This window comes from Virgibacillus oceani (assembly GCF_041521345.1).
GTDB lineage: Bacteria > Bacillota > Bacilli > Bacillales > Amphibacillaceae > Virgibacillus_N > Virgibacillus_N oceani_A.
In genome coordinates this window covers 1-57,671 of record NZ_JBGOHB010000010.1, presented here as the reverse complement: position 1 = coordinate 57,671, position 57,671 = coordinate 1, and the positions used below count along the sequence as shown (strand labels likewise).

General features: G+C 39.4%; 48 protein-coding genes and 2 riboswitches (1 of these 50 running past the window's edge). Of the genes, 22 read left to right on the top strand and 26 right to left on the bottom strand.

What is annotated here, in order from left to right; translation table 11 throughout:
• The 3 genes from ACDX78_RS09250 to ACDX78_RS09240 all read right to left on the bottom strand — a co-directional run.
• Window positions 1–244, bottom strand: partial view of a PaaI family thioesterase gene (locus ACDX78_RS09250; RefSeq protein ID WP_486027231.1) — the 5' portion only. Its footprint begins 185 nt before the window's first position; 244 of the gene's 429 nt are visible here — the first part of the coding sequence; it begins with the start codon at window positions 242–244; its stop codon lies off the left edge, out of view.
• 88 nt (window positions 245–332) lie between these two features.
• Window positions 333–1,316: a hypothetical protein gene (locus tag ACDX78_RS09245; RefSeq protein ID WP_486027229.1), complete on the bottom strand. Its 984-nt coding sequence runs from the start codon at window positions 1,314–1,316 to the stop codon at window positions 333–335.
• A gap of 183 nt (window positions 1,317–1,499) precedes the next feature.
• Window positions 1,500–2,735, bottom strand: a complete 1,236-nt coding sequence (locus ACDX78_RS09240; RefSeq protein ID WP_486027227.1) for an MFS transporter — start codon at window positions 2,733–2,735, stop codon at window positions 1,500–1,502.
• A 117-nt stretch (window positions 2,736–2,852) separates the two neighbouring features.
• On the opposite strand from ACDX78_RS09240, the gene ACDX78_RS09235 reads away from it, so the two are divergent.
• Window positions 2,853–4,574 carry an ABC transporter substrate-binding protein gene (locus ACDX78_RS09235; RefSeq protein WP_486027225.1) on the top strand — a complete coding sequence of 574 codons (1,722 nt, stop codon included), beginning with the start codon at window positions 2,853–2,855 and terminating at the stop codon, window positions 4,572–4,574.
• 573 nt (window positions 4,575–5,147) lie between these two features.
• Here the strand turns inward: ACDX78_RS09235 and ACDX78_RS09230 are convergent.
• Window positions 5,148–5,780, bottom strand: coding sequence for a queuosine precursor transporter (locus tag ACDX78_RS09230; protein ID WP_486027224.1), 633 nt, complete (start codon window positions 5,778–5,780; stop codon window positions 5,148–5,150).
• 87 nt (window positions 5,781–5,867) lie between these two features.
• Window positions 5,868–6,365, bottom strand: coding sequence for a preQ(1) synthase (gene queF, locus ACDX78_RS09225; protein ID WP_486027222.1), 498 nt, complete (start codon window positions 6,363–6,365; stop codon window positions 5,868–5,870).
• A gap of 69 nt (window positions 6,366–6,434) precedes the next feature.
• A riboswitch (PreQ1 riboswitch) is annotated at window positions 6,435–6,481 on the bottom strand.
• A gap of 327 nt (window positions 6,482–6,808) precedes the next feature.
• On the opposite strand from queF, the gene ACDX78_RS09220 reads away from it, so the two are divergent.
• Entirely contained in the window at window positions 6,809–7,501 is a 693-nt protein-coding gene (locus tag ACDX78_RS09220) for a hypothetical protein (RefSeq protein ID WP_486027220.1), read from the top strand.
• Complete coding sequence (locus ACDX78_RS09215) at window positions 7,498–8,370, top strand: DUF3307 domain-containing protein (RefSeq protein ID WP_486027219.1); 873 nt, start codon at window positions 7,498–7,500, stop codon at window positions 8,368–8,370. The genes ACDX78_RS09220 and ACDX78_RS09215 overlap by 4 nt, the downstream gene beginning before the upstream one ends.
• A gap of 42 nt (window positions 8,371–8,412) precedes the next feature.
• On the opposite strand, the gene ACDX78_RS09210 is transcribed toward ACDX78_RS09215, so the two are convergent.
• Entirely contained in the window at window positions 8,413–8,946 is a 534-nt protein-coding gene (locus tag ACDX78_RS09210; RefSeq protein WP_486027217.1) for a DUF1648 domain-containing protein, read from the bottom strand.
• Between the two features lie 125 nt (window positions 8,947–9,071).
• On the opposite strand from ACDX78_RS09210, the gene ACDX78_RS09205 reads away from it, so the two are divergent.
• Entirely contained in the window at window positions 9,072–10,475 is a 1,404-nt protein-coding gene (locus tag ACDX78_RS09205) for a dipeptidase (RefSeq protein WP_486027215.1), read from the top strand.
• Window positions 10,476–11,062: 587 nt separating this feature from the next.
• On the opposite strand, the gene menC is transcribed toward ACDX78_RS09205, so the two are convergent.
• The 4 genes from menC to ACDX78_RS09185 all read right to left on the bottom strand — a co-directional run bounded on the left by menC (window position 11,063) and on the right by ACDX78_RS09185 (window position 17,440).
• Window positions 11,063–12,172, bottom strand: a complete 1,110-nt coding sequence (menC, locus tag ACDX78_RS09200) for an o-succinylbenzoate synthase (protein WP_486027335.1) — start codon at window positions 12,170–12,172, stop codon at window positions 11,063–11,065.
• Window positions 12,173–12,555: 383 nt separating this feature from the next.
• Entirely contained in the window at window positions 12,556–14,001 is a 1,446-nt protein-coding gene (gene nhaC, locus ACDX78_RS09195; protein WP_486027213.1) for a Na+/H+ antiporter NhaC, read from the bottom strand.
• Window positions 14,002–14,095: 94 nt separating this feature from the next.
• A complete protein-coding gene (gene iadA / locus ACDX78_RS09190; protein ID WP_486027211.1) occupies window positions 14,096–15,247 on the bottom strand; it encodes a beta-aspartyl-peptidase in 1,152 nt (383 codons plus the stop codon).
• A gap of 156 nt (window positions 15,248–15,403) precedes the next feature.
• Window positions 15,404–17,440, bottom strand: coding sequence for a sigma-54 interaction domain-containing protein (locus ACDX78_RS09185; protein ID WP_486027209.1), 2,037 nt, complete (start codon window positions 17,438–17,440; stop codon window positions 15,404–15,406).
• Between the two features lie 880 nt (window positions 17,441–18,320).
• Between ACDX78_RS09185 and ACDX78_RS09180 the strand changes: the two genes are divergently transcribed.
• A complete protein-coding gene (locus ACDX78_RS09180; protein WP_486027207.1) occupies window positions 18,321–18,881 on the top strand; it encodes a sigma-70 family RNA polymerase sigma factor in 561 nt (186 codons plus the stop codon).
• A 62-nt stretch (window positions 18,882–18,943) separates the two neighbouring features.
• Here ACDX78_RS09180 and ACDX78_RS09175 read toward each other — a convergent pair whose 3' ends face one another.
• Window positions 18,944–19,132, bottom strand: coding sequence for a hypothetical protein (locus ACDX78_RS09175; RefSeq protein ID WP_486027206.1), 189 nt, complete (start codon window positions 19,130–19,132; stop codon window positions 18,944–18,946).
• A gap of 175 nt (window positions 19,133–19,307) precedes the next feature.
• On the opposite strand from ACDX78_RS09175, the gene ACDX78_RS09170 reads away from it, so the two are divergent.
• Window positions 19,308–20,492, top strand: a complete 1,185-nt coding sequence (locus ACDX78_RS09170) for an exonuclease SbcCD subunit D (protein WP_486027205.1) — start codon at window positions 19,308–19,310, stop codon at window positions 20,490–20,492.
• Window positions 20,493–20,510: 18 nt separating this feature from the next.
• Window positions 20,511–23,603, top strand: coding sequence for an AAA family ATPase (locus tag ACDX78_RS09165; protein ID WP_486027203.1), 3,093 nt, complete (start codon window positions 20,511–20,513; stop codon window positions 23,601–23,603).
• Between the two features lie 645 nt (window positions 23,604–24,248).
• On the opposite strand, the gene alr is transcribed toward ACDX78_RS09165, so the two are convergent.
• The 3 genes from alr to ACDX78_RS09150 all read right to left on the bottom strand — a co-directional run bounded on the left by alr (window position 24,249) and on the right by ACDX78_RS09150 (window position 28,041).
• Window positions 24,249–25,415, bottom strand: coding sequence for an alanine racemase (alr, locus tag ACDX78_RS09160; protein WP_486027201.1), 1,167 nt, complete (start codon window positions 25,413–25,415; stop codon window positions 24,249–24,251).
• Between the two features lie 151 nt (window positions 25,416–25,566).
• The gene (ald, locus tag ACDX78_RS09155) at window positions 25,567–26,682 is read right to left on the bottom strand and encodes an alanine dehydrogenase (protein WP_486027199.1); all 1,116 of its coding nucleotides are present in this window, start codon (window positions 26,680–26,682) and stop codon (window positions 25,567–25,569) included.
• Window positions 26,683–26,799: 117 nt separating this feature from the next.
• Complete coding sequence (locus tag ACDX78_RS09150; RefSeq protein WP_486027198.1) at window positions 26,800–28,041, bottom strand: PucR family transcriptional regulator; 1,242 nt, start codon at window positions 28,039–28,041, stop codon at window positions 26,800–26,802.
• Window positions 28,042–28,288: 247 nt separating this feature from the next.
• On the opposite strand from ACDX78_RS09150, the gene ACDX78_RS09145 reads away from it, so the two are divergent.
• On the top strand, window positions 28,289–29,362 hold the full coding sequence (locus ACDX78_RS09145; RefSeq protein WP_486027196.1) for a YkvI family membrane protein: 1,074 nt from the start codon (window positions 28,289–28,291) through the stop codon (window positions 29,360–29,362).
• A 36-nt stretch (window positions 29,363–29,398) separates the two neighbouring features.
• On the opposite strand, the gene ACDX78_RS09140 is transcribed toward ACDX78_RS09145, so the two are convergent.
• The 4 genes from ACDX78_RS09140 to ACDX78_RS09125 all read right to left on the bottom strand — a co-directional run bounded on the left by ACDX78_RS09140 (window position 29,399) and on the right by ACDX78_RS09125 (window position 32,347).
• Window positions 29,399–29,875 carry a hypothetical protein gene (locus ACDX78_RS09140; RefSeq protein WP_486027194.1) on the bottom strand — a complete coding sequence of 159 codons (477 nt, stop codon included), beginning with the start codon at window positions 29,873–29,875 and terminating at the stop codon, window positions 29,399–29,401.
• Window positions 29,876–30,060: 185 nt separating this feature from the next.
• The gene (locus tag ACDX78_RS09135; protein ID WP_486027193.1) at window positions 30,061–30,513 is read right to left on the bottom strand and encodes an OsmC family protein; all 453 of its coding nucleotides are present in this window, start codon (window positions 30,511–30,513) and stop codon (window positions 30,061–30,063) included.
• A 165-nt stretch (window positions 30,514–30,678) separates the two neighbouring features.
• Window positions 30,679–31,467 carry a carbon-nitrogen family hydrolase gene (locus ACDX78_RS09130; RefSeq protein ID WP_486027191.1) on the bottom strand — a complete coding sequence of 263 codons (789 nt, stop codon included), beginning with the start codon at window positions 31,465–31,467 and terminating at the stop codon, window positions 30,679–30,681.
• 550 nt (window positions 31,468–32,017) lie between these two features.
• Window positions 32,018–32,347, bottom strand: a complete 330-nt coding sequence (locus ACDX78_RS09125) for a hypothetical protein (RefSeq protein ID WP_486027189.1) — start codon at window positions 32,345–32,347, stop codon at window positions 32,018–32,020.
• Between the two features lie 697 nt (window positions 32,348–33,044).
• Between ACDX78_RS09125 and ACDX78_RS09120 the strand changes: the two genes are divergently transcribed.
• Window positions 33,045–33,188 (top strand): hypothetical protein, encoded by a 144-nt coding sequence (locus ACDX78_RS09120; RefSeq protein ID WP_486027188.1) that lies wholly within the window; start codon window positions 33,045–33,047, stop codon window positions 33,186–33,188.
• Window positions 33,189–33,215: 27 nt separating this feature from the next.
• Here the strand turns inward: ACDX78_RS09120 and ACDX78_RS09115 are convergent, their stop codons facing one another.
• The 6 genes from ACDX78_RS09115 to ACDX78_RS09090 all read right to left on the bottom strand — a co-directional run bounded on the left by ACDX78_RS09115 (window position 33,216) and on the right by ACDX78_RS09090 (window position 40,589).
• On the bottom strand, window positions 33,216–34,190 hold the full coding sequence (locus ACDX78_RS09115; protein WP_486027187.1) for an N-acetylmuramoyl-L-alanine amidase: 975 nt from the start codon (window positions 34,188–34,190) through the stop codon (window positions 33,216–33,218).
• A gap of 670 nt (window positions 34,191–34,860) precedes the next feature.
• Window positions 34,861–36,258 carry a M20 family metallopeptidase gene (locus ACDX78_RS09110; protein WP_486027185.1) on the bottom strand — a complete coding sequence of 466 codons (1,398 nt, stop codon included), beginning with the start codon at window positions 36,256–36,258 and terminating at the stop codon, window positions 34,861–34,863.
• Between the two features lie 640 nt (window positions 36,259–36,898).
• A complete protein-coding gene (locus ACDX78_RS09105; RefSeq protein ID WP_486027183.1) occupies window positions 36,899–38,194 on the bottom strand; it encodes an MFS transporter in 1,296 nt (431 codons plus the stop codon).
• A 60-nt stretch (window positions 38,195–38,254) separates the two neighbouring features.
• The gene (locus ACDX78_RS09100; RefSeq protein WP_486027181.1) at window positions 38,255–38,854 is read right to left on the bottom strand and encodes a TetR/AcrR family transcriptional regulator; all 600 of its coding nucleotides are present in this window, start codon (window positions 38,852–38,854) and stop codon (window positions 38,255–38,257) included.
• Between the two features lie 260 nt (window positions 38,855–39,114).
• Entirely contained in the window at window positions 39,115–39,918 is an 804-nt protein-coding gene (locus ACDX78_RS09095; protein ID WP_486027179.1) for an MBL fold metallo-hydrolase, read from the bottom strand.
• Window positions 39,919–40,073: 155 nt separating this feature from the next.
• A complete protein-coding gene (locus ACDX78_RS09090) occupies window positions 40,074–40,589 on the bottom strand; it encodes a YbaK/EbsC family protein (RefSeq protein WP_486027178.1) in 516 nt (171 codons plus the stop codon).
• Between the two features lie 244 nt (window positions 40,590–40,833).
• Between ACDX78_RS09090 and ACDX78_RS09085 the strand changes: the two genes are divergently transcribed.
• Entirely contained in the window at window positions 40,834–41,151 is a 318-nt protein-coding gene (locus ACDX78_RS09085) for a hypothetical protein (RefSeq protein ID WP_486027176.1), read from the top strand.
• A gap of 110 nt (window positions 41,152–41,261) precedes the next feature.
• Here ACDX78_RS09085 and ACDX78_RS09080 read toward each other — a convergent pair whose 3' ends face one another.
• Complete coding sequence (locus ACDX78_RS09080) at window positions 41,262–42,179, bottom strand: DMT family transporter (protein WP_486027174.1); 918 nt, start codon at window positions 42,177–42,179, stop codon at window positions 41,262–41,264.
• Between the two features lie 196 nt (window positions 42,180–42,375).
• Between ACDX78_RS09080 and ACDX78_RS09075 the strand changes: the two genes are divergently transcribed.
• The 12 genes from ACDX78_RS09075 to ACDX78_RS09020 all read left to right on the top strand — a co-directional run bounded on the left by ACDX78_RS09075 (window position 42,376) and on the right by ACDX78_RS09020 (window position 55,886).
• Window positions 42,376–42,513, top strand: a complete 138-nt coding sequence (locus tag ACDX78_RS09075; RefSeq protein ID WP_486027172.1) for a hypothetical protein — start codon at window positions 42,376–42,378, stop codon at window positions 42,511–42,513.
• Between the two features lie 119 nt (window positions 42,514–42,632).
• The gene (locus tag ACDX78_RS09070) at window positions 42,633–43,055 is read left to right on the top strand and encodes a type II toxin-antitoxin system VapC family toxin (RefSeq protein ID WP_486027171.1); all 423 of its coding nucleotides are present in this window, start codon (window positions 42,633–42,635) and stop codon (window positions 43,053–43,055) included.
• 176 nt (window positions 43,056–43,231) lie between these two features.
• A riboswitch (cobalamin riboswitch) is annotated at window positions 43,232–43,425 on the top strand.
• A gap of 152 nt (window positions 43,426–43,577) precedes the next feature.
• Window positions 43,578–46,145 (top strand): DUF4430 domain-containing protein, encoded by a 2,568-nt coding sequence (locus ACDX78_RS09065; RefSeq protein WP_486027169.1) that lies wholly within the window; start codon window positions 43,578–43,580, stop codon window positions 46,143–46,145.
• A 64-nt stretch (window positions 46,146–46,209) separates the two neighbouring features.
• Window positions 46,210–47,100: a DUF4430 domain-containing protein gene (locus tag ACDX78_RS09060; protein WP_486027168.1), complete on the top strand. Its 891-nt coding sequence runs from the start codon at window positions 46,210–46,212 to the stop codon at window positions 47,098–47,100.
• Entirely contained in the window at window positions 47,097–47,984 is an 888-nt protein-coding gene (locus ACDX78_RS09055; RefSeq protein ID WP_486027167.1) for an energy-coupling factor transporter transmembrane component T, read from the top strand. The genes ACDX78_RS09060 and ACDX78_RS09055 overlap by 4 nt, the downstream gene beginning before the upstream one ends.
• The gene (locus ACDX78_RS09050) at window positions 47,957–49,606 is read left to right on the top strand and encodes an ABC transporter ATP-binding protein (protein ID WP_486027166.1); all 1,650 of its coding nucleotides are present in this window, start codon (window positions 47,957–47,959) and stop codon (window positions 49,604–49,606) included. The genes ACDX78_RS09055 and ACDX78_RS09050 overlap by 28 nt, the downstream gene beginning before the upstream one ends.
• A complete protein-coding gene (locus ACDX78_RS09045) occupies window positions 49,582–50,271 on the top strand; it encodes an ECF transporter S component (protein ID WP_486027164.1) in 690 nt (229 codons plus the stop codon). The genes ACDX78_RS09050 and ACDX78_RS09045 overlap by 25 nt, the downstream gene beginning before the upstream one ends.
• 857 nt (window positions 50,272–51,128) lie before the next feature.
• A complete protein-coding gene (locus tag ACDX78_RS09040; RefSeq protein ID WP_486027162.1) occupies window positions 51,129–52,169 on the top strand; it encodes an asparaginase in 1,041 nt (346 codons plus the stop codon).
• Between the two features lie 12 nt (window positions 52,170–52,181).
• Window positions 52,182–52,886 carry an aspartate/glutamate racemase family protein gene (locus tag ACDX78_RS09035; RefSeq protein ID WP_486027160.1) on the top strand — a complete coding sequence of 235 codons (705 nt, stop codon included), beginning with the start codon at window positions 52,182–52,184 and terminating at the stop codon, window positions 52,884–52,886.
• Between the two features lie 12 nt (window positions 52,887–52,898).
• The gene (locus ACDX78_RS09030; protein WP_486027158.1) at window positions 52,899–53,132 is read left to right on the top strand and encodes a DUF3953 domain-containing protein; all 234 of its coding nucleotides are present in this window, start codon (window positions 52,899–52,901) and stop codon (window positions 53,130–53,132) included.
• A gap of 47 nt (window positions 53,133–53,179) precedes the next feature.
• Window positions 53,180–54,169, top strand: a complete 990-nt coding sequence (locus ACDX78_RS09025) for an ornithine cyclodeaminase family protein (RefSeq protein WP_486027156.1) — start codon at window positions 53,180–53,182, stop codon at window positions 54,167–54,169.
• Between the two features lie 313 nt (window positions 54,170–54,482).
• Window positions 54,483–55,886: a hypothetical protein gene (locus tag ACDX78_RS09020; protein ID WP_486027154.1), complete on the top strand. Its 1,404-nt coding sequence runs from the start codon at window positions 54,483–54,485 to the stop codon at window positions 55,884–55,886.
• Window positions 55,887–55,913: 27 nt separating this feature from the next.
• Here ACDX78_RS09020 and ACDX78_RS09015 read toward each other — a convergent pair whose 3' ends face one another.
• Window positions 55,914–57,386: a potassium/proton antiporter gene (locus ACDX78_RS09015; RefSeq protein WP_486027152.1), complete on the bottom strand. Its 1,473-nt coding sequence runs from the start codon at window positions 57,384–57,386 to the stop codon at window positions 55,914–55,916.
• Window positions 57,387–57,671 lie beyond the last annotated feature (285 nt).

The window sequence follows — 57,671 nt, the reverse complement described above, 5'->3', positions numbered from 1 at the left end:
TTTCCAGTCCAGCTGTGAAATGGGTTTCCTGATTGATGTTTGAGGCAGCACCAATAGACGCAGCAGTTTCCGCAAGCGCCACAGATGCCCCGCCATGTAACAATCCCAATGGCTGAATGGTTTTCGGTCCAACAGGCATATTTAAAACAACACGGTCAGGGGTGATTTCTTTCAGTGTAATCCCAAGTGCACCTATTAATGTTTGATCAAGATCGATTCCATGTAGTAAGTCTGTATGTTTCATTTTTTTACCTCCTGTACTTACCAATTTTAAAACAAGACCAAATCCCCGCGTGATTTGGTCTGTGATTTTCTTCCTGTATTTGTTATGGCTATTTTGCTATATCAAAAAGAAATATCTTGATTTCGCCTTCTTCCTGATTATTTAAATGGAGTGCTTCAATTTCAAAATCAAGTGCTGCCAGCTGCAGTACATTTTCAAAATCAGCCATATTTGCCTGGCTGTCAGCTACATTATAGTGAACTTCTGCGACTGCATCATTTACGGTTACATCAACGATATCTATCGTTTCACCAATGCCGGATTGGTATGGGGCATCGTCTCGGACAGTCTGCATCTTTTCAATGGTTTCTGCAAAAGTCATTTGTTCTCCGCTTTCATTTGTCATTTCTTCTTGCGCTGCAACCCCACTGATATACGTTGTTTCTCCATCAATTTCACCATATACGTAAAATCCGCGATTTTCCGGAGCTTCCACTTCCATGGTTTCCATGGTGCCTGTCTGTCCAAATTCTATGCCCTTTGCCTCACCCGTATAAAATGCCAGTGTCTCGATACCGTAGAGAGAACTGATGTCATAGAGTGTTTCTGTTAAATACAATTCCTCAGCAGAAGCCATAGATTGCAATTCATGATTTTCAGTAAAATGCAGTGAGGCAACAGTTCCGTCGATGGTAATGCTCTCGAGTGCCTCAAGCTTATCCGTTTCTTCACTCACTTTTAACGCTTCCATGAATACTTCTTCCAAAGGCAGCTGTTCATCCAAGCGGTGAATAGAGAAAGTGAGCAATGCTTCATCGACTTCAAAATCTCTGTGTCCCTGAATCATTACACTGCGATCAATTGTTTCTTCTGTAATGCTTTGTTCCTCTTCATTGGGTTCTTCAGAAGCGGTCTCCTGTTCATCAGCTGGTTCACTTTCAGAGGTTTCTTCTTCATCATTTTCAACCTCCGTTTCTTCGGTTTCTGTTTCGTTTTCATTCGCTTCTGGCTCTTCTTCGGTCTCATTCTGCCCGCATGCTATTAATAAAAATAACAGGCCAATCGTGATCAGCAGCATATATGTTCTTCTCATGTAAAAAACCCCTTTTGTAAAATATCCATGCTTGTATCCTCTTACCTTATTATACCATAAGGTGCAACACCGGGATGGCTCTTCTGTTGCTGCCAATGTTTTTTAGGCTGTGCTGAGTGAAGTAGGGCTACCGAGATAAATCGCCTCCCTCTGCGGCCGCCTTAAATTGCACTGTATTACTCCCTATACCAATTTTCGAAACGGATGAAAAGACAGCCTCAAAAACAGTACGAGAAAAATCACCGCAGAAAAGGTAAATAAAACAGGTATTGGCAGCCACTCCGCCCATAGCCCGGCAATGAATAGGCCGAATGGCAATGTCAGTTTCATGAACATGGAGGAAGTGCCTGCTACACGCCCCTGGAGATGATTCGGTGTAAATTCCTGCCTGATCGTAAAATAAACGATATTCGACAATATGGTTGAAAAAGTCCTTACAGCAAGTGAAAGGCCAATGAGCCACCACGTCGGTGCAAAAATTAGCGTAGTCATTGCTGCCACATCGATAAAAAGGCAGGATGTAAAAATAACCCCTCTCCCAAATCGCTTTCTTATCCGGCTGATGACCAAAGCGCCAACAAGCCCTCCAATTGCAGAAATGGAAAACATAAGACCTATCTGAGATTCGGTGGCTTGGAGCTGATCGGTCACATAGAAAACAAGGACCCCAATCACCAGACTTGATGTAAAATTGATAAACAAAATAGTGATGGTTGGCGTCAGTAATGTTTTATTCTGAAAAAGCTCCTCAAGTCCTTCTTTCATTTCCCGCTTAAAATTATGTTCTTCTTTTGTCCCGGTTTTAGCCTCAGCAGGCAGTTGAACAAACTGGATACAAAGAAATAGTATAAGTAAACATATAGCGTAAATGGTCAATATCGATGAATAGGTGAACACCATAAGCAATGAACCTGCGAGCCCTGGACCCACCGTCTGTATCAACGTACTGACAAAGCTCAGCCTGGCATTGGCTGAAGTTAATTGTTCCTTCGTCACAATCTGCGGTAAAACGGAGTGATGTGCATTGCCAAGGGTATAGCCGGCGGAAGATAAAATAAAACCAAGCATATATAAATGCCAAAGTTGAAGTTCATTTGAAATAAGAAGCAATACGATTCCAGCAGCAGATATTACCTGTATGAGACTCGTCCATTGCATCATTTTTTTCCGGTTAAAGCGATCAACAAATACACCGGCAATCATCCCAATCAAGATATTCGGAAAAAAATCAATCGCCCGCATCGCACTCATTGCGAGTGCTGATTGACTCATACTGTAGATGAGCAGAGGAATCGCAATAATATACATTTGTATGCCAAAACTGGAAATGGTAGACCCGCTCCAGATTAGCATAAAATTTCTGTTTTTCCATAATGTTGGTTCTCCGGTTTTTGTTTCTTTCACTGCATTTTCCGCCATTTTCACACACTCCATTTGTTATACTCACTAGCTAAAGTGTAAAATGAAAAAAGAGGAAGAAAAAGTGATGATAATTTTAAAATGAAATTCACCTTTTAACGATGGCGGGCAACGATAATGAAATATATGGAATATGCACGCTTGTTAATCAGCAGCTTTCCTAAAAATGAAAAAACAGAAACGACTATTTCAGAACTTGCAAATTTGTTTCATTGCTCGGACAGACATGCCAAAACCATCATCCATTATTTAAAGGACAATAATTGGCTAAAGTGGGAGGTGCAGCAGGGAAGAGGGAAAAAGCCCAAGCTTATGCTGCTTTATGATATAGAGGATCTTTTGTTGGAACAAGCAATACATAAAGCAAAATCGGAACAATACCATGATGCATTTCAAGTGATTCAGCAGCTGCACCCCGCGCATCAGGAAAAATTTAAATTATGGCTTCAAGCTTCATTGGGGATATCAAAAATTACGAACGAAGCTGCGAATGTAGATGTCTTGAGATACCCTTTTTATGATACTGACTTGACGATGGATCCCCTTTATTCAAAATCAAGACATGACGCCCATATGATGCAGCAGATTTTTGACCGGTTGGTTGAATTTAATGCGGATACAGAGCAATTAGAACCGCGGCTTGCCCATCATTGGGAAAGTCGGGATGGGAAGCATTGGATTTTTTATTTGCGAAAAGGTGTTATGTTTCATCATGGCAGTGTAATGACGAGTGAAGATGTGAAAGCTACCTTTCTCCGTTTCTCGGAAAATAGTCCAATAAGAAGAGATCTATTGGAAATGGTCGTGCTGGATGATACGACCATTGCATTCCATCTTGATAAGCAGGATTATTTATTTCCCCATTTGCTGGCTGGACTGGGTGGCTCCATCGTTCCCGTGGAAATGATAGAAAAGGAGAGGTCATTTCAGAGAGCCCCAATAGGAACTGGCCCCTATATGCTGTCAAAATATAATGAAGATGTCATTCGTTTGGATGTTTTTCCTGACTATTATGGTTACCGTCCTTGGCTGGATCGCATTGAAATCATTATTACACCGGAGAAATTACCGGCAAAACAAACTCATCCATTGCTGCTTGATCAACCGGATAGCTCTTGGACAGAAATAAAGATTCAGGAGGAGGGAGCAGATTATATTACGTTTAATTGCAGGAAACCCGGGCCCCTGCAAGATGTGAATAACCGAAAATGGTTAAGTTCAGTGCTTGACGCACAGGAGTTTTGCCTCAAAGAAAGGGATGAAACAGTTGCCCACAGTTTCATAAAGGAAAAATCAAGCAATTTTCCCGGACAAAAAAAGACAACAACTTCAGCGAACACAACATGGAAGCTTCATATTGCCGCGCAGCAAATACGGGAAGGAGTTAACCATGAGAGGGAAGCCCTTATCCTGCAGAAGCAGCTGAAACGTGCAGGGATTGAGGCGACCTTGGATATCGTAGACTTGGAAAAACTTCAGCAGCCCTCGGTGTTGCGTCAATATGATCTTGTCGTGGCAGGACTTGCTCTATCGGAAAACAGACTGCTATCCGCCGTGATTAGTATACTCACAAGTCAACTGTCCATTTATTCTTCTTTGACGAACGAAATGAAAGTGTCAGTAGATAAGCAGATTGCCGCTATTAAAAGCAGTCCGCATACTGGCAGGCAATGGGAATTGTATTTTCAGCTGGAAGAATATTTAAAGGAAAACGCCTGTATTTTCTTTTTGAACCATCGCACACATACGATCTACGAACCAAAGGACAGTGAATTTGAGAACATAGCGCTTGATAGTAATGGGAGAGTAGATTACCGCAGCGTGTGGAAGCGAGCTTAAGGGGGCATATAATGAAAGGTTCAGTTTAGCTATAAAATTAGCCCCCTTTGTTGAGTATCAATAGATTCTTACTACAAGAATATGATTTCTGACACCTAAGGCTGCCTTATATTATTTAAAATAATATTATAATAACTGGCTGGGATAGAACTCTGAGCCAGCATTGAAAATACGAAAAATCTACCACAGTAGCTCCGGAAATATACGTAGACTCCTGGGACTGCGCTAAATGCTCGCCCCACCGTAAAGATTTGGGACTACGGTACAGTGGTTCCTCGTCCCACCGTAAAAATTTGTGGGAGAAAAGGCATCGGTGAGACCCCCGGGCTTTAATAAGGAAGGCCGACTAAAACCGCCCTTTGCGGGCAACGTCGGCATATCCCTTGTCGGGGCAAGGAGGCTCACAGCCGCCCACGGAAAGCGAATTATATTTCCGGAGCGGGTCATAAGTTTAATATTGTTCGGATTTTGTTTGCTAAGATAGTTTTATCCCAACCTCTTACTTCTGTATAGCAAATGATAAAATGGGGAGTGGTGGACCATCTGGCTATGTTATTTAACTATATCCTCATGCTAAAATGATTCATTGCCAGCGTACACACCGGCCCCTCTTTTCCTCCCCAAATAAACAAGCAGGTAGGCAATAGGTGTATCAATTAATGCTATCAATAATTTAAAAACATACTGCGTTGCTATCATACCGAGTAACACATTGCCAGGAATAGTTCCCCAAAAAGCGATCGTTATAAAAATAGTAGTGTCAACGAGCTGACTTGTCATGGTTGATAGATTGTTCCGCAGCCATAATTTCCTTTTCCCGTGCTTTGCCTTCAGCCGGTGAAATATAGTCACATCCAGATTTTGACTTGCAATATAGGAAATCAAGCTGGCCAGAATGACCCGGAAGCTTCCTCCTAAAATTTCTTCAAATTGTGCTTGTGATTCGAATACAGGGGCAGCCGGGAGCTGAATAGTAATAAATATAAAAATAAGTGCTGCTATTTGTGTGATAAATGCTGAATGCACAGTTTTTCTAGCAGCTTTTTTTCCATATAATTCACCGATCACATCTGTAAGCAGGTAGGTAACAACATATACAATGACAGCAGCCGGTAAAATAAATCCCCATATATCAATTAGTTTGACGGCTAACACATTGGAAATGATTAAAAGACCGACAAACATCGTGCTTAAGTAAATATACAATTTTCACTTCTCCTTTTCCTTGCATGTAAACATGGGAATTTCCCAATGGAAGTACAGACAGAAAAGGAACAAGCAAGCCCTCTAAGGTTAGCGATTATCGATTTTTTCAGGATACAGATCATGGTTCATCATCCGGTGATCTGCCATTTTCTCAAACTTGGTTCCAGGTTTCCCGTAATTGCAGTATGGATCAATGGAAATGCCGCCCCTTGGCGTGAATTTGCCCCAAACTTCAATATAGCGCGGATCCATTCGTTCAATTAAATCATTCATGATCGTATTTATGCTGTCTTCATGAAAACCACCATGGTTCCTGAAACTGAAAATATATAATTTTAAAGATTTGCTTTCTACCATTTTTATGTCCGGTATATAGCTAATATAAATCGTCCCAAAATCAGGCTGTTTCGTCATCGGGCAAAGTGTGGTAAATTCAGGAATGTTGAATTTTACGAAATAATCCCTGTTCGGGTGCTGGTTTTCAAATGTCTCCAGCAATTCCGGTGCGTAATTGAAATGATATTCTGTATTTTGATTGCCGAGCAAGGTAATATCTTTGAGTTCTTCCTCATTTCTTCCAGTCATTGGTAAACCTCCTTTCATGAAAAACTAAAAAAACCACGGCCTAAGGCACATGGTTTATAATCGCATCATCTGTCCTTAGTTTTTTATAGAGGGTTTAAGCTAAGAACCTCTTCTGTCAGGTCACTAACAGATATTATTTTACTTGATTAAGTATATTAGGGCGTGGTTGGATTGTCAATGGTCTGCTGAATTTTGAAGAGCTGCTCATCATCTATTAAAAGTGACTCGTTCCATTCCCAAACTCGCTTATGTTTCGTAAAAGTCCCCCCCTGAGCCTGAAATAGATCGAATACATTTTATCCCTATTGATTAAGATATAGTGCTTTCTAGCTATTGACTTGTATATGCAAAACAAATATACTTTAATAAATATACGTAAAACACATATACAAACGAGGTGTATATCTTATTATATATACATACCATGCCCGGAGGTGACGAAAATGTCTGATCATTTTGCATGTATTGCGCTGGATGTAGTTGATTCACGCAAGATGGCAGCAGCAACACTTGAAAAATTACTAAGAACACTGACAGAGGATCTAAACAGCAAATATGCAAATGACATGCTGATGCCTTTTACTATTCGTAATGGAGATGAGGTGATAGGCATATTTTACCGTTTTGCAATGGGCTGCAAGGCATTGGAGCATATTTTCGAGAAAACGGGGGGATTTTCCGTTTATGCGGGGTGCGGTTTTGGTAAAATGAATACGATGCATCATATTGATGTGCATACGTCCAATAGTCTAGCTATTATTTATGCGATGGAAGCAAGGGATCAGTTCCTCAAAAATAGTAAGAAAAAAGCAGCCATATGGAATAAGGATTTTACCAACAAGGTTTTTTTCTATGCAGAAAACTTTCCTTATCAGGCAATCAATAGCCAATTTTACACATTGCGTTCCTATAAGCAGAAACGCAGTGAGAAGCAGCGTCAAATCATTGCGGAAATGAACAAATATCCGCGAAAAACCTATGAGGAAATCGGTAAAATGTTCAACTATAAAAACCCGCGTGCAAGCATAAGCAATCATTTGTCAGCGGCCAATTATGAGCTGGTCAATGAGATGGAAAAGAGTTTAATGGAATTGCTGGATATGCTGCAGTATTTCTTGGAGCAGGTGAAATCATGACGTATTTTCTATTATTAAGTATTGCACATTTCACCGCTGATTTCCTCTTCCAATCAAACAAACTGGCAAAACAAAAGAAAGTAAAATCAACTAGAATAATAGCTTTAGCGAAGCATGCAGGCGTCCATTTGCTAATGTACATTTTACTCCTGATACCATGGCTAATATGGGGAAAACAATTTAGCCTAGCATCAGTATTTATTTTTTTAGTTATCGTTTTATCCATTACGATCACTCATTTTATTATTGATTTGATCAAAGAAACTATTTCAGAAAAAATTACATCGCAAAAACAGCATGCGCTCATTTTTGCAGTGGACCAGCTTTTGCATATCTCGATCATTATCGTGATCCTACGAACTTTTCAAGTGGTGAATTTTACACTGTCTGAACTGGCAGGAGGGATTTATGAATTTCTCTTTCACGGTATTTCCCTGACACACCTGGAAACTGTACTGGCACTTGGTATTTTACTTATCATAGGGACCTACGGGATTTCCTATTTCCTTGCCATTGTCCTAAAGAACCTGGCACCTGAGGATGCCATCATCAGTACAAAACAAGAAAGACAAGAAAAGGAAGAGAACAGCCAATTGACAAGCATGACAACAACAACGGAAGTTTCCTTTGCCTATCCCAGACAGCATAAAAATATAGGACGCTATATAGGCATGCTGGAGCGAATCCTGATTATTATTCTCGTCGTAAATCAGGCGCTCACAAGCATTACCATTCTAGTAGCGATCAAGTCGATCACAAGGTTTAAGCAGTTTGAGGACAAGCGTTTCGCTGAGTATTATTTGATTGGCACATTGTTCAGTATTGTGATTGCTATTTGTATTGGATTTTTAGCTTTGCGCATCATTTAAAAACGGGAGCAGGAGAAAAATAATGTTTTTAATCTAGGCACATTAATATTTTCCTTTAGCAATGCGGTATGTTTTCCAAATATAATAAAAGGGCACTATTAAAATAATCAAGGTAAGGATCAATATTCCTGGACCCAGACCGCCTTCCTGCTCCATGGCAGTTTGGATCGTTCTATAGAGCAACCAGCTGAACATCAAGCTTATCATTAAATTAATCAAAGCCATCATTCTGGCTGTGTTTCTTTTGATTTGCTTAAGCTGTTTTTCAGTCAATGCTTCTTTTTTGATAAAAGGCATATTGACAAATTGCATCGTTTCTTTTGGCTCCTGATTGATGATTAAAAAATAATTAAGCACGAATGCCTGGGATAAAATAAAACCGTATAAAACAAGCATGCCAATAAGGATACCTTTTCCGCCCCATGCATCCGGTTCACCGGCGATGTTGAAATGATGGGGAATTTCTTCAGGCAGCTGTCTGTACTGAAAAATGACATAAACCGCTGTCAGAAGCAAGATGATAAAAGAAATTACATCAACAAAAGGGGAGTAATATGTACTTATTTTTTTCCACAAATCATGTCACCTCTTTATAGGGAAATCCTTGCACTCGCGGGAACTTTGCAAGAATTATTATAACATGAGGGCAGTGGTTATGAGACAATTATTTAATTAAATGGATACACTGCAAGGAGGAAACCATGAATCTCAAATTGCTATATAGTATTATGCTGCTCACGCTGACATTGAAAGTACCATTAAGTACCATGTTTGATGTAGAAGCGTGGGATGCAGCTAACGAAGGACATACACCAATGGTGGTAGATAGCCACATCGATACGCTGATGAAAGTGGTGGAAGATGAAACAGGGCTGCCTGCAGTTGATATTGGCGAGGAAACCGATTTCGAAATAGATATACCGAAGCTGCAAGAAGCTGGATTGCATGTGCCGTTTATGGCTGCTTTTACTGCTGGTCACTATGATGATCATGCAAAAAATATCAGCGATACCCTGGCACCCATTCATGCTCTATATTGGACAGAAAAAAATAATAGCGAGTCGTTTACCATTGCCTCTACATTGGACGAAATCAGGCAGGCAGTTAAGGATGAGAAAATAGCTGCAGTACCTGCAATAGAAGGAGCATATTCTTTAGCAGGAGAGCATGCTCTAGAACTTTTACATCAATACTATGATTTAGGCATTACCACGATCGGATTTACCTGGAACTACTCCAACGCACTTGGAGAAGGGGCAGACCGTGTTTATAATGATAGAAATAATACACCTTCCGATGGCGGATTGACGGAGTTAGGCGAAACCATCGTGAAGGAAATGAATCGTCTCGGCATGCTCGTTGATGTTTCCCATATGGATGAAGGGACATTCTGGGATGTGCTTGATGTGACCGAAGAACCGATTATCGCAACTCATTCCGGTGTGGATGCGCTGCACTCCCACCCAAGAAATTTAACCGATGACCAGCTGCGGGCACTCGCTGAAAATGGCGGAGTGATCGGGATTGTATTTTATCCGCAGTTTTTAACCGAGACTGGTGAGGCAACAGTTGGGGATATTGTGGATCATATTGATCATGCTGTAGAGATAATGGGTGTAGATCATGTTGCGATAGGCTCTGATTTTGACGGGGCAACACTTCCTGCAGATATGCAGGATTCCACTGATATTTCGATGATTACGGAGGAATTGGAAATTCGAGGATATTCCAGCTTTGATATTATGAAAATCATGGGCGGAAATACATTAAGGGTTTTGCAAGAAGTACAGGAGGCTGCTGATCCTGAAGTGAAAAATGAGGCAAAGGAAATTGCGATATATCCTGATGTAGAAACGGGGGATGTCGTCGAAAGCCGAACCCCGGTGTTTAGGGCAGAGATTGATAGTGAAGGACATATTGATGAAAATAGCTTACGGATCATTATAGATGGCCAAGTACATGAACCGGAATACGATGAATCTTCTTCTACGGTAAGCTTTCAGCCTGATGAAGCATTGGAGGAAAAATTCCACGTTGTTACATTCGAAGTTACGAGTGAAGGCGGTGAAGTGAAAAGAGAGAGCAGGATATTTTATATAGAGTAAAGTAAAGAATACTAAATATATAACTAAATTTGGAAAGAAAAAAGCAGGTAGATAATATGTTTCCCTTTCTATTTTCTTGTTTCTCTCTTAAAAATTCATGTATTCGTGAAAAAGAGTATATTTAAGTATGATTAATAGAACGAGAAATTTAAGAAATATAACATTGGTTAGCGATGGAGCAAAGCACACTGCCGAATTAATTCAACGTGTAAATTCTATCGGACGCTTTCACCAGTCAAAGAATCACTGGAAAGATGTATTTAAAAAACCAATCTGTCAATTTATTAAATAATTCTCCCCTTTTAATTCATATAAAGTGAAAGAGGTTGGGACAGAACTCTGAGTAAGCATTGAAAAGACGAACAACACAATAGCTCCGGAAATATACGTAGACTTCTGTGGGAGCAAAGGCATCGGTGAGACCCCGCAGTGCGACAGCACGAGGAGGCTCACCAGCCGCCCACGGAAAGCGAAGTATATTTCCGGAGCGGGTGATGTGCACAAAAGTTTGGATTTTCGTTTGCTAAAATGGTTCTGTCCCAGCCTCTGATTAGATTTAGTTTGTCGTGTTTCTAGACTGTTATCATTTAAAAATGAAACGTTTTTACTTCGACTGTATATTTGGATATTACCTCATCATCTATTTCATATCCAATCCCAGCATTATCAGGAACAGGAATAACACCATTTTCAACGATCACCTCAGGCTGAATAATATCTTGTTTCCAATATCGGGAAGACCCAGCTGTATCACCAGGTAAAGTGAATTGAGGCAGTGTGGTCAAGGCAATATTATGTGCCCGCCCGATACCTGCCTCGAACATCCCGCCACACCAGACAGCTACTCCATGCTCTTTGCAATAATCATGTATGCGCTTCGCCTCGGTTATTCCACCAACACGCCCAATTTTGATATTAATAATTTTACAGCTGCCAAGCTCAACTGCCTTTCTGGCATCGTCCAATGAATGAATGCTTTCATCCAGGCATATTGGTGTAGTCATTTCTGACTGAAGTTTTGCATGATCTACAATATCATCATGTTCAAGCGGCTGCTCGATCATCATTAGGTTTAAGTCATCCAGTAGTTGAAGATGTTTAATATCACTTAATGTGTAGGCAGAATTCGCATCTGCCATAATAGGAGTATCGGGGAAATGTTTTCTTACTTCCCGTAAATAATCTATATCCCAGCCTGGTTTGATTTTTATTTTAATCCGCTTATACCCTTCCTGGATATAATGATCAACTGTTTTAAGCAAATCAGTAACAGTGGGTTGTATCCCGATGCTGATCCCGACATCAATTTCCGATTTTGTACCACCAATTGCTTGGGCAAGGGGGATATTTTTACTTTTAGCATACAAATCCCAAATGGATCCTTCCAGAGCTGATTTTGCCATATTATTTCGTTTAATTGGTTTGAAAAGTACAGAAACATCATCCGGATGATTAATATTATTTTCCTGTAAAATGGGTATTAAAAAATCCTCCATTACATGCAAATTTGTATTTACCGTTTCTTCACTGTACCAGGGAGTCGAAAATGCTACGGATTCACCAAATCCACGATTCCCATTATCATCGATTGCTTCCGTAACGTAAAACGCTTTATCCTGAATTGTTCCAAAGCTAGTTGTAAATGGGTCAATTAATTGCATATTTAATTTGTGTAATTTCAATTGTTTAATTAGTATAGTCACGATAATAATCTCCTTCACGATAAAAAATTCAATTTTCCCCCGTGCTGAAAATTTTAGAGCTGTGGGTCAACTAGTAAAGTAATTTAGCCTTGACCGGTTCGGGTACCCAGAAAAAAATGTCAACATCGACATTGCCTTGTGTAATTTTTACTGTAGAAGGAAGAATAAGAGTTATAACCGTTTCTTTATAGGCAAATCTTTTCGGTGGGAAGAGCATTCACGCACTACCAAATCATTTAGGAAAGCCGAAATTTTTGCAGCTGCAACTCTTATCCAGCTGGTATGGTCAGATGCAGTCCATATGTCACTATCCTGGGCGCCTGTACCTTATTTTCCCTTTTTATTTCCAATGAAATAATTTGAAAAAACGTAAGGTGTTATAGAGAATTTTCCACATTCTGAGCCTCGTTCTTGTCGCTATTGTTCATTTTTGCAATTCCGATACCTGTATACCCCAAAATAATCGCAAACAAAAATCCTATATAGCACAAAATGGCCCATGGAGCATAACTAAGGGTTGGCACACCTAGTGTTCCTGCCATAAAAACGCCAGCTGATGACCAAGGTACGAGTGGTACGACAACTGTTCCCGAATCTTCTAAGGTTCTTGACAGGTTTTTTGCATGTAATTGATATTTTGTATAGGTATCTTTATAAATTTCCCCAGGAACAAGGATAGAAAGATAAGAGTTACCCGTGACTAATGCCATTGTAATACAGGAAAAAACAGTGGTTAACACAAGGTCGCCAGTCCGTTTAACTAGTTTCATAAGGGAGCTGAGGATCACTTCAAGAGAGCCGGATGTTGTTATAATGCCGGCAAATATGAATGCACAAAATGCAATCAGGACTGGACCTGTCATTGATTGCATACCACCCTGTGTTACCAACTCTGTCACTTCGGGAATAACATTACTTGCATTAAATCCTGTGCTATTCACCATGGATATATCAAATCCTACAACAGTTGAAGCAAAAATATCCGTTACAGAATAACCTTGAATAAATTTAGCCATGAAAGCCGCAACTAATGATGAAAAAATGATAGTTGGCAAAGTTGGCTTTTTACGGATTGCACTATACAAAATGATAATTGGTGGAATCAGTAACCAGAGACTCCAGTCGAACATCTCAGTTAATGTTTGCAGCATCAAATTCATACTTTCAGGTGTTGACACATCACCTCCTGACAAGTTAAATCCTGCAACTAAATAGATTAACATACTGACAATTGCTGCAGGTATTGTTGTCCAGAGCATGTGGCGTATATGTTCATATAACTCACTTCCTGCTGCGATAGGTGCTAAATTCGTTGTATCTGAAAGCGGTGATAATTTGTCACCAAAGTAAGCACCAGCTACAATTGCACCTGCAGTTGCAGGCAAATTGGCCTCAAGACCGGTAGCAATACCAATGAGAGCAACGCCGACTGTTCCAACTGATCCCCAGGAAGTTCCTGTGACAATGGCAATGATCGATGAAACGACAAAGGCAATAAGTACAATATAGGAAGGATTTATAATTTCTAACCCATAATAAATAAACATCGGGATAGTTCCTGAAATCATCCATGTTCCGATTAGTATACCAATCGATATGAGAATAAGTATCGCTGGCATGGCTTGTTTTATTTTTTCTTGAACGCCTTCCATCATGTCCGTCCATTTCAAGCCTAATCTTATGGCAATGAATCCAGCAAATATTGATGACAGAATTAATAATGGTTCTGGGTTTAGTCCATAAACCCCGAAACCAATCGCGAGCAGTAACAACATGACAATAATTGGTGAAAAAGCTTCTAATAAATTTGGTTTCCTTTTCATATATCCTGACTCCTTATTTAGTATTAGTTTTCTCAAATTAAATACGCATGATGAATTCAGGGGGACTCCATGGTCTGTTTAATAATCTGTAACTTTAATGTTCAAATGTACCTTTGACAATGACTTCTTTATCTTTCATCATGTGTTTACCTTTAGCAAAGACATCTTTGATTTCAAGGCTATTCTTATCCAAAATGAGTATGTCAGCATCAGATGATTCCTGAATCCCTCCTTTTTTATGTAATTGAAGTACATTGGCTGTGTTGCTAGTTACGAGCCGCAGTATTTCTTCCAAAGACAATTTCTCTGTTTTTACTGCTGCAATAAGTTCATTAAATAAAGTTCGAGTGCTTGCTACGCCATATCCAATGAGTATTCCATTGTCATCAAACTTAGGCAGACTGCCATTTCCATCAGAGGAAACCGTTAAATGACGCATTTCACCTCCGTTTCCCTTAAAGTAGCTGATCCATTTTCCGGTATTGTTATCAGCGGTGATATCTACATATACTCCTTTATTCGATAACGCAATAGCATCCTTCATTAATGTTTCATTTCTCATAATATGAGTTGCATATAAATTTGAAGCATTAATTTCATATTTTTCTAGTAACTCGTGTAATGGAGCTAGATAGTTTTTTCCTGGTCCTGTATGAAAATGGATAACACCTGCTTTCCCGCTAATTAGTCCTCCTACAGTTGCATCCGCTGCTAATCTTGCGAGTTCATGCATAGATGGCTGCGATGAGCGAAAATCAGAAATTGCGATTTCTCCTGTTCCAATAACTTTATCGATAAGAATAATATCCTCTTTTACGGAGGAGGTAATGGTGGGGGTGGGAACGCAGTAATTCCCTGTATATATATAAGTACTAATACCTTCTTCCTCAAGCCCACGTGCTTTAGCGAGTAGTGAAGTCATATGACGAGTGGTACCGTCTGTTCCTAATAGCCCCACGGCGGTTGTAATGCCTGAGCGAATTAAATCACTTAATTGGATTTCTGGTGTACGAGTTGCAAATCCTGCTTCCCCACCGCCACCTATGAAATGTACATGCGGGTCGATAAAACCTGGAACAACTATTGATTGATCTGCATGAATGACTTCAACGTTTACGTTTAATTTCATCAGAAGTTTTTCATCAATGCTGCCTACTTTTATAATTTTATCCCCGGCTAACAAAATAGATTGTTTTCCGACATACTTAGGTGTGTAAACTTCGCCATTTTGAATTAAGGTTATCATGAAATCCCTCCGACAATTTATAGGAATATTAATTAAATTTCCTTTCCCAGTATGTTGCAAAAAGTATGCCAACTTGAGGTCGCTTTATGGAGCAGAATATTAAAAAAATGGGTGGATTTTTAAGGTTTTAGTAAACCTAAAAAAACACCCAATAAATTAAAGTTTATTTAAAACACTAATACCTAAATCAGTAATACTTGTCCCCTGTTTTTTTTGTCCAATATGGACGCAATCGTATTTTTTCAGGACATTAAGTTTGGTTCGCAATTGGTTTTCAGAAATGGGAATATACATCATTGATTGCAGGGAAGCCCGGCCAATCCCTGATGAACGTCCTTTATTTAATGATAAACAGTGTAAAATCTCCTTGAATACAGGTAACTCATCTTTCGATTTCAGCAGTTTGATGATTTTTTTTGCATTGGCAGCATCATCCTTTATTTCTCTTAATGGTAATGGAAGATCATCAACAGTTATTTTTTCCCCATCTGCAGAAACAGATAGATAGGTAATGGTACTTTCCAATTCACGTATGTTTCCAGGCCATCTATAGGCAGAGAGTTTCATTAACATTTCAGATGAAATCTCCATGCTAATATGATTCTTTTTCATTATGTAATCTATTAGTATACCAATGTCCTCTCTTCGTTCTCTAAGTGGAGGGATGTGCAATGGCAGTTGGTTAAGACGGTAAAATAAATCTTCCCGAAAAGACCCCTCAACAATCATTTTTTGAAAATCTTTATTTGTAGCGGTTATCAGTCGAACATTAATCGGGATTACTTTATCACCACCAACTCGCGTGATCTCCTGCTCTTGTATAACGCGAAGTATAGCTGCCTGGATTTTTGCAGGAGCATCACCTATTTCATCCAAAAAGAGGGTTCCGTTATGCGCAAGTTCAAAGAAACCGATTTTTCCACCTTTGGCTGCACCGGTAAACGCTCCCTCCTCATAGCCAAACAATTCACTTTCAGCAATTGATTGAGGAATACCGGCAAAATTCACAGCTACGAAAGGTCCGCTCTGTCTCGATGAGAATGAATGGATAGATTGTGCAAACACTTCTTTTCCTGTGCCGCTTTCACCTGTAATGGTTATAGCATAATCACTTCGAGCGAGTTTTTTTGCCAGATCTTTCGTTTTTTTAATCGAGTTGGAATTTCCGATGATATCCTTGAATGTATATCTTGTAACCAACCCGGATTCTCGCTGTTTTTTGCGAATTTCCTGTTCCATACGCTGCACATGTGAAACATCTTGGAAAATAATAACGAATCCAGAAAAAACATTGTCGAGCATAATTGGATTTAACGTGGTCAAGAGATTTAACCCTTGATATTGAATCATATGTCGGGGAATCTGTACCCTTTTTTTTATAACTTCTTCGACAGGAAAATTTGCTATTACTTCGGTGTAATGCTTTCCATTCACTCCCTCACGTCTGATTCCTAAAATATTGCTTGCTTCTGCATTAAAAAAAGTGATTTTCCCGTATTCGTTGCCAAATATGATACCTTCCTGTGCAACATCCAAAACTGCTTCAAGCTGTAAATTTAAATAACGACCATTTTGAAGTGAATGAGCCAACCTCTTGCCAATGCGCACAAAGTTTTTCACAAAATCTATAGTCATATGATTAGATTTTTCGAACGGTAAATGAAGGAACTTTGCAATTTCAAATAAGGTAGATAGATCCAGACTTCTATTCCCTAAATCAATCACTCTATTGATAGTTTCAGGAACAAAATCAACCAATCCATGTGTTATCGCCACATCTACATTTATAGAAGGTAATGGGATCATATCTGATGAGTAAGCAATCAGACTTAAATAATCAAACCCCAGTCTATTCAATAAGTCTACTGATTCATGTGCAACTCTTTCATCGTTGCTGACTAATAGACAACTTGTATTTTGAGGCAATCCAAATAATTGCTCTAATTGATTGAAATCAATGGAACGGTTAGGGATGATACATGGTATATTTATGTTTTTCTTCTTTATAAAATCCCGATATAGTTCGTCAGTACCTGCCAGGATAAGATCAATTTTATCCAGGTTTTTCATAGCGTAAGCAAAGTGATTACTTTGCAATTGAATTTGATCGCCAAATATCTCACGTATATTTTCTCTGAATGTTTCGTACAGTCCTATTTCTTTGGTCAATATTAAAATAGCAGTTTTTTTCAATGTTCTACCTCCATATTATTAACTAATCTTCCGGTAATCGATGGGACGGGTGGTACAGAAGATTCCGAAATAAACCTGATTGGACGAGGTTTTACGCTGTATAAGAATTGAGGTGATTTTATCGCAGTGTAACTGGCTGGCCGACAAAAACGCCACGTCCTGGGACTGTGCGTAAATGCTCGTCCCACCGAAAACCTTTGGGACTACGGGACAGTAGTTTCTCGTCCCATCGTAAGGAATTGTGGCAACGTCTGCATGACCTACCTCCTGTAGGCCTAAACCCCTACTGAATGAAGTTTCACTTTATTGAAATCAGCTGTTGTTACATGTTAGCGTAATTATCGATTTCAGAAAATACCAACATATAATTATTCACTATTTAAAATTTTGTATTCAGTTTTATTTGCCGCACTGTATTTTTAAAAGTTCTTTGAAAAATACCTATTAAAAAATGCCTCCATTTTAGTAGAAAGAGATTTTATCTTTTCAAGAATTATAACATTATTATGTTTTTATCAATATTGAATACTATAATGAACTGTTAATCTTTTATTTAGTGACTTTAAACTATTATTTCTTTCCATTTATTATAGTTGCATATCATTTCATTAATATAAGTTAAACTTTTGGTACATAAAATATACTATTCTGTCCTTCAAGAGGTACCCCTGCCAATAGTTTTATTTTGTTGCAAAGGTGTACATTGTTTTGTGTTTCCCTCAAAAGTCTCTTTTATTATGGGAACAAGTGTTCTATAATGAAGGCGAGTAATATTTGGACAATTTGTTTTGGCAAGTATGCCACCATTTGGAAACGCGTTTCGAAAGTAATTACAAAGTGGGTCCAAAGATGAGCTTTTTGGACAAGGAGGTATGAATTAATGACTGAGAAGAAACGCATGACTTTTGAGGAGATTTTTGAGCAAAATGAACGCAGGATTTATTATCATATGCATAAGCTGCAAGTAAGGGATCCGGAGCAGGAATTTTATCAGGAAGGTTTGATTGCCATGTGGAATGCCTATGAAAAATATGAGCCAGACAGAGGCCCGATGGCAACTTATTTTAATTATACGATCCGTAATCGGATGATTGATTTAATAAGGAAAAAAGAACGTGATCGGGAAGGGTTTCATCAATTTGCCGAAGAGATGATGGTGAAAGAAGGGGACGGAAATTATTATAAGACAGGTAGTAAATCTTACCCCATTGTCCAAGGATCAGAACAGCATACGTATGACGGCGCGTTTTGGGGTGAAATCCGCTCTGCCTTGAGCGATAATCAGTGGAAATGGGTGAGGCTGTTTGTAATGGAAGGTATGCCGATAAAAGAAATTGCCGAAGAAGAAGGGGTCTCACCGGATGCTGTAAAAAGCTGGGGCAGGGAAGCGCGGAAAAAGCTGAAAAAGAAATCGGACGACTTGACTGATTATAAATATTAAATCGGTAAAGGGAAGCTGAGTTAGACCCGGGCTTCCCTTAGAGTTATTTGCAGAGGTTCATATCAGGTATTGTTTTCTTTTTTCGGATATTCGAAAGTAAATTCATCACCAATAGCTATTTCACCGGTATTTATTTTTACGTTTGCCTGGTGACCTTGATGAAAGGAAGGACCATAATTAATGGATGCACCGCTTGAGATGTGGTTAATTTTTTTATAAAAAATCCGGTTTACTTGTCCTTGATTTTTCATGCCTGAGCCTCCTTGCGTACAGTTTATGCAACCGGGACAACCTGCGTATAGATGGATAACAGGGGAGCGAACGAAATGTACGCATGTGCAGGCACTGGATTTATAAATCGCTATGAATCTAGTATAATTGGATTAATAACTATGAAAGAAGCTCATTCTTGAGAGGAGAATATAAATGAAATTTTTCCACACGGCTGACTGGCACTTGGGAAAACTGGTGCAAGGGATCTATATGACGGAGGATCAGGATTACATATTACAGCAATTGATGCAAGAAATAGAAAAAGAAAAACCGGATGCGATAATTATTGCCGGGGATTTATATGACCGGGCGGTACCGCCCATTGAAGCGGTTCATTTGCTGGATTCTTTTTTAGATAAGGTGGTTATGCAGTTGGGAATACCGGTGCTTGCTATTGCCGGAAACCACGACAGTCCGAGCAGACTCAATTTTGGTAGCAAAATTATGAAGGACAGGGCCTGTCATATTTCCGGAACACTCGTACAAGAGATGGAACCGGTAGTTCTGCACGACGAACACGGGGAAGTTCATTTTCATCTTGTTCCTTACTGTGATCCGAGTATGGTGCGGCATGCACTTCAAGATGATGAGATTCGCAGCCACAATGATGCGATGGAAAAAATCGTAAACCATATCCGGGAAGGAATGGATCCTGAAGCACGTCATGTTTTTGTCGGACATGCTTTTGTTACACCGTACGGGGAAGAAAAGGCAAACACAAGTGAATCGGAGCGGCCGCTTTCCATCGGCGGATCCGAATATGTGGACGCACACCACTTTACCCCTTTTCATTATACGGCGCTTGGGCATTTACATCAGGCGCATTTTGTATCGGAAGAAAAAATCCGCTATGCAGGCTCGTTACTGAAGTATTCAGTATCAGAAGAGCGTCATAAAAAAGGGTTTTATATTGTGGAGATCGATGAAAGTGGTGAGGCAGTAATAGAAAAACGTCTGCTGGAGCCAAGTAGAGATATGAGAACAGTGGAAGGAACGCTGAATGAATTGCTTACACATCCGGTGAACGAAGATTATGTATTTGTTCGTTTGACGGATGAAAAGCCGGTTTTATCACCGATGGAGAAGGTAAGATCTGTGTATCCGAATACAATGCATATCGAACAAGTGATGAACAACATGGCTTTTCACGCAACTGACAGCCATACTTCTCCTGCTCGCACAGAAATCAGTGAACTTGAACGCTTTCAGGAATTTTATAAAAAAGTAAAAGGGGTGGAAGCAACAGAGGAAACGGAAGCGATTTTTAAAGAGGTTTTGGATGATTTACTGAAAGAGAGAAATGAAACTTCGAAAATCGAGGAATATACGAATGTTTAAAAGAAAGGGGGATATACAGTGAGGCCACTTACATTAACGATGACGGCATTTGGGCCGTATAAAGATAAAGAAACGATCGATTTTAATGACTTGGACGGGCATAGTCTTTTTGTCATCTCCGGAAATACCGGCGCAGGGAAGACGACGATTTTTGATGGTATCTGCTTTGCATTATATGGCACGGCCAGCGGACAAGACCGGGAAAATAATGCGATGCTGCGGAGTGATTTTGCCGAGGATGGTACCAATACATCTGTAGAGCTTATATTTGAATTAAAAGGCAGTATATATCGGGTGCTGCGCCAGCTTGGGCATATCAAACAAGGAAATAAATCTAAAACCGGTGAAGACTATGAGTTTTTTGAAATAACAACGGACGGGGAAATTCCTTGTGTTGACAGGCAAATGGTTACCGAAATTGATAAAAAAATAGAATCACTCATCGGATTAACGAAGGATCAATTTAAACAAATTGTTATGCTGCCGCAGGGTGAATTCCGGAAATTATTGACATCAAAAACGGAAAACAAAGAAGAGATTTTGCGCAGGCTGTTTAAAACAGAGCCTTATAAGCATATTACAGAGAAACTGCGTGTTAAGCAAAAAGAGGCTAATGATGCATTTAAGCAAGCAGAGCAAAATCGGTATAATATAATTCATGATATTCATGCTTCGCTGCCGGCGCGGGAAGGGTCTCTCATTTTCCAGGTGCTTTCCTGGGATTATTACAATGTGAAACAGATTAAGGACGGGTTGGCACAAGAGACTATTTTTTATGAAAAAGGATTGGCGATGGATAAAGAGAACTATCAAAAGGCCTACAAGGAACATGATAAAAAACAAACGGAATATCATCAGGCAGTCAGGTTGAATGAACAATTCGATGATTTAGAGAAAAAAGAACATAAACTAAAAACCTTGAACGATCAAGTGCCGATATTTACAGAAAAAGAAAAACAGCTAAAAGCCGCAGAACAAGCGAACTTAATTTTGCCTTATGAAAAACAGGTGGATGAGTGGATTCGGGAGGAAATGCAGAAACAATCACAGCTGAAACAGGCAAAAAATGCGATGAAGTCAGCAGAAGAAAATCTGGAAAGCGTGCAAAAGCGCTATGTTCAAGAGGAAAACAGGCAAAATGAACGGGAGAATGTAAGTAAAGAGCTCGATCGCCTGCAAGATTTTTTGCCGATTGTCGAGGAAATAAATGCATGGAAAAGCAAGCTGCAAGATCTTGTAGTACAAGGCAAGAAAGCATCTGGGGACCTTGACAAAGTGGAGCAGGAGCTGGAGAAAAAAACAAAAGAGGCAGAAGCATACAATACAGAAATTAAAAGTTTGGATGCCTCTGTTGGCCAATTGCCGGATAAACAGGAAAAATGGGAACGTATCCGCGAGCAGCAACGAATTTTTAAGGAATATATTGATTTAACAGAGCAGCATAAAAAAGCGGAAAAAGAACTTCATACAAGGAAAATTCAGGCAGTCCAGGCGAAGGATACATACACAAAAATGGAAAATTCCTGGCTGGCCAATCAAGCGGTGGTCCTGGCAACTCATCTGCATGACGGAGAAGCTTGTCCTGTTTGCGGAAGCCACGATCATCCACATAAAGCAGTGCATGAGGAAGCGAGTGTTACAAAAGAACAGCTGGAAGCAACAAAAAAAGAGCTGGATGAAAAGGATAGCGCATACCGTTCGGCCGAGGCAGAACTGAAGACAATTCACCGTCAGCTTTCGAAATCTGAAAAGGAAGTGGCGGAATATGCTGTCTCTCCTGAAAAAGTGGAGGGAACGTATAAAAATATTTTACAAGAAGAAAAAACGTTGGCAACAGAAGTGAATCAATTAAAGGGAACCCGTCAGAAATTAGATTCCTTGAAAAAGAAATTTGAACAGGAAAGTGAAGCTTTAAAGCAGCTTGAAAAAAACCGTGAAAAATTCAGGGAAACACGTGATCAATTGCGTACGGATTATAAAGTTATGCAAGAAGGGTATAAAGAAAAAACAGCTCCAGTTCCAGAGAGTGTACGCGAGCTATCTGCTTTACAAAGTGAAATAAATAAAACAGAGAAATATAAAGTGGAGCTTGAGAAGGCATGGGAAAAAGCTCAAAAGGATTTGGATCAAGTAAAACAACATTATACAAAATGCGGATCAGACCTGGATCATATTGCTAAACAAATGAAAGAAACGGAAGAAAAGCATGAAAAGGCAACACAGCAATTTGAAGCAGCATTGCAGGAACATCATTTTCCAAGCAAAGAAGCATACAAACAGGCTAAGATGAATGAACAGGATCAGCAAAAAGTGAAGAAAGAAATTGACAACTTTAAAGAAGAAAGAACCGCACTAAATCGAAATGTCGAAGAGCTGCAAAAAGAATTAAAGGAAAAGGAAAGAGTGGATGTTTCTACCCTGGATAAACAGTTAAAACAATTAAAGCATGCCTATGAAGCCGCTTTTGAAAAATGGAAGCTTTCGGAAAGATATTATAAGGACGCTGGAAGATTGAAAAAGGATATCACTGATACCGAGAAAAAAGTGCTTGAAAAAGAAGAGGCATTGCGGACAATCACTGATTTGTACGATGTGGTTCGCGGGCAAAACCACCAAAAAATATCCTTTGAACGTTATTTACAAATCGATTATCTCGAGCAGATTATCGGGGCAGCAAATCTGCGTCTGAAGCGGCTTTCTAATGGACAGTTTTACTTGATGCGAAGTGATCGCCAAGAATCTCACGGAAGACAGAGTGGACTTGCCCTTGATGTGTATGATGCCTACACCGGCCAGACACGGGATGTAAAAACATTATCCGGCGGGGAAAAATTCAATGCCTCCCTTTGTCTAGCGCTTGGCATGTCAGATGTCATTCAAAGCTTCCAGGGAAGTATTTCCATTGATACGATGTTTATTGATGAAGGTTTTGGCACATTGGATGAGGAATCACTAAACAAGGCCATTGATACGCTGGTTGAACTGCAGCAATCAGGCCGTATGATCGGCGTTATATCCCATGTTCAAGAGCTGAAAACAGTTTTCCCGGCAGTATTGGAAGTGACAAAAACGAAAGCCGGTTCTAGCAATGCTCGGTTTATTACAAAATAAATTTACTCGTTTTTGGAATAATAATCACCAAGGAGGGTGTATGATGAGCAAAGGTAAAAAGAAAAAGAATAAATCGAAAGAAGCATTAAATGATATGAAGGACGATAAGAAATATCGTCAAAACCGACCGCCGAGGTAGTGGAAAATCTTTATATATAAGGGATCCCGTTACCTATCACAAACATGAAAAATACAACCAAAAATGACCATCAATTATGCTAATCTGATGGTCATTTTTTTGTTTGCTTAACAATGCTTTTGGATTCAATCAACGCTCAAAAGTAGCTGGCCTCAGCATGAAAGTTGCTCATCAACGCTCAAAAGTAGCTGGCCTCAGCATGAAAGTTGCTCATCAACGCTCAAAAGTAGCTGGCCTCAGCATGAAAGTTGCTCATCAACGCTCAAAAGTAGCTGGCCCCAGCATGAAAGTTGCTCATCAACGCTCAAAAGTAGCTCGCCTCAGCATGAAAGTTGCTCATCAACGCTCAAAAGTAGCTGGCCTCAGCATGAAAGTTGCTCATCAACGCTCAAAAGTAGCTCGCCTCAGCATGAAAGTTGCTCATCAATTCTCAAAAGTAGCTCGCAAGCAAAATAATTTTTCTCCCTGTTCCACTACCAATATTGGCATAGTATTCCCATCCAAGCTTACTCCGTCAATTGACTCTTCTCTTTCACTTCCTGACCATCTTTTACATAAACCCTTGGAATCCGCTTTCCAATCAAACATGTCGTTTCATAGTGAATCGTTCCCATTAATTCCGCAACTTCTGCCATCGGAATATGCCCGGCGTTTTCATCACCAAATACACTAAAAATTGTATGATGATCAACATTTTCCATTCCCGTTACATCAATCATAGACTGATCCATGCATATCCGGCCGACGATTCGTGCTCGTTCGCCGTTTATCATCACATCGCCCCGGTTTGACAACAGCCTTGAGAAGCCGTCTGCATAGCCAATCGGGATGGTGGCAATTTTGGAATCCTGCTCCGTTGTAAAGGTACAACCGTAGCTGATGGATTCATGGGGCTCTAACGTTTTCAAAAATACAGGTTTTGTATTTAATGTCATCGCCTGTGTTAAATCAATAATTTCTTTCATAAAGTCTTCCGGATATAGGCCATACATGGCAATCCCTACGCGGACCATATCCAGATGTTTGGACAGGTGTGCGATAGTGCCAGCACTATTGCAGCAGTGTTTTATAGGCACATCGATACCATTTTCCTTCAAATAATCCGTCACTTCTAAAAAAGATTCAAACTGCTTGTCTGTATAAGCAGTATCTTTATTGTCGGCATTGGCAAAATGAGTGAATGCCCCTTCGATAACTACATACTCAGATGACAGGGAGCGGGCAAGCTCGAGAACATCTTCCTTATTTTTCAGCCCAATCCGGTTCATACCCGTTTCCACTTTAATATGAACACGGATCTGTTTTTGCAGGTCGTTTGCCAGTACTTTTACGGCTTCTGCAGCTTCCGGTGAAAATACGGTTAATGTAATATCATGCTTAATCGCAGTACGAATTGCTTCCGGTGGGGTATATCCCATCACCAAAATAGGTGCCTCTATTCCTGCGTCCCGAAGCAAAACGGCTTCATCCAGAATAGCAACAGCAATATAGTCCGCTCCGGCAGCTAATGCTTCATTTGTAATTTCAACTGCGCCGTGCCCGTATCCGTCCGCTTTTACAACGGCCATGTATTTTGTGTTATCTCCTATATGTTGTTTGAATGCTTTCACGTTTTGATATATGGCATCCAATGAAATTTCAGTCCAAGTACCCCGATAACTTCCGTATTGCATATTTCATCCTCCTTCATGTGCCAATCAACATCGTGCTCCTATTATAAAATAGATTTCCCATCAAATAAAAGCTTAATCCTTTCTTTTTTCAACTCTAAAAAGTACCCCTCAAACATATGTGAGAAGGGTACTTGATTGGAAATCTAAATTATTATTTTTTTGCATCTTTCACAGAAACATAAGGATAATCCAAGTCATTTGCAACAGCTTCGTATGTCACATGACCGTTCATGACGTTAATCCCGCTTTCGATTGCCGGGTTATCCTGAACTGCTTTTTCCACACCTTTAGTTGCAATCTGTACAGCATATGGTACTGTAACGTTTGTCAGTCCAACGGTTGCTGTTCTTGGGACAGCACCTGGGATGTTTGCTACTGCGTAATGCAATACATCGTGTTTTTCATAAATAGGGTCAGCATGTGATGTTGGATTGTCCACCGTTTCAAAGTTTCCGCCCTGATCGATGGCCACGTCTACAATCACGCTGCCAGGCTGCATGGATTTGACCATTTCTTCAGACACAAGTTTTGGTGCTTTTCTCCCCGGAATTAATACAGAACCTACAACAAGGTCTGAATTTTTAACTGCCTCTCCGATATTAAATGGATTGGACATGAGTGTTTGTACACTTGAACCGAAAATGTCTTCCAGTTCGCGAAGTCTTGCAGGGTTCAAGTCAATAATGTTTACATTTGCTCCGAGTCCCAGTGCCATTTTTGCCGCGTTCGTTCCAACAACACCGCCTCCGATGATCGTAACAGTTCCACGGCTTACTCCCGGAATACCACCAAGGAGAATTCCTTTCCCTCCTTTGGACTTTTCCAGATACTGTGCACCAAGCTGTGTGGCCATTCTTCCGGCAACTTCACTCATTGGTGTAAGCAGCGGCAATGTTCGGTTAACCGTTATTGTTTCGTATGCGATGGCAGTTACTTCATTTTCAACAAGTGCTTTGGTCAGTTTAGGCTCTGCTGCCAAATGCAAGTAGGTGAATAAAATTAATCCTTTACGGAAAAAATCAAATTCAGATGGGAGCGGCTCCTTTACTTTCATGATCATGTCCGCTCTTTTCCAAACGTCGGCTGCATCTTCCACAAGTTCTGCCCCGGCTTCTTTATATTCTTCGTCCTGAAAGCTGCTTCCCAGTCCTGCGCCTTTTTCCACGAGGACAGTGTGATTGGCATTACGTAAATTAACAACCCCGGCAGGCGTCATCGCAACGCGGTTTTCATTATTCTTTATTTCCTTAGGTACACCGATAATCATATAAATCTCTCCTTTTTCCGTCTTTATCCCTATCGTATCGCTTCTCGAGTAATTTTACCTTATGGAAAAACATAAAAATCACATGGCCGCTTTGTGTTTTTTCACAAGTGAGCTCACCTATATATTTTCCATAATCAGTTCGAGGTAAACAGCTGTTTTTTGTACAGGATCTTTTACATCAAGTCCGCTGACCTCTCTAATCCGTTTCAGTCTGTAATTCATCGTGTTTGGATGAATAAACAACTGTTTTGCAGCCCGGTACACATTGGAATCCTCCTGTAAAAAATAGTGTAACGTTTTCAACAATGAAGTCTGGTTTTTTTCATCATAATGCTGCAGCCTCCTTATATATTTGTTTTGCTGACCTTGTTTTTTCCATATGTTGTGTAGTTCATCTATATATTTGTAAATACCCAGGTCTTCATAAAGGAAAGTATGCTTTAGGTTCGGAAAAATACTTTTTAGATAAATTGCATGCATTGCTTCTTTATAGGCATTTTTTATTTGTGCAGGACTGTCGTAAAGAAGGCCGGATGCGCCATTTATATGCTCCAGTTTCAGCTGGCTGCTAATTTTATTTATAAATTGATCCATGAAATCATATAGCCAATCGGCAATATCTTCATTTTGCATGATGCGAATGAGTAAAATAAATTCATTCTCATCAAAAATCCGGAAAATGACTTTTGCCTGTGTTTGTGTTTCTGCTAAATAATAGGCATGCTTCTCTATTTGTTCGGTTATGTTATCGGAAAATCTAAAAATAACGACGGTGAGTTTATCTTTGAGGTCCACGTTGAAATGTCTTTCCTGTTTTTGAATTACTTTTGGGTCTTGTAAATTTCCCGTGAGCAGCTGCCAGAAAAAGTCTTTATAGCTGTCATCAGCTTTTCTTTTCCCTGAATGTCTGGCAAGCAACAGTTTTTTTACTTGTCCTGCCGCTTCCTTTAAAAGGGACAACGCATCTGAACTAAGTGTTTTTTTACCCGTATGGATCCAGATAAACCCAAGCACTTCATTCTTTTTCCAAATGGACATGGCTACCCGGTTTCCCAGGCCAATTTCTGTTATTTTGGGTATATAAACAGGCTCATCACTATCAATTAATTTTGGCATGACTTCTGCTTTCCATAGTCCATTAATTATTTTATCCGGCACTTTGCGGTTCATGATAGTGGCAATTCTTGCTTCATCAACATGCTCACTATGTTTGCTGTAGGCAATGACATGATGGTTGGTATCTTCTATCGTAATAGGACAGTCAAAAATATCACCTATATAATCAGCAAGCTGATCAAGTGACTTAAATGTCTGGCTCAAGTTAAAACGATAACCCTGCCTATTTGCAGATTCTTTCATTAAATCATTCCTTTTTTCGTCTTCATACCAGATCTTTTACAGGAAGTAAAGCAAATGCTTAGCAAGTTGGCTTGCTTAGCATGGTTTAATTAACATTATTCGACATATTTTAACATGTGGTTTACAATTATCATGGAACTGGATTGATGAAAATCACAAATTCCCTACTTTTTATTTTAGTATATTCACAAACAGATTTCATCTTTTAACATGTATAATGGACATTATCATCAAGGGGGAACTGGAAATGAAAAAAACATGGAAAATTGCAAGCGCTTTTACCGGGATTATCGTGGGGGCAGGTTTGGCATCCGGGCAGGAAATATTACAATACTTTACAAGCTTTGGACTTCTCGGTATCTTGGGCGGTATTGTTACGACTGCTTTATTTGCTTACACAGGAATGATGCTAGTGTATCTAGGCAGTCGTTCACAAACAAATTCACATAAAGATGTGATCTATAAAATCAGCGGAAAATATTTGGGCACTGTTATTGACTATGTACTTATTTTTACTGTGTTTGGTGTTGGGGTTGTTATGATCGCGGGAGCTGGAGCCAATTTGAATCAGCAATTTGGCATGCCGCATGTTGTCGGAACACTCCTTATGACGATTATTGTTCTCTTGGTCGGCATGTTGAAAGTCAATCGAGTGGTTGCGGCAATAAGCAGTGTGACACCATTTCTCATTTTATTCGTAGTCATTGTCTCTATTTATAGTTTTGTTACGATGGACAGCTCATATGCAGCACTCAATGATGTTGCCACAGGGTTTGATACGACATTGCCAAATTGGTTTATTTCAGCGATTAATTATGTTTCTTTTAATATTTCGGTAGGGGCAGCCATGGCTATTGTCATGGGTGGCGATGAGAAGAACAGAAAGGCCGCTGCAACTGGCGGTTTGCTCGGTGGTTTAATGCTTGGTGTAATCATTTTACTAAGTCACTTGGCGATTTTTGCCAGAATTGAAGAAGCTGGTCAATATGAGATGCCAATGCTTGGTATTGTAAACAATATCTCTCCTGTGCTGGGTACCATCTTTGCCATCGTCCTATTCGGTATGATTTTCAACACGGCAATCAGTATGTTCTACTCGTTCACCGCAAGATTCGTATCGGTAGAGACAAAGAATTTTAAAATTTTCCTGGCTATAACAATGGCCGCCGGATTCCTGCTAAGTTTTGTAGGATTCACAGATTTAGTCGCATATTTCTACCCGCTGATCGGTTACCTGGGACTGGTACTCATTGGTGTGCTTATCGTTGTACCATTTAGAATGAAAAAAATGACAGCTTTAAAAGAAAGAGATCAAGAGTAAAAAGGACCCGCAGGTACCAATCTGCGGGTTTTTTAGTTAGAAGATAAGATGGGCGATAATAAGAAAAATTAAAGATAATCCCAAGTAAAGGTGAGCCATTCGTTTTTTCCCGGTGGGCCTGACGCGGCGCATCCAACCTGTAGTTACCACGCCAGCCAAAATGAGGGAAGCAAATAATCCGCTTAGAAATTTTCCGTTACCCCATTGAAAACCAAATCGATGTATAGCGGTGGAACCATGCATCAAAATGACGAGTAAAGCGGCCGTGCCGGTCCAGCGATGAAAAGGCATATCCTTTTTTATGAGCTGGGCTATTTTTATTTTATTTTTACGGTCAGGAGAATCACGGATCGTTGAATACATGGCATGGCGTGTCCAATTAAAAAGAATCAGCATCAGTCCAAGCAAACCAAGACTGATATGAATCAGCAAATTTGGAAAAGAATAGTGAGTAAGCACATTCCATAAAGCGAATATCAATATAAATAGATTTATAAAATACCACTTGTTCATCATTATCCTCCATAAGTTTCGGATACGAATTTATGATTGTGGAAACTATATCATGTTTAAATGGTTACAGAAAGTGAGATAGCGCATTGTTTGAGAGGCAGGAATATATGTGAGGGAGAAAAATAAGGCAGGCTCGGCATAAACTTCCGACACCTGCCGTGATGCAGACTGCTATATATAGAACATTACTCCTTATGCCAATCAGTTGTTACATCTACACCTGCATCCTTCAGCAGATTGTAGATTGGGCAACGCTGCTCTACAGTTTCCTTTAACTTAAGCATCTTTTCATTACTTTCTTCTGTCGCCAGGGTAATACTTATTTTTACAGTCTGAAAATAGGTTGTAACACCTTCGACGCCTTTAAAGCCTCTTGGGTCCAGTGTGCCTTCTGCTGAAAAACGCGCTCCGTTATATTTGAAGTTCTGCTCTTTAGCAGCATAGTTAATGATAATTGAGGTACATGCGGACACTGCGCCGAGCAAATATTCCAATGGATTTGGTCCCTCATTTGTACCGCCAAGCCTTTCTGGTTCGTCCACGATAAACGGGGCGAGATCACGTACCTGAATCTGGCTTTTAAGACCGCCTGCTGATTTTCCTTCTGCCCGCAGTGTGGCAAGTGGTTGTTGTGTCATAGCTGCTCCTCCTGTCGTTTGGTTCATACCCTTTTACTTTAGAGAAATTGGATTTAATTGTACAATAAAACATCTCAAGAGATGCATTTAGAAAAAATACTCCTTGTGACGGCATAGAGGCAAAAAAAGAGCGGGAATAATAATCACTTTTTCCCGCTCTTTGTATTAGTTATAAAACTTTGGAACCCTGCTGGAAAATACCGGCACATCTTCTCTTATTTTCGGTACAATGGAAAGGTTAATTGCCGATGTGATCGTTTCCTTTTTCGTAGGATCGCCTAACGCTAATTCATTGCCCCATGGATCGATCACCATGGAATTTCCGGCAAATTCTGTTTCATCGCTGAAACCAACAGTATTGCAAGAAATAACGAATTGCTGGTTTTCAATTGCGCGAGCCAGCTGTAAATGCCGCCAGTGATTTTTCCGTGCTTTCGGCCATTGCGCCACAATATGAAGCACATTTGCTCCCTCTAGGGCCAGCTGCCTTGCTAATTCCGGAAAGCGGAGATCATAACATGTAATCAGACCCATTTCGATGCCATCCAATTCAAAAACCTCTGTTTTTTGCTCCCCGCCATTCAGGTAATGATGTTCATTCAGCATGGGAACGAGATGAATTTTATCGTATTCATAAACAAGTTCACCGTCGCGGTTAAAGACGAAGCTGCTGTTAAATAATTTGCCGTTCTTTTTGTTGCCAACTGATCCGCCGATAATATTGATACTATGCTTTTTGGCAAGCTCCCCTAAAAATGCTTTCGTTCTTTCTCCATTTGTGTCCGCTTTTTCTGCTAGTGAGTCAAGCGCGTAGCCAGAATTCCAGAGCTCTGGGAGCACGATAGTGTCCGGATTCTCAGTTTGAACCGTTTTTTCTGTCCACCTGAGGATTTGTGCTTCATTTGCTTCCGGGTTGGCGGGAATAATTTCCGTTTGAAAAATAGCATATTTCATGGAATTTCTGGTTACTAAAACCTATAAATACTATCATTTTAGTTTTTTTTAGTATATTTTCGCCCCGAACCAGGTAAGAGGACTTCTGCGACGATTCTCACGTCGTTTCGTCAGGAGAGGGATTAACAACCCTCTGTCATGAACCTATTGTTCAAGACAACCCACGATGCTCTGTTAGAGCCAGCATGCTCACAGCAGACCATTCCTTCCATTGGTCAGTCTGCTGCAAGTGGTTTTAGTACCAGGACTACACCTCCTTCAGTTGTAATTCATGATTCGTTATTTTTAACGTCTTATGGACGACGTTCCACAATTTCCATTGGTGGTTTTGTTTGGCAGTTAAGTGCCTCATGTACAGACATTCCATATTTTTTACTATATTTAAATCGCCCTATAATGGAAGTATAGGCTGGATTTACCTCTTTCACTTGCATCCCATTCCTCAAAGCACGGGATTTTATTGTTTTTTAAGTTTATTTTTTGCGAATGTTTGGACCAACCGATTGAATTTTTTGTTGGTACCATGGTCTTGTTTTAATGTTATAGCTTCTTAAACAATGGCTCCAGCATTCCATGAAAGCATGTAATCCATCATTTCCTTTGCCAATTCTCCAGAAATGTTATTTCTTTTATTCGATGAAACATGTTCCATTTCATGATAATAAAATGATTTATAATCAAGAAGATTTCCTTGTCTGCTCACAATGGAAACAGCTACCCTGTCAATGTTGTTGACATCAATGCCAGCAACAATGTCAGACGTGATTTTTTCTTTGAATTTTAGTTCGCAACCGGTTGTTTCCGAATCATACGTAATATGAACACGATATTTTCCGTTTTTTCGTTTTAATTCAATGGAATAAACGTTATATTCTTCCATTGCCTTCTCTTTTGGTGTAAAGCCAGTAATGTTGGGCATGACAACATTTATTATTTCGCTGAAGTATTTATCAGATACGCAATTTAAAGCGCATTCTTACGTTTCTTTTACCATCTGCAGTCAACAAAGGATTTGCCACTTCTAAATAAAATTCATTTTCCTTTCATCGAAAACGATTCGTGCGTTTAAGCCTTTTAAACAGGTTTTCAGTGATGCTTTATTGGGTGTATTTCTTCCTGTTCGGTAATCCTATTTTTTGTTCCGTTTTTTCTATCTTCTTTTGAACATTTTCTATGCGTGAAGGTAACAGCTCTTTTGACTGTTAATTATTCCTTGTGCAAACAGTACAGCTAAAAGGCTGTCTAGTTGTTTTCCATTAATCGTACCAGAACCAGGCACTCAAAGCCAGATAAAAAAAGTATGTAATTCAATATTGACAGCGTTTGATAATTTAATATTCCTGCATGTAAATACCATTTTTGAACCGTGTTTTCAGCATTTTTGGGATGCGCAATTTTTCTGAAACCCTGTCATACTGGCATCAATAAGCACGGAGAAGAAGAACAAGAATTATTTATTTCTGTTGCAGGTTTTGGCATGTATAATGATACTAATGTTGAATAGCCAGTATGAAGGAAACAACACTTTTAACTGGTGTATTTGATCGAATAGAGGATGGGGACAGGCTGCCATGCTTATGGAAGAATTACAAAAAGAGTGGTTTGTGCCAGTAAATATACTTCCACCAGGCAGTAAAATTAATATGTGGTTTGATGTTGAAAAATGCTCCACAGCAACAAAAGAGGTGTTAGAGAAGGTGAGGAAGGGCAGGGAAAAATAAGGGGACCCAAGCCTGCCCCGTAACACGCTATTCATTAAAATATTTTTTCAGCCCTTCGATTAAGCCATCAGCTGCTTTTTCTTCATATCCGGAAGTTTCTATGACTTCCAGATCCCGCACATTTGTTACAAATCCGAGTTCAAGCAGGATAGCCGGTTTGTTATTATGATGCAGCACATGATAACCATTTTGTTTAGCTCCCCTGTCCACAAGGTCAACTTTTTCCTGGATGGATGACTGGACAGTTTCAGCGAGTTCTTTTGCTATATCAGAACTGTAATAAGTTGTAAGTCCTTTTGCTGATGGGTCTTCATTGGCATTATAGTGAATGCTGATAAAAACATTGGCATTACTAGCGTTGCTGATGTGCACTCGTTCATCCAATGAAACATAGGAATCATCTTCCCGGGTAAGGGAAACAGCAGCACCCTCGTCTTCCAGTCTAGCAGCAATGGTGTCGGTGGTAGAAAGGTTCAGGTCTTTTTCTTTGACGTTATCCAATCCAATCGCGCCTGCATCTATACCGCCATGTCCAGCATCGATAATAAAATGATAGTCGGACAAAGATTTTCCAATGTCGAGACCCGCAATTTCAGTAGATCCTGACATAAGTCTTTCTTCTTCCACATGCTTCAATTCTGTTGAAATAGTATTTCCATTTTCATCTATGAAAGTGGTAGATTTTGATAGTTTCGTATCTTCTGTTTCATCACTTTCATTCTCTTGTTTTTCAACGGAGAAAAGGAAGTGCAGCCCTACCCAAATCTCTTCTCCATTAAAAAAAGATTTTCCCCAGCCGTTTTTTTCTTCAAAAATAGTAATTTTACTCCCTCTATCCAGGTAACCAATCGTATTGCTGTCCTGTTTCGGTGCATCTTTCATTTCCAGTGATTCAGTACCTACTATAAACATATCCCCGCTGTCTGCATGCAGTGCCGCAGGGGGAATAGACAAAACGATAAATATACCAGCAAATACGGCAATTATTTTTAATATTTTCATATTCACACTCTCCCAAAACTAGATTGTTAGTATACAAGGCTTGCCAGGTTTAATAGAAAATATACATGAACATTTAAAACTCTGAAATATTTTAAAAAATTACTTGAAAGGTCATATAGCAAGCTTCTAAAAGCCTTAATGAATTTGAATACCGCATGAAAGGTTACATAGAAGGCTTCTATCAGCCCTAATAAACGTGAATAGCGCAAGAAATGTCACATAGAGAGCCTCTATCGACCATAATGAAGTTAAATACCGCAAGAAATGTCACATAGAGAGCTTCTATCGACCGTAATGAAGTTAAATACCGCAAGAAATGTCACATAGAAAGCTTCTATAAACCCTATGGAACTTGAAAATCTTCTAGAATATAATATAGAAGGGAAAATGAAAAATTCGTATGATTTCGCAGAAAATGAGAAAAAAGAACAAATAGATGAATATAGAAGCTATTCTGATTTCTCCCTTAAAGTACCGGGAAGAAGCTGTTTGTTTAGATGGGGGAAATGGCTGAAAGGATAAAAAATACGTGTTAAAAGGCTGTCCCCGACATGTGGACAGCCTCTAATGATGTATATATATTTGCCATATTTTTTCTGTATTACCTAAGTTAGTTCACCGAAGTTCGTTTAGCGCTGTAAAGTTTGAAACAAAGAACCGTCCTGGTGTTTCATTTTCTTTTCACCGGTGGCACAACTTCTTCCGGAATGGGAGACACATAACTTTTGCCGCCGAGCTTTTCATTTAATTCCTGTTTTGCTTTTTCAATCAGTTCTTGATCCTGCATGACCTCCACTGCTGTGGCTGCGATTACTTTACCTGCATGCAGCATTCCTTTTTGACCGATAGAAGAACCGCCTTGAGCTACTACTTGCCAAGTATGAAGAGAGGTGCCGTTAGCCATCGTTACTGCATGAGCTTGGCTAGTAGGTGTAACATTGCTCACATCCGCAACGTCTGTAGAGGCGAAAGCTTCCTCATCGATTAATGGTAAAATTGTATCGGATAACACCTGATCCTTCATACTTTTATGCCACATGCTATTAAGTTCTTCTGCACTTAATGTTTCCTGAATTTTTTCAGCAAATTTCATTTCTTCTTCGGTAAATTCAGGCGTTCCAAGTTTTTGATAATTATCCAGCATGACATGATCAATGGTTCTATTTTTGATTAAGTCTGATGTTCCGCTGTCAAATTCTAGCTCCATTTCTGTTTCCGTCATGAGCGCAGCACCTTCAGCAATTTTGATTATACGCTGATATATTTTTTCAACTTCATCCACTTTGGGAGCACGGATTAAATAAAGTACTTCTGCATCTGACTGGACAACGTTTGGTGAATAGCCCCCTGTATTGGTTACGGCATAATGTACTCTTGCCTGGGGTATGATATGTTCGCGTAAATAATTGACGCCGGTATTCATCAGTTCAACAGCATCAAGCGCACTTCTGCCAAGATGCGGTGCTGCAGCTGCGTGAGCGGATCGCCCTTTAAAGCGAAAATAAACCTGATAGGTGGCAAGCGCGTTCATGGCACTTACTGCATTGGCTGGGGCTGGATGCCAAGTGAGTGAAAAATCGACATCATCAAACAGACCGTCACGCACCATATATGCTTTGCCGTCTCCATTTTCTTCTGCAGGACAACCATAAAAACGTACCGTTCCCGGTATATTGTTTTCTTTCATGAAATCTTTGACTGCTACAGCAGCAGCGAACGCACCTGTACCAAGCAAATTATGTCCGCAGCCATGTCCATTTCCATTTTTAACGATAGGCTTATGTTCAGCAAAACCGGCTTCCTGGCTGAGACCGGCCAGCGCATCGTATTCTCCTAAAATGGCAACGATCGGTTTCCCGCTTCCATAGGAACCGATAAAGGCAGTAGGGATGTCTGCCACCCCCCGCTCGACTGAAAAACCTTCTTCTTCCAGACTCCTACATAGAAGATCTGCAGATTCAGCCTCCTCATAGCTTTTTTCTGCAAACTCCCAGATTCTTTCACTAATCGCAATAAACTTATCCCGCTTATCCTCGATCATTTCATCAATTCTCTTTGAATGATACATACATAACCACTCCTCACGCTGAAACATAGGGACGGTTCTCCATTTTTAAGGAGACTGAATTTTGAAATAAGTAAATGAATCATTTTCTTTTATCTCGATTTTAATGAAGTTTCCCAGTTTGATAAAAAATGCCTTCTGCTTAAATCAAAGCTCTCATAAGTCTGGTTAAACCAGGAAAGGGGAGGGAGGTCGATAAACTAAGTTTATCATATACATCATCGAATTAAAATACAGGGAGATCCTGCTATTATACTGCAACAAAAGAAAAACGAAATCGTTGCGCTAAGCAAAACTCAAAAATCTAAAACCAATGAAATCACGGCCAACATAGAGTCTAATAATGATATGGAATGCTTAAAAACCCTTTAAATTAAGGAAAAGATTGAAATTCTATTATTCGGCACAGATCAAAACATCCTGATATTAATTTTATGAACATTTTATGATGAATCAGCTAAAATTAGAATTTATACCCAGGACGTGACTTTATTCTTCTTGGGCAATCAAAAATTTTGCTGGTAAGAAATTGCATATAACTAGAAAAAAGTACAACAAGCAGTTAGAATCCGCTAGTTGTACTTACTTTTTTGACGCAAAACTACCGATTGTCCCCTTAAAGAACCGTCCCCGTGTTTCATGTTTACTCATTCACGGATGGGAGTTTCAGGTCTTCAATCTTCTTTTCTGCATAATCTTTTTTCAAAGTCAATCGCCAAATTAATCCTGTGCTTACTATCCCCATTAATCCAATAATCAAGGTCATTGCGATTGCCGGCAGCCAGCTGGAAATAATGAGAAAAACACCTGCTGTACTAACCCCAAGAATGGTAGCAACTGTATACATCCCCATATACGAGCTGCGTCTGTTATCAGGTACGCTATTTGCCAGTATTGTTTGCAGAATAGGAGCATACATAATTTCACCTATGGACGCCACAACCATTGCTATCATTAGTAAAAATGGTAAGATACTGTAACTAATCACGGTATAACCAATAAAAAAGAGACACATTCCGGCTAACAAAACAAAACGCTCATTACAACGTCTCAACAGCCAGGTAATGATCATGGTACTAAAAACAACGATAAGTGTATTGGTCGTTTTTAACATACCGACAAGATTTATGCCGTCCACCTGTAGCGAGAGAAAGGATAAGAGCTGAACTGGTTCGTTAATCGCTTCAACTAGGCGAACTCCGATATAGTTGGTCAGTTGTTCTTCCACGGATACGAGGAGCAATGTAGCAATTGTCAGTATGAGAAAGAACCGGTGGGTAAGTATTCTCTTGTATGTTTGCCATAGTTGGCTTAATTGTTTCCTGTTCTGTTTACTTCCAGTTAAAGCGGGTTTTCCCCGATCTGGAATGTACGTTTCCTTAATAAAGAAAAAAGTAATGGTTAGCGAAACGAGTGTGCAAATAGTGACACCAATAAAGAGTTGAAAATGGTAGTCAAAAAACAGGAACGCACCGATCATACTACCAATCGCAGCAGCCATATTTCTTAGCCAGTAAGAATATGTATAAATTATTTTTCTGTTTTCCGGTTGGCTAACATCAATAATCAATGCTTGATAAACAGGGGTGGCTGCTCCGGTAGCAAACTGAATGAAAACAAACAGAACAAAGGTAATGAAAGGCAGTGTATACCAAGGTGAGTTAACGAAAGCAGCTCCTAAAAATCCAAGGCAAACAATGGATTCGCTTAGCAAAATCACGCTTTTTCGTCCGATTCGGTCAGAAATAAATCCGCCTATTACTGAACCAATAACGTTTGCAAACATCACACCAAGAAATAAAAAACCAGTTATAAAAGTCCCCAGCTGATCGGAGAAAAAGATGATTAAAAATGGGATGACGGACATTGTTCCTATGGTGGTCAAAAATTGCAGAAACAAACGAATTCGTATTACCGGATGAAAACGAAATAATTCCATATGATCCTCCTTATTAATGATTGATTAATCAATCGTTAGTATATCAAAAGAATGGACCTATTAATTTATAGGTCCAAAAAGTTGAAGTACAGATGAATTAAATTTCTCCCACATATCACTGTACCTGGCGTCTGTAGAATTTAAACGCAATCCAATCAATAGACTTGTATAAACCGTAGCCAAAGGCAATGACTCTTGCTTCATAAGTAAACCTTTTTGCTGTCCGTTTATGATAAGTCTGCTGATTTTTTCCCTTAATTGATCGTGAAATTGATCGAGTTGTTCGAATGGTTCAGGAAAACGATGCGGTTGACCGACGACCATGACAACGAGTGTCAAAAAATCTTGTGCTGCGGAAAATAGTGTAATGTGTTTTGTAATTGTCTTTTTTAATTCAGCAATGGGATCTTCCGCCTCAGCATTAAAATCGAGCATCTGTTCAGAATAGTTACTCAGCGGTTCGACAACACTAGCGTAGAAGAGTTGCTGTTTATCTTTAAAATAGGTGAAGACATTTCCGAAACTCACTTCAGCAGACGCTGCTATTTTTTTAATAGTTGTGCCTTCATAACCTTCTGCTGCAAACAGGCTAATTGCACTATGAAGAATGTTTTCCCGTCTTTTTATCATGTTTAATCGTTGTTCTTCCGATAATGCCATGGATAAAACCTCTTTTGTCAATGAGTGATTAATCAATCATTAGTAAAAGAATAGCAATTATTTATTCGGATGTAAAGTGATTTTTTTCTTATACTTGGGACGAAGAAATTTTTGCAGGGTCAAATCACTTCTTTGGGACTGCGGTACAGCGGTTCCTCGTCCCATCGAAAAGAATTGGGACTGCGGTACAGCGGTTCCTCGCCCCATCGAAAAGATTTGGGACTCTGATACAGTAGTTCCTCTGCTTCAGCCTGAGTCCCTCATCTTAATATTGAACTGATAATATGCTTGGAATTCCACTGGCCAAATGAAAATGTCGTGATGGGATATTTTTTTGGAAAGAAGCGCTTATGAATCTCGTCTGCAGATAGACCTTGTTGGTAAAGGTCAAGGACTTTGTCATTCAGCTCTTGTAAATATTCCAGTTTATCCTTAAGTTTTTTCCTTCCATCTTTAAGGTATCCCGCATGACTGCAGAACACTTCGTCAAAATCATAAGTCAATACATGTTGAATGGATCGAATGATTTGTGGAATGGATTCGTCTTCCATCACTACCCTTGTTTTCGTTTGTACATACAAGTCGCCGGAAAATAGCTGCCCAGTTGTTTTGTTTAGCAAGGCCATATGATCGTAGGAATGCCCAGGTGTGAAAATGCTGATCCACTCACTGTTTCGCGTTCGAAATTGTGTCGGAAGAGGGGATGGGTTAAAGGCACTTCGTTTTCCCCAGAACATTTGGCGGTATAATGGATACTTGCCGTTTCTTTTAGCTTCATGGATGGATTTTTCGTTTATGTAAACAGGTACATTCAACTCTTCCTGAAACCAACTGGCGCTTCCAGAGTGATCTTCATGAATATGGGTGCAGTATAAGGCATCGATCGAATGACTCTGCCAAAATGGGATTAAAGCTTTTTGTAATGTAGCTGGTCCTGCATCGATAGCGATTCCATCGGTAATAAAACTGTAAACATTCATGCGAACGGCTTGAAATTTGACCGTGCCGTTTGCCATGTGGACATTATTTTTTGTACTGTGCTCTATATTTTTTTGAAAAAGCAATGCTATTTCCCCCTAATAGAAAAGTGAATGAGTAGCGATTCACTTATGTTGCCCTTACTATAGCAGTTTCATTTCTATTCGTCACTTTATGGAAGGGAGCCAAACAACCCGTAAAACCGGGTTGTCGTCAAGCCGTCGTATTAGAAGATAGCGGTTTATGTAACATGCTTTGCACCGGCAGGTTCCTCGGATTTCTCATCTTGCCATCCTTTACAGACATCCACCCAATCTTTTGCAAATGAATACATAAACAACTCATCACAAGTTAACTCAATGGCTGAATTTGTACTGCCACAAGCGGGAAAAACCTGTTCAAATCTCTTCATGGAAACGTCGAGATAAACATCCAAGTCATTTTCCAATCCAAATGGGCACACACCACCAACAGCATGTCCTGTTTGTTCCAGCACTTCTTCGGGAGAGAGCATCCGTGCTTTAATTCCAAATGTATGACGGAATTTTTTATTATCAATTTTGGCATCTCCTGCAGTAACGACAAGGATTGCTTTTTCTTCATTTCCTCTAAAGGATAGTGTTTTTGCTATCTGTTCAGGCACGACGCCAATTGTATCAGCAGCCTGCTGTACCGTAGCACTGGAGCTGTCATATTCCATGACATCAGCTTCCCGGTCCCATTGTTTAAAATGTTCTTTTACACTTTCTATCGACATGTATATCAGCCTTCCTTTTAAATCTTAGTAAGCATCATATCATGCTTTAAAATGGTAAAGCAATAGAGGGTATATCCTAGCAACTCATATTAAACCTGAGGTTGCAGTTCAAACTGACAGCACTAATATGACCATATTGACTTCTTTTTTGGGGAGCTTTAACAATGCATGCGCCAATAAATATGAATAATTCATGTATTTCGAGCCACATTATAAGTAGAAAGCAATTAAAGGATGGATGAATTTGAGAAAAAAAACCGTTATTAGTTTAGTCATTTTAATATCTTTGTTATCAAATTTAATGCTAACCAATGTCTCTGCTGCCGAAATTGAAAAAGAAGGTGACAGCGCCGAACATAATTGGGTCGAATACAGTACGAGCTTCGAAACCATAGAAGTCGGCACCCATGAGTATTCGTATTGGAAAAATTTAATCCGGCATACAAGAACTTGTCATATTTCCCATGTTATAAAAACGGTTGTATACTATTGCGATGAGCATGATCATACGAAGGTTGAAACAGAGTTAGTGGAAACGATTCATAGCGGGAACCATAATTAACGAAAAAACAGCTAACCGCAATTTTAAGCGGATAGCTGCTTTTTTTAATTGCCAAGCTGGATAAAAATACACACTTCGAAAATATAAGGGAAGTGAACACAGGGACTGGTTCATAGTCTTTTTCTCCTGCGCTGAATCATCCATGCTTCCAGCCCCCCTGAACCAAAGATTACACCGGTAACAATAAAAATAAGTCCAATAAAATGCGAGATTAGAATAGCTTCATTTAAGAATATGGCTGCTCCAATAAGGGAGAAGAACGTATTTAAATTCAGAAATATAGACGTTTCCGCCGGTCCCAACTGACTAATGGCATAGTTGTAAACCATGTGACCGACACCAGTTGCAATGACAGCAGAAAATAGAAATACAAGCCACACGGTATAATCAACATTACTTAAAGAGGCTATACCATTCGGTTCTCTCCACAGGCTGATTGAAAATAGAACGATGGAGCCAATTATTAACATGTAGCCGGTAAGCAGCCTTGGGTCCATTGTTTCTGCAGCCTGCTTGATGACGATAAAACTAAGTGCCTGGGCAAGGATCGCCAATAATATATATAAATCCCCAAGGTTTATTGTATTAATGCCCCCGCTGCCGGCCAAAACAGTGAAACTTATCCCAATGAACCCTAGAATAAAACCGGTAAATTGGAGAGTAGATGGTTTTCTTTTTAAAATAAGCGTGGCAAAAATCACAGTTAAAATTGGGCCCATCCCAAGAATCAAACCAGTATTGGTCGCACTTGTCATCGTAAGGCCGCTTGCTAAAAAATAGTGGTGCAGGACTACACTGAATACAGCACCTCCAGCTACATAAAACCATTCCTTACCTTTAGGCAACCTCACCATTCTGGTGGAAGCCAAAATGACAAATACAACCAAACCAGCAGTGAGAATTCGCAGGGAAGTAATTGTTATCGGCATAAAGTTTTCCACGATCACCTTAAGTGCAGATACGTTCATCCCCCATGTAAGCATGACAAAGATAACGATTAGGTAAATATTGCGAGTTTTCTTCTTCAAATCTTAAAGCACCACCTGACATAACTGTGGAATCGATTCATGATCCGGTATCAGTAGAATATAATGTATGCTAGTTTATCATATTTTCTGCAAAACGAGAAAAAACTAGACTTGGATAAGATAAGGGGTGAGCACTTTAGAAATAATTGTTGTTTTAAAACTTTATTATCATGTAATGTATATGAGGTGATGCGTTATGGAAAATGAAAGAAAGATCAGGAAACAAATTTACCTTGAACCTGAGCAAAATAAGCAAGTAAAACAATTATCCGGCCTAAAAGACAAAAAGGAAGCGGAAATTGTTAGGGAAGCAATTGACGATTATCTAAATTAGGAACAAGACCAACCCGAAAGATCCCTTGCTTGAACTTGTCGGTATGGTAAAAAGTGGTTCGAAAAATGGATCCACGAAACATGATGAGGATATTTATTTAACTGAAAATGGACATACAGATGAAAAGAAATAAATTATTTATAGACACAGGCGCTTGGATTGCTCTAGTCATGGAGACTGATCACTTTCACAACAAAGCTCGCACCTTTATGGAAAACCTCGATTCATCCATGAAACGATTTACTTCAAGTTATGTCATCTCGGAAATTTATACTTGGTTACGATATCGTGAAGGGTTTATATATGCAGATAACTTTCTTGACATCATCAATCGTTCAAAAGCGAGTGGTGCATTGGATGTTCTTATTGAGGATAGGGATGCACTTGAAATGGGAGGACAGCTATTGAAGGATTTTTCAGATCAGCGTTTTTCTTATGTTGATGCAACCAGTATGGCTATGATGAAAAAAGAAAGGATTAGCAAAGTATTTGGGTTTGATTATCATTTTTATCTTATGGATTTTGTAGTAGTTCCATATTAATGAAAATTGGCTATTCGAATTTTGGTTTGATATTGACAAGTTGATCTTAGATTCACATATAATAATCAAGATGTATCATTTTAATGGTGCTGGTTTGCTGCCATGTTTTTTTGTTTTGTAGTAATTTACCAGATTGCTGGTTGACGCTTCTGATTTAGTGGATTATGATTAAGATAATTGAATACGAAAAAATGGGTTGATTGCCAGCAAACTGCTGGCAATCATTAAAAGGGAAGTTCGGTGCAAAACCGGCGCGGTCCCGCCACTGTAAATGGGAGTTTTCTATTCATATACCACTGTCAATTAGATGGGAAGGTGATAGAAAACGAGGAACATGAGCCAGGAGACCTGCCTATTTTTTACGCCATTCAACCTACGAGGATAGGGAGGTGTGCTGCAGGCATGTGATTATGAGTTTTATTTGTACATAAATGTCGCTAACACATAGTTTAAGCATACATCTCTTCGTTCTGAAGGGATGTTTTTTTGTTGAGGAAATTTATCAATATGGAGGAGAATCTAATGGAGCGATACAAAGGGATTAATAGTTCATTCATTGTTTTTATAGCAACCATTTTATTGCTTGCTCAATCAAGTATTTATTCTATTCCAACTGTTTTTGCAGATACATTGACAAATGGAGTTACGATTACGGCACTTGATGAGGAAGGGGATTATGTAGTTGAAACTGAAGCTGTTTCTTTTGAAGAAGGGGAGACGGCATTTGATGTTTTGGATGATGTAGCGGAAGTTGATTATGAGGAATCGGAATATGGCCCATTTATTACAGGTGTTGAGAAACATGAACCTGAAGAAGGCCATTATTGGGGATTTTTTAATAATGGCTCATCATCTGATGTGGGTGCGGGAACATACGAGCTAGAAAATGGAGATAATCTATTATTTAAGGTGGTGGATGAAGAAATATGGCCAAATCCCACTATTGATGTAAAAGTATCTGCTGTCGACCTGGATGGTGAAGAAATACTAGCGGAAACTAACGTTGATATTGTTGAATTTGGAACTGCATACGATGCTTTAGTACAAGCGACAAAGCAAGAGGGAATCAACCTGGATGTAACAGTTGATTCTGACTTACTAACATTTGTCAATGATCTTGATGATAGACTGAATGATTCAGCTTACTGGGCAATGTACTTAAACAATGACTTTATGAGTACCGGCCTCGTTGGGTATCAAATGCAGGAAGGGGATCATCTGGAATTAGCTGCGGAGTTCATTGATGAGGGGCAGGGAAATGATGGCGACTCTGAAGATGAACAGGAAAGCGATGGAGAAACGGAAGAAGAACCAGGTGAGCCTGAAAATCAAAGTTCAAAAGAGATTACGCTAGAAGAATCTATTGAAAAATCTGCTGATTACCTGGTATCTAATGATAATGTGGGTTGGTATGGTTTTATTGCACTGAATGCATTAGGTAAAGAAGTTTCCCGGCAAACAGCCGAAAATTCGGTTGGAAGTGTTGTAAGCAATGAAGGGAACTTTGGGAATGTTACTGATACATCAAGAAATATTTTAATTCTAACTGCAGGTGGTAAGGATGCAACAGATATTGAAGGATATAATCTGGTTGATAAATTAACCAATCATGAAAGAATGGAAAACCAAGGGAATAATGGACCTATTTATTCACTTTTGGCACTAAATAGTGGTAATTATGATACAACAGAAGATGCAACATGGACAAAAGACCGTTTAATTCAATTATTGCTTGGTGAACAGTTGGATGATGGTGGCTGGGCATTATTTGGTTCTGCTACCAGTGTTGATTTAACAGGTATGGCACTGACCGCACTTGCCCCGTATCAAGATGATCCAGAAGTTAAAGATGCTATTGACGATGCGGTAAACTACTTATCTGAAGCTCAGGCTGATGAAGGTGGATATCCCGATCCTTGGCATGGGGGTGACTCAGCTCCGTCGATAGCTATGGCTATCATTGGTCTGGCATCTGTTGGTGTGGATCCTACAAGCCCTGAATTCACAAAAGAAGGTGGTAATTTAATTCAGCGTTTACTACAGTTCCAAAATGATGATGGGGGATTTAGTCAAAATGTTGATGGTAATTCCAATAATCCTGCAACAGACCAGGCGTTACTTGGATTAGCAGCATATAAATTTTTAAATAATGATGGATCAGTATTTCAGTTTAGCGTTATAGACGAAGATGAACTGGAAGATGGCGGAGAAAAACCAGAAGAAGAAAAACCGGAAAAAGAAGAAGAAAAGCCAGAAGAAGAGACATCGACCGGTAAGACAGAAAAAATTATTAATCCTACAATAACAATAAACAAGGATAAAAATGAAATGGTTGCGCACATAGATTTAGATGATATTTCAGACATAACAGAAAATGAAGTTATTGTTCAACCTGAAAATGCCTCTGATCAGCTGGTGTTTGATGTGGAAATAAGCAATACAGCATTAAATAAACTAGTTGATACGAATAGCGACTTGACAATTGATAAAGGAGATGTTGAAATACACATCCCGAATATGGTGCTACAACAATTCCTTGAAGAAGCAGGAGATCAGCAGGTAAATATTAAACTTGTAAGATACGAATCCAGTCATGCTTTAGGGCCTGTTTATGACATTACCATTACAGCAGGGAATAAAGCCGTTACCGACTTTAATGGAAATGAAATCACTTTAACTTTCCACATAGATCAGGAGCTCGCAGCAAATATTGATTCTGACAGAATAAAAGTATTTTATTTTAATGAGGAAATCGATGAATGGGAAGTAATAGAAAATAGTGTGTATGATCCTGAAACTGGTTTGGTAACTGCAAAAACAACTCATTTTACTATATTTGGTGTATTTGAACTTGGTACCACCACAGATGTTATACCTACTGTTGCTGAACCAGATCCAATTCCAACTACTGGTGAAGATGAAACAGGCGAAAATGGAAGTACAGGAATAAATACGAAAGACGGAGAAACTGGAAACAAGCTGCCGAACACAGCTACCAATTCATTTAACTTTATGCTGATTGGGCTGGCCCTGTTATTAACCGGAATCACCATCTTTATCGTAAAAAGAAGAATGCAGCTAAAATCATAATTTACAGGGTAATCCGGTCTTTCCGGATTACCCGATATTTGCGTGATAAAGGAGGGTAATTATCATGAAACGCCAATTTTTTATGGTCATTTTGGGAATTCTTCTTATGTTTATAGCAGGATGCACTACAGAAGAACCACAGCCTGATCAAGAAGCCCTAACGGAAACAGAAGAAGCTGCAGAAGTTGATGAAGCAGAAAATGAACGATCAAGCGCGCATGATATCATAGATGAAATTTTAAAAGATTATGAAGGTAACCAGGAAGAAGAAAAGGAGAATACTGAAGAGATAATTGAATCCGCCGAATCAGAGGAAGAAGAAAACGATACTAGTGAATCAAAAAACAAACCTGCAGACGAAGAAGAGTCTTCTGTTTCGAATGAAACAGCAAGTAATTCAAATGACACAAATAATACTTCAAGTGATGCTTCAAATGATAATAGTTCCAGTAATTCATCCAATACTTCTTCTAATGGAAATTCGGAGCAATCAAAAAATCAAAGTAACAACTCAAATGGGAATTCAAAAGAAGACGACAATGAGAATTCCAATGAAAAACCAAAGGAAGAGCCAAAGGAAGAGCCAAAGGAAGAGCCAAAGAAAGAACCAAAAGAACCGGAAAAAACAGTCACTGTATCTATACAAACCGGCGATGTAAAAGGAACAATTTTATCTGAAACAAAGGTTCCATGGGAGGATGGAGATACAGTATTGGATGTTACACAACGAATTGTACAGGAAAAAGGTATTCAAATGAGTGTCCGCGGTTCGGGATCTGGTGCGTACGTGGAAGGTATAGACAATTTGTATGAATTTGATGAAGGGCCAATGAGCGGTTGGCATATTCGTGTGGATGGGAATATGATTGACAGAAGTGCCGGTATATACCCGGTTAGTGAAGGGCAATTGATCGCTTGGAGCTACACCGTAAACTATCTGGAAGATTCTCAATGATAAGAGGAATACGTTCGTTCCATCCTTTCGTTTTATTTGTTTATTACGTACTTATCATCATTGGGTTAATGCTATACCAGCATCCATTATTTTTAGCAGCAGCCGTACTGCTTATCTTTTGCTTTAATTTTATGCTGGATAAAGGAAAACAGTTGAAAAAATGGGGGTGGATGATCGGTATCATGTTTACACTCATCATCCTTCTAACCCCGCTATTTAATCGAAGAGGGAATCATATTTTATTTTATTTCTTTGATAATCAAATTATGCTTGAAGCAGTGATCCAGGGTATCATGATTGCGCTCACACTGGCTGGAATTTTAGCCGTTTTTGTTACATTTAATATCGTATTTACTGCAGATAAATTTTTATTTCTATTTTCAAAAGTTTTGCCTCAATGGGCACTGCTCACCATGCTTTCCATGAGATTTGTACCGTTATTCATCAGGAAAATTAAGGATATGCAGCACATCCAGCAGGTTAAAGGTCTGTCCATTAACCAAGGCACCATTCGGCAACGAGCTAAAAATGGAATGCAGCTTTTGCAGATGCTTCTAACAGGTTCTCTTGAAGATTCCATTCAAGCGGCAGATTCGATGTCGGCCAGGGGGTATGGTTTACAAAAAAGAAGTAATTATCAGGCTTATGCAATGCAATCGAGAGACTGGGCTGTATTTGGATATTTGCTTGTTGTTTTCATATTTCTCTTCTTTGGGTGGGTACATGGTGATGGCGTATTGCAGTTGCTGCCTGTGCTCGAACCTGTAATCTTGACCGGAAGAGAAATTTTTTATTTCATTATATGGTTGTTTTTTATTGGTTTTCCCATTTTGGCAGAAGGGAAGGAGGTTCTGCATTGGAAATATTATCAGCAAAGAATGTAACGTTTTCCTATCCTGATTCAGAGGAACTTGCGTTAAATCACATTGAATTTTCCATTGAAAAAGGCAGTTTTATCGTGCTTTGTGGTGCTTCAGGCAGTGGAAAGTCAACCTTGTTAAGGCTGATCAAACATGACATTGCTCCCCATGGACAAAGGCAGGGGGAGATTTATTATAAAGAGAAACGATTGGAAGAACAGCCTGCCTTGATAAGAGCAAAGGAAATTGGGATGGTATTTCAAGATCCCGAAAATCAAATCGTCATGGATACAGTGATGAATGAATTATTATTTGGCCTGGAAAATATGGGATATTCCACAGAAAAAATGCGTAAAAAAATAGCTGAAATGGTTCATTTTTTTGGATTAAATCATTTATTGAATAAGAAAACAGAAGAATTATCAGGAGGGGAAAAACAGCTGGTTAATCTTACTTCTGTATTGTTACTTGATCCGGATATTTTACTGCTGGATGAGCCAACTGCACAGCTGGATCCTATTGCAGCGAAGGAATTTATTCATACATTGGAACGATTAAATGATGAATTTGGAATAACGGTTATCGTGGTGGAACATCGTTTAGAGGAGCTTTTTGCCATTGCTGATGATGTGATGGTAATGGATGAGGGCAGTATTTCATACATAGGCAAACCAGCAGATGTAACAAAAAAGCTGATGAATCACCCAACTTTACACCGATTTTTACCAAGCGCATCACAGATGTATTTGCATTTCAGTGGATTTCAACATTCCGGACATATTCCGATTACGGTAAAAGAAGGAAAGCATTGGCTGGAAAAACAGGTGATTTCTCCAGTGGACTTGAAGGAAAAACAGATGGGTCAAAAAGAAGTACTTCTTGAACTGAAAAATATTGACTTTCAATATGATAAGCATGTCTCTCCTATTTTACATGATTTATCACTTAATGTACACAGAGGAGAATGGCATGCCATCCTTGGTGCTAATGGAACCGGGAAATCAACGTTATTAAAAATTATCGCCAGGATGTTGAAGCCCCAGCATGGCTTCTTAAAATATAATGGCAGGAAAGTAAAAAAAATTGAACCCGCAGAAATAAGCTACCTACCGCAAAATCCGGCTCTTTATTTTATGCAGGATATATTAATGAAAGAATACAATACGATTGCAGATCATTATCAGATAAAAAGCGCAGACAGCAGAATTCAAAAGCTGCTCGATGCATTCCAAATAAGTCATGTAAAGGACAGGCACCCTTATGACTTAAGTGGCGGGCAGCTGCAAAAAGCCGCCCTGGTTGGAACTTTGCTCACGAATCCTTCTGTTTTACTGATTGATGAACCGACAAAAGGATTGGATCCTGATTCGAAAAGCAGGCTGGCAGCACTTTTGCAAACGTTGATAGATGATGGACTAACTATTATTATGGTTACACATGATGTTGAGTTTGCCGCAAACTATAGTACGACATGCAGTATGCTGTTTCAAGGACAAATTACCGTAACGGAGAACACAGAGAAATTTTTCAGGGAAAATATGTATTACACGACAGTAATGAACCGGATTACAAGAAAATCTCATGTTCCTTCAGTGGTAACGATGCAGGAGGCGGTGCAGAAATGGCGCGTTCAAAGGGGTTCTTAATTACGTTAAGTATCGTCATTTTTGTTGTGCTCGTGAGCGTTCCATTATTGACAGCACGTCATTATATGATATTCAGTTTACTCATTATGTTCGTATCTTTTATACCGTTCACGATTCGTTTTGCCCAGCAAAAATTATCCAGCCGCGAACTTGTTATGCTTGCGGTATTGGGTGCCATTGCCGCAGTAAGCAGGGTTCCTTTTTCTTCTTTACCCAGTGTGCAGCCAACAACCTTTGTTGTCATCGTTACAGGAATTGCGCTCGGTCCCCAAAGCGGATTTGTAGTTGGTTTACTGGCTGCCATCGTGTCCAACCTTTTTTTGGGTCAGGGGCCGTGGACACCATGGCAAATGTATTGCTGGGGAATGATCGGATTGATTGCCGGGCTGTTGAAGAATAGATGGCTTATGAAAAATAGAGTTGGTTTATGTACATATGGTTTTTTCATGGGTATATTATTCGGCTGGGTGATGAATCTCTGGTTTATCATTGCAGTGATCCAGGAATTTGACTGGAATGCAATCCTGCTTTATTACAGTGCCAGTTTTTGGTTTGATCTTGCCCACGCTCTTTCCAATGTGTTTTTCTTATTTTTGTTTAGTGTTTCCTGGATACGCATATTGGAACGTTTTAAAAGGAAGTACGGATTATTTACAGGAAACTAAGTAGGTAAGACATAAAATAATATTAATTTACTCTGATAAGCTGCTGGAGTCAATATTTTTTAATAAAAATTTATCGACAATAAATTCCGGTTCTGGTTACAACATATATTTATTGATGGTGTTGATACTCACTATATGTTGTGCTTTTTTGAAAAGGCGGTCATACCTCAACACTAACACAGTCATAATTTGTCGAACGAAATGCCAAAATCCAATTTTGGAACTGAAAAAACGTGTAAATTTGGTGAAAATCTTGCTGAAATGCATATTTTTCTTGTAAATTTATGTCGAATCCATCCCCGAATTCCAAAAATGGAAACTAGCCTTTTCGCCTATTTCATGATATAAATAGGATAATAGTACCATGATAGATGGAATATAATAGGTATATAAACCTATGTTATATATGAATGTCTATCTGATAAAGGGTAAATAGGATCACTACCTGCACTATAATTTCCGCGCTTGAAAAGGCTTTAACTTTTCACTTAGCAGCCCCGATTTATCCTCAACCTAAAGAGTAGTTCATCCCCGGACTGCTCTTTTATTATTTCTTTGAATAAGAGATTGCTAAAAATTCGACAATCTATTTCCTGGGAAATAATACCTTACAACAGTTGCTATTCCAATATAATTAGGTATCTCATTTAAATATCAAGTTACAAATACATATAAACTGAGTTATTTCACTGCTTACTTTTATATGGTAAAGTTAAGAGTAGAAAATAGATGCTGCAGGTTACGAACGAGAAGGCAGTCGTATCGAAATTGGAGTGCTACATGATCTCGTTATCTTTTATAAGTAGTGTTATTTTAGCAGTTTCGTAATTTTTATCAGATAGAAAGGAAGATAAACAATGACCCAAACAGAAAAACCTATTAAGGTATACAGGGGAGATTATGTAGAAAGCGCTCATGATGTTCATATCGCCGTGGTTTCTTCGGAAGGGGATTTGATGGCTTATTATGGAGACCCATACAGACTTACATTTGCCCGTTCCTCCATGAAACCATTTCAGGCAGTGCCTATTGTTGAATCTGGAGCCATGGAAGCGTTTAACTTAACGGATCGGGAACTATCTTTATTTTGTGCAAGCCATAGCGGGGAGCCCTTCCATCGAAACGCAGTAGCCGACGTTTTAAGGAAGGTAAGATTGGAAGAAAAAGACTTGCAATGCGGTGCACATATTCCGAGAGATATAGAAAGCTATAATCAATTAATGCGTGAAGGAAAGGAGTTAACTCCATTTTATAGCAACTGTTCAGGAAAACATGCAGGCATGCTTGCGGGAGTTCAGCAGCAGAACATGGATGTTGGTGCATATAGAGAGTTATCACATCCGTATCAACAGCAAATTATCGAAGTCATCGGCGATGTTAGCGGTTTTGCCAAGGAAGAGATTAAAACTTCTGTTGACGGGTGCGGCGTGCCTGTACATCGTATTCCACTTCATCAGTTGGCGCTTGCCTTTAGCAGGCTTGCTGCTCCGAAAGAATGGGTAACCGGAAACAGTGACAGAAGAGAGGCATTTAAAAACATCAGAGACGCCATGGTGAATTATCCGGAAATGGTTGCAGGTACGAAAAGGTTTGATACAGACTTAATGAATGTTTTTCAAGGGAGAATCGTAGCAAAAGGCGGAGCAGAAGGGGTACACTGTTTTGGAGATTTGAACACAGGCATCGGGGTAGCTGTAAAAATAGATGATGGCAATGCAAGAGGGACGAGTGTTGCCTCGATGGAAGTGTTAAGACAGTTGGAAATAGGTGATCCATCCATTTGGGAGCAGTTAGATGTTTATTATCATCCCCCTGTGTTGAATGCCAGAGATGAGAAAATTGGCGTCATTAAGCCTGCTTTCCAATTAGAGGTTTTACAGGAAATACATAATGAGTGAGAGGGTTAATAAATGAAAACAATAGGGTTAATTGGCGGCATGAGCTGGGAATCATCAAGTGAGTATTATCGAGTCATTAATGAAGAAGTGAAGCATAGGCTGGGTGGTCTGCATTCGGCTAAGTGCATTCTTTACAGTGTCGACTTTCATGAAATAGAAACGTATCAGTCAGCCGGCGAGTGGGAACAAGCAGGACAAATATTAGGAGAAGCGGCAAATGCTTTGGAAAAGGCTGGGTCTGATATTATCGTGCTCTGTACAAATACCATGCATATCGTGATAGATCTTATAGAAAAGTCTGTCAGCATTCCTGTGCTGCATATTGCAGATGCGACTGCCGGGGAAATCAATAAACAGGGCCTCCGGAAGATTGGACTGCTTGGAACGGCTTATACGATGGAACAGGATTTTTACAAATCACGTATAAAAGCGAATAATATGGATGTATTCGTTCCGGAAAAATCGGACAGAGATATGATCAATAAGATCATTTTTGAGGAGCTATGTTTAGGGGAAATCCATGCTTCTTCCCGCGCCTATTTTCAAAAAGTAATACGGGGTTTAATGGACAAGGGCGCAGAGGGGATTATCCTCGGCTGTACGGAAGTCGGGTTACTTATCAAACAGGAACATGTCGGGGTTCCTTTATTTGACACTACGGTAATTCATGCAATAGAAGCTGTGAATTGGGCTTTGGATGAAGGGTATTTTGCTTAGGGGGATATTTACATGTTACAACAAACTAGAACTTTACTTGCGATGATTGTCATTGGTTTAGCGCTGTTCAATTTATTATTCAGCAATTTAAATTTATTTCCATTTTTGTTGATAGCTGTTGCAGCATTAATGTTGGTAGTTGGGATTATTGAGTTTCAAAAGAAGAAAATTGCCTTTGGCATTGTTCTTATTATTATCACTGCTTTCCTGATTTTTGTAGCAATTCAGGGATTTTTAATCGGGTGAATTTCCAATCTCATCTAATAAGACTAATCGAAACAGAAAGGATAGATATGATGTTAATTCTTTCGGAAAAAGAAATACAAGAAAATTACTTTATGAAGGACGCCATAGCAGATGTAAAACAGGGAATTCATTCAAAAAAAGATGGCCAGCTCACCAATCCTCACCGGACTGTGATTGATGTTTCAAAGCACCAGGCATCCGCATTGTACATGCCAAGTGCAGACCTGGCGCAGGAAATTGCCTCAGTAAAGATCGTATCCATATTTCCGGAAAATCCGGCAAAAGGAAAACCAACTACTCAAGGTGTCTTAATGCTGACGGATGCTGCAACAGGGGAACATATTTGTATGATGAATGCTTCTTTTTTAACACGATTAAGAACAGGTGCTTTAAGTGCAATTGGAACAGAAAAATTAGCACGGAAAAACTCCAGCAGGCTTGGTGTCATAGGAACCGGGGGAATGGCTTTTGAGCAGGTGCTGGGAATGCTGGAAGTAAGAGATTTGGAAAACATCATGCTATTTAATCGGACAAAGGAAAAAGCAGTGCGATTTAAAGGAAAATTAATGGAGTATGGTGCAAACCAAATTATAGAAGTTGTCGAAAGTGCGGAAGAAGTGGTGAAGGCGTCAGATATTATATGCTGCAGTACAAGATCCAATGATCCTGTTTTTAATGGAGTAGAATTAAAAGAAGGCACTCATATTAATGGAGTGGGATCCTATTTGCCAAATATGAGAGAAGTGGATTTAATCACGATTCAAACTGCGTCCAAAATTGTGGTGGATGATTTAACCAGTGTGAAGGAAGAAGCGGGCGAACTCATTTATGCGGATAAGGAAAGTGATTGGAGTTTTTCAGATGTTTATGGAGAGCTCAGCGACTTGAATATGGTTGATGATACGCCCGTTCGTCAAACTCATGATGAAATCACCTTTTTCAAATCTGTTGGAGCTGCCTATTTTGATCTTTTTGTGGCAAAAGGTATTTACCAGAAAGCAGTGGAAAAGGGTTTTGGGAATCGGGTTGAGATGTAGAAAGAAGTTGATCGCTTTCTAAACTGCACTTCCTTTTTAACTCGTCTTACACCAGATGAAATGGATTGTCCAGTTCTTTATACAGCGACCATTGACGAAGTAAGTATCTGATAACTGGAGATAAGAGTTTTAACGAAGCAGGAGTAGAAAAAATGTAATATTAACAGCAACTGAACTTATTGGTAAAAGCTTGAGAGCAGTTTAAGTATTCCACTGCCTTTGATTGCAAAAGCTTTCTAAAGCTGCGAACTTAGTTTATCATTATACTAGATAAGAAAAACCTTAACACGGTTGACCAGGGAGTAACAAAACAATGAGCAAATGGGGACTTAGTATTGCAATAAGTGTATATGCACTTTTGCACTTTATTACATATTTTTATAAAAATGACATTCTATTGTTGTTTTTGATGTCCAGCGGTCTGGCGGTCTTTGTATTTGCTGTCATAAATTATAAATTCAGGAAATTTAAACTGCCATTCACATTATTTCTTGGCGGTTTTCTCATTTTCCTCTTATCAGATACCGATTTGCTTTACGGAATGACAGGCGGTCTCTTGCAAATGCGTGATGTAATCGGTTTGCTTGTCGTTGTTCCGATGATTAGCTGGGTTTTAAAAGAGGAGTTTTATTTGGAAGCAATCGTTGCTGTCGGACATAAAATGCTAGATTCGAGCAGGAAATTTTATGCGGGAATAACTTCCTTTACGCAAATCATTGCTTACTTTCTGTTATTCGGGGCGATTCCCATGATGTATGAATTTGTCACGATGATTTTAAAGGATGAAAGAGGAGAGGCATGGGAAAATTTTAAAGGGACTGCACTATTGCGGGGATTTGCATTATCCACGCTATGGGTTGTCAGCATTCCCAGCTTTGTATTTGTTGTTGATATCATGGAAGCTTCCTTATTTGTATCCATTTTGCAGGGTATGGGGATGGCGATTGTTGGCGTTATTATGGCAGTGATTTTTTCTTATTTTGAGGAAAAAAGCTATGGGGTGGATTTGACAGCTGGGCTGCAGAGCGAAATAGATGAAGTACTGGAGGAGTCGGTTAACTATAAGGAAAACAATAAGAATGTCATTGAATTTGCCATTTTGTTTGTATCCTTATTTGGGGCGATCTTTTTATTGTATACCCTTATAGATATTAAATTGTTAATCTTAATTCCGTTAACGATTATCGCTTGGACTTTGGTTTACTTTATCACAAAAGGAAGAATGAATCATTTTTTTGCGGATGGAAAAGCACATGTGCAGCATGAAATGGTTAATCAATCCTACCAGCTATCTGTGATGCTCGGTGCTGGCATGCTTATTTTTTCCCTGAATCAGACAAGGTTTGCTGAAACAGTGGTGGACGGCATTTACTCTCTGCAAGAGATGGTTCCATTTTTAAATCTGCTTTATTTTCTTCCTTTTATTATTATCATCCTGGGCTTTTTTGGTCTTGGTCCTTTAACTGTCCTTGTTCTGGTTGGCGGAATCCTGGGAAGTATTCATTTGCCATATGCGCCTGAACTAATCGTGTTGACTGTAACATCGGGAAGCGCGATTTCCATTCTGCTTTCGCCGTTGATTATGCCGATTATAACGCTGAGTGGTTCCAATGGATTGAATGGATTTACAAACGGGATACGGTTCAATTGGAAATTTGCGCTGGCGTTATATATTATAGTTCAGATATACGTACAGATGCGAGTTTATTTAGGGTAACTTCAGCATACAGGCTGCTTGCTGAAGTTACCAATCCTCCCTCAATACTTCTTCCAAATCATCCATTTCATCATCAGGAACCAATATATAAAGCAGATCCCGTGCCTGTAGTATTGTATCGGCAGTAGGCGAGATGGTTTCGCCGTGGCGGATGATCAGTATAATATTTGCCCTGTCAGGAATTGGAATTTCTTTTATATTTTTTCCAACAACACCGTACTTTTCGCTTATAAAATACTCCACAATTTCCAGATCCTTTTTGCCAACAGATAATAAATCCATCGTATGCAGCGGAATCCCATCATTTGAGGTGACGAGTCCAAGCTTATTTGCGACGGGTTGCATCGTTGTTCCCTGAACTACGACTGAAGTTAAAACAACAAAGAAAATAATATTAAAATACAGCTGGCTGTGTTCCAGTCCTGCAAGCATCGGAAAAAGGGCCAACACAATTGGTACAGCTCCGCGTAAACCAGCCCATGAGAGGAATACCTTTTCCTTCAGACTGAACTTCATCCCAATTACAGATATGAACGCAGCAATAGGACGAGCCACGACCATTAATATAGCGGACATCAACAACCCCTGTAAAATGATGGGGATAGAAAATAGGTCACCAGGTATCACGATCAGTCCAAGTATGAAAAATAAACCAATTTGTGCAATCCACGTAAACCCTTCATTAAAACGCAGGATGGCATTTCGTTGTTTTAATCCGGAATTCCCTATCAACAGTGCACTTACATAGACAGCCAGCAACCCACTTGCGTTTGCAAGTTCACTTACACTGAAAGCTAAAAAGGCAAAAGATATGGCGAGCAATGGGTATAATCCGCTGGAAAATAGCGTGATCCGGAACAATGCTTTACTGCCTACCTTTCCAATGGCTAGTCCAACGATGAATCCAATTCCCATTTGCCAGAAGAAATCCATGATCAATTCTATAATACCTGAACCTTCCATTGTAATCATGGCGATGAAAGAGGTTGTTAAAAATACGGCCATCGGGTCATTGGCGCCGGACTCCGCTTCCAAAGTTGCTTCGAGACGGTTTGTAATATTCCTTCCTTGAAGCATTGCAAAGACTGCAGCAGCATCCGTTGAGCCGACAATGGCACCCATTAGCAAGGCTTCCGGCCAGGTGAAATCAAAGATGAGCTTAGCTGCAGCCCCGAGAATGATGCTTGTAATTGCTACTCCTAATGTGGCAAGAGAAAGTGCGGGGAGGGCGACTGGACGAATGGTCTTCCAGTTTGTCTTAATACCGCCATCAAAAAGGATGACAACGAGTGCCATCATCCCGATCAGCTGTGCAATTGCCGGATCATCAAAAGTAACTAAACCTAAAAGATCTCCACCTACAATCATTCCTAGAGTGATAAAGAAAATCAGGGATGGAGAGTTAATCCGAATTGAAAATTGTACGCTTAGAATGCTGATAATAAGTATGATAGAAACCGCGAAAATGATCAGATTGGAATCGAGTAGTTCGTTGAGCATAGTACACCTCTTGTAGTGATTGCTAAGTTTATCGCAGTGTAACTGGCTGTAAGACTCCCACTTCAAGCATGAAGGAAACATGAAAATTCTAAGTGGGAGATCCAACAGCAAGTAACGGCCCGATTCGTTCAAGGGCCTTTAGGTCATACCCTTGCGTGCTAACATTTGTATGAAAACACTTATGAAAATTGCTCTAAAAAGACAACAGGAAAGCAGCTCTCTCAAATTTGATTTTTTGAGAAAATAAAATTGATACTTCACATGTAATTTAGAATCTAAGCTATC

Bases quoted from the DNA above. Each gene is read 5' to 3' on its own strand.
- ACDX78_RS09215 (WP_486027219.1), top strand. From the start codon at position 7,498: ATGACGTATTTTCTATTATTAAGTATTGCACATTTCACCGCTGATTTC.
- ACDX78_RS09090 (WP_486027178.1), bottom strand. From the start codon at position 40,589: ATGTCGATAGAAAGTGTAAAAGAACATTTTAAACAATGGGACCGGGAA.
- alr (WP_486027201.1), bottom strand. From the start codon at position 25,415: ATGCAATACGGAAGTTATCGGGGTACTTGGACTGAAATTTCATTGGAT.
- ACDX78_RS09180 (WP_486027207.1), top strand. From the start codon at position 18,321: ATGACTGAGAAGAAACGCATGACTTTTGAGGAGATTTTTGAGCAAAAT.
- ACDX78_RS09020 (WP_486027154.1), top strand. From the start codon at position 54,483: ATGAGCAAATGGGGACTTAGTATTGCAATAAGTGTATATGCACTTTTG.
- ACDX78_RS09140 (WP_486027194.1), bottom strand. From the start codon at position 29,875: ATGAACAAGTGGTATTTTATAAATCTATTTATATTGATATTCGCTTTA.
- ACDX78_RS09025 (WP_486027156.1), top strand. From the start codon at position 53,180: ATGATGTTAATTCTTTCGGAAAAAGAAATACAAGAAAATTACTTTATG.
- ACDX78_RS09070 (WP_486027171.1), top strand. From the start codon at position 42,633: ATGAAAAGAAATAAATTATTTATAGACACAGGCGCTTGGATTGCTCTA.
- ACDX78_RS09030 (WP_486027158.1), top strand. From the start codon at position 52,899: ATGTTACAACAAACTAGAACTTTACTTGCGATGATTGTCATTGGTTTA.
- nhaC (WP_486027213.1), bottom strand. From the start codon at position 14,001: ATGAAAAGGAAACCAAATTTATTAGAAGCTTTTTCACCAATTATTGTC.
- ACDX78_RS09205 (WP_486027215.1), top strand. From the start codon at position 9,072: ATGAATCTCAAATTGCTATATAGTATTATGCTGCTCACGCTGACATTG.
- ACDX78_RS09035 (WP_486027160.1), top strand. From the start codon at position 52,182: ATGAAAACAATAGGGTTAATTGGCGGCATGAGCTGGGAATCATCAAGT.
- ACDX78_RS09150 (WP_486027198.1), bottom strand. From the start codon at position 28,041: ATGAAAGAATCTGCAAATAGGCAGGGTTATCGTTTTAACTTGAGCCAG.
- ACDX78_RS09145 (WP_486027196.1), top strand. From the start codon at position 28,289: ATGAAAAAAACATGGAAAATTGCAAGCGCTTTTACCGGGATTATCGTG.
- iadA (WP_486027211.1), bottom strand. From the start codon at position 15,247: ATGATAACCTTAATTCAAAATGGCGAAGTTTACACACCTAAGTATGTC.
- ACDX78_RS09015 (WP_486027152.1), bottom strand. From the start codon at position 57,386: ATGCTCAACGAACTACTCGATTCCAATCTGATCATTTTCGCGGTTTCT.
- ACDX78_RS09040 (WP_486027162.1), top strand. From the start codon at position 51,129: ATGACCCAAACAGAAAAACCTATTAAGGTATACAGGGGAGATTATGTA.
- ACDX78_RS09170 (WP_486027205.1), top strand. From the start codon at position 19,308: ATGAAATTTTTCCACACGGCTGACTGGCACTTGGGAAAACTGGTGCAA.
- ACDX78_RS09055 (WP_486027167.1), top strand. From the start codon at position 47,097: ATGATAAGAGGAATACGTTCGTTCCATCCTTTCGTTTTATTTGTTTAT.
- ACDX78_RS09120 (WP_486027188.1), top strand. From the start codon at position 33,045: ATGGAAGAATTACAAAAAGAGTGGTTTGTGCCAGTAAATATACTTCCA.
- ACDX78_RS09135 (WP_486027193.1), bottom strand. From the start codon at position 30,513: ATGACACAACAACCACTTGCCACACTGCGGGCAGAAGGAAAATCAGCA.
- ACDX78_RS09175 (WP_486027206.1), bottom strand. From the start codon at position 19,132: ATGAAAAATCAAGGACAAGTAAACCGGATTTTTTATAAAAAAATTAAC.
- ACDX78_RS09075 (WP_486027172.1), top strand. From the start codon at position 42,376: ATGGAAAATGAAAGAAAGATCAGGAAACAAATTTACCTTGAACCTGAG.
- ald (WP_486027199.1), bottom strand. From the start codon at position 26,682: ATGATTATCGGTGTACCTAAGGAAATAAAGAATAATGAAAACCGCGTT.
- queF (WP_486027222.1), bottom strand. From the start codon at position 6,365: ATGACTGGAAGAAATGAGGAAGAACTCAAAGATATTACCTTGCTCGGC.
- ACDX78_RS09065 (WP_486027169.1), top strand. From the start codon at position 43,578: ATGGAGCGATACAAAGGGATTAATAGTTCATTCATTGTTTTTATAGCA.
- ACDX78_RS09100 (WP_486027181.1), bottom strand. From the start codon at position 38,854: ATGGCATTATCGGAAGAACAACGATTAAACATGATAAAAAGACGGGAA.
- ACDX78_RS09115 (WP_486027187.1), bottom strand. From the start codon at position 34,190: ATGAAAATATTAAAAATAATTGCCGTATTTGCTGGTATATTTATCGTT.
- ACDX78_RS09220 (WP_486027220.1), top strand. From the start codon at position 6,809: ATGTCTGATCATTTTGCATGTATTGCGCTGGATGTAGTTGATTCACGC.
- ACDX78_RS09240 (WP_486027227.1), bottom strand. From the start codon at position 2,735: ATGGCGGAAAATGCAGTGAAAGAAACAAAAACCGGAGAACCAACATTA.
- ACDX78_RS09125 (WP_486027189.1), bottom strand. From the start codon at position 32,347: ATGGAAGAATATAACGTTTATTCCATTGAATTAAAACGAAAAAACGGA.
- ACDX78_RS09245 (WP_486027229.1), bottom strand. From the start codon at position 1,316: ATGAGAAGAACATATATGCTGCTGATCACGATTGGCCTGTTATTTTTA.
- ACDX78_RS09235 (WP_486027225.1), top strand. From the start codon at position 2,853: ATGAAATATATGGAATATGCACGCTTGTTAATCAGCAGCTTTCCTAAA.
- ACDX78_RS09105 (WP_486027183.1), bottom strand. From the start codon at position 38,194: ATGGAATTATTTCGTTTTCATCCGGTAATACGAATTCGTTTGTTTCTG.
- ACDX78_RS09060 (WP_486027168.1), top strand. From the start codon at position 46,210: ATGAAACGCCAATTTTTTATGGTCATTTTGGGAATTCTTCTTATGTTT.
- ACDX78_RS09045 (WP_486027164.1), top strand. From the start codon at position 49,582: ATGGCGCGTTCAAAGGGGTTCTTAATTACGTTAAGTATCGTCATTTTT.
- ACDX78_RS09130 (WP_486027191.1), bottom strand. From the start codon at position 31,467: ATGAAATATGCTATTTTTCAAACGGAAATTATTCCCGCCAACCCGGAA.
- ACDX78_RS09110 (WP_486027185.1), bottom strand. From the start codon at position 36,258: ATGTATCATTCAAAGAGAATTGATGAAATGATCGAGGATAAGCGGGAT.